The following is a 54,887-nucleotide window of genomic DNA, read 5'->3' as shown; positions in this document are numbered from 1 at the left end:
CCACCTCGCCCGAACGGGTCCGCGACCTCGCCCGGCTCATCAAGGAGGGCACCGCGGACGTCCACGCCATCGCGGACGAACTGCGCACCTGGATCCTGTGACCCGCCGGCCGGTCCCGCGGGGAACCGGTGAGCGTCGGCGCCAAGGGGGCCTTGGGACCCGTAGGGGACGGTCGAACAGAACCCGTAAGGGTCGCGAGCGCCCCCTGCGGGGCCACAACCCAACAGGCGGGGGAGGTATTCCCGCTGACCGACGACGTCCGCCCCGCCCCGGCCCGCCCCGGCCCGACGCGCCCGCGCCGGCGCGCCCGGCCCGGTGCGGTCAGTCGGCCGGCCGCCGGGCCAGTCCCAGCACCGCCGGAGAGGTCGGCAGCGTCGGGCCGCGCTCCGGGACCTTCAGCCGGCGCACCCGCACCACCTCGAAACCGGCTGCCCGGATCTCACCCAGCGGGTCCCGGCCGGTGTGGCAGCCGCCCATCAGCAGTGGCCACACCGTGTGGTCCAGCGACCACTGCACCGCCGCCAGACCGCGTCCCGGGGCCCGCCCGTGCTCGAAGAACCGCAGTTCCCCGCCGGGCCGCAGCACCCGCCGCAGTTCCGCCAGCGCCCGCCGGGTCTCCCGTACGGAGCACAGCACCAGCGACGCCACAGCCGTGTCGAACGCCTCGCTCTTCACCGGCAGCGCCTCCGCCACCCCCGGCACCAGGTCCACCGGCACCTCCGCCCGGGCCGCCGCCGCCCGCGCCACCTGGCGCAGCGTCGGCTCCGGCTCGATGGCCACCACCTCCGAGACCGTGCCCGGGTAGTGGGCGAAGTTCAGCCCGGTGCCCGCGCCGACCTCGATGACCCGGCCGGTCGCCCCGGTCAGCAGCTCCCTGCGGAGCCGTGCCACCCCCGCCCGCGCATCCGCGGCCGGCCCGCAGCAGGTCGCGTAGAAGCGGGCGAAGACCGGGTGGTGGACGGTGCCGAGCGGAACTCCCCTGCGCTGCCTCATGACGACCCCTTTTCTTGCCGTTCCCGCTGTTCCCGCGCCGGCCGATGCCCGCTGCTGCTGTCAGTCTCCCCAGCGGAAGGCGCGGCGAGTCCGGCCGGCGCGGCCCGGCAGAGCGTGATGATCTCCGGGGCGTCCGCGGTGAGCGGGCGGCGGTCCCAGTCGCCGTACTGCTCCTCGACGGTCAGCCCCGCCCCGGCCAGGCGCTCACCCAGCGTCCGGGCGTCGAGGAACCGCAGACTGCTCCGGCTCGTCCGCGGCCGGGTGCCGTCCGGCCCGCTGAAGGTCTCCGTGAAGTGGACGACGTCCCCGCGCACCGGCAGGTCGACCCGGTGGGCGACGCGCACCGTGACCCCGTCCGCGTCCCTCACCTCCACCGCCCGGTCCGGCGTCCACCGCTCCCAGGGTCGCGCCAGCGGATTACGGGTCTCGAAGGCGAACCGGCCGCCCGCCGCCAGCGCGGCGCGGACCGCCGCCAGTGAACCCCGCAACTCCGCTTCCCCGACGAGGACTTGGAAGGCGTGCCCGGTCATCACGACCAGGTCGAAGACCGGGCCGGGGCGATTCCGGCCGGCCAGCGACAGCGCATCGCCCGCCAGCCATTCGATGTCGGTGCGCCGTCGTGCGCGCGCCAGCATCCCGTCCGCCGGATCGAGCCCGCACAGCCGGCCCCGGTGGCCGCGCGCCCGGGCGCGGTGCAACAGGGTGCCCGTACCGCAGCCGACGTCCAGGACGGAGTCCGCGGACATCACCAGCTCCAGGTAGAAGTCGTCGCCCGGCCCCCAGGGGTTGAGGAGGTCGTACCACTGGGCGAGGCTCCGGTCCGCGTACGCGAAATCCACCACCCCCGCAGTGTGCCCGTGAACCGGTGCGACGGCTCGCCGATTTCCGCCGGGAAGATCCCGTATGATCAGCCGTCAAACCGAACAACTGTCGCAGTCACCGCGCATGCGGAAATGCTCCGCCATGCCCGACCAAGGTGACCGCATCAGGGGGAAGGAACACCATGAAGTCGACGACGTCGACCAAGGCCACCCGTTTCGGGCGCCGTCTCGCCGGTACCGCCGCCGCCACGCTCCTGCTGGGCGCCGGCGCACTGGCCGCCGCGCCGTCCGCGGCGGCCAAGGCCAACCTGCTGACCATCAACAAGGTCACGCTCCACCAGCCCGGCCTGCAGGCGAAGGTCACGTACTCCTGTGACGAGGGCATCAACCACCAGCTGGTCGCCAACGCCACCAAGCTCAACACCACCGGCCACGAGGAGTCGATCGCGGCCGGCACCATCAAGAAGGCCCATCTCGTCTGCGACTACGCCGACCACACCGCGCAGATCACCCTGCGCCCGGCCGTCGGCTCGCACTTCGCCAAGGGCGACAAGGTGAAGCTGAGCGTCTTCTACTTCGACGAGGACGGCTTCAGCTACGCCAACACGGAGACCGTCGCGGTCCTCTGAGGCGCCTTGCTGCCGCCGAGCGCCGGGGTCAGCCACGTCGGGGCTGCGGCCCGGAAGGCGCTCGGCGGCAGTGCACCGGAGCCTTCCGGGAGCACGCCCAGCAGCGGGGCCCCGGCGGCCTCCGGAAGGTCCGTCAGATTGCAGCGGGACGCCAGATCGGGGTCGGCCGGCCAGCTGCCGACGACGATGCCGGGGGAGTCGAGACCGTAGTGGCGCAGCGCCAGCGCGGTCAGCGCGGTGGAGTTGAGGGTGCCCAGCCCGGCCTGGACGACCACCAGCACGGGGGCGTCCGCCAGCCGGGCCGCGTCGGCGAGGGTGTGGCCCTCCGCGTCCAGCCGTACGAGCAGCCCGCCCGCGCCCTCGACCAGCACCAGGTCGTGCGAGACGGCCAGCTCGGCGGCGGCCTCGGCGATCTGCTGCGGCCCCACCGGCGGCAGACCGGCCCGCTGGGCGGCCGTCGCGGGCGCCAACGGGTCCGGGTAGCGGGCGAGTTCCACGGTGGTGACCGGGCCGGCCAGCCGTTCGACCTCCGCGGCATCGCCCGTCTCGTCCGCGGTGACCCCGGTCTGGGCCGGCTTGAGCACCGCCACCGAACGGCCCCGGGCGAGCGCGGCCGCCGCGATCGCGGCCGTGGTCACCGTCTTGCCGATCTCCGTGCCCGTGCCCGTCACGAACAGCACCGACATCTCTTCGTCACTCCTCATCGGCCGAAGGCCGTGTCGTCGGGTGGCCCCGGGGCCCGGGGCCCCGGTCCTCAGCCCTCGCGGGCCGCGGCGCACACCGCGGCGCAGATCCGCGCCACCTCGTCGTCACCGGTGATGTACGGCGGCATCGTGTAGATCAGGTCCCGGAACGGCCGCAGCCACACACCGGCACCCACGGCCGCCCGGGTCGCGGCCGCCATGTCCACCGCATGGTCGAGCTGCACCACGCCGATCGCGCCGAGCACCCGGACGTCGCGCACGCCGGGGAGGTCCGCGGCGGGCGCCAGCCCGGCCCGCAGTCCGGCCTCGATGCGCTTGACCTCCTGCGCCCAGTCCTGCGACAGCAGCAGCTCGATCGAGGCGTCGGCGACCGCGGTGGCCAGCGGATTGCCCATGAACGTGGGACCGTGCGCCAGCACCGGCAGTTCGCCGCGGGAGATCCCGTCCGCCACCGCCGTGGTGCACAGCGTCGCGGCCAGCGTCAGATAACCGCCGGTCAGCGCCTTGCCCAGGCACATCACATCGGGCGCCACGCCGGCGTGCCCGGCGGCGAAGAGCGCACCGGTACGGCCGAAGCCGGTGGCGATCTCGTCGAACACCAGCAGCACGTCGTGCGCGTCGCAGGCCTCCCGCAGCACCTTCAGGTACTCGGGGGAGTGGAACGACATCCCGCCCGCGCCCTGCACCACCGGCTCGACGATCACCGCCGCCAGCTCGTCGGCGTGCCGGCCGATCAGCTCGCGCAGCTGGTCCGCGTACGCCGGGTCGGCCGGGGCGTCGAAACCGGGCGGCGGGGTGTCCGCGAAGACCTGCCGCGGCAGCACCCCCTGCCACAGCTCGTGCATCCCGCCGTCCGGATCGCACACCGACATCGGCTGCCAGGTGTCGCCGTGGTAGCCGCCCCGCCAGGTCAGCAGCCGCTGTTTGCGGGGCTTTCCCAGGGAACGCCAGTACTGCAGGCACATCTTCACGGCGACCTCGACCGACACCGAACCGGAGTCGGCGAGGAAGACGTGCTGCAGCGGCTCCGGCGTGATGTCGACCAGCCGCTTGGCCAGCCGCACCGCGGGCTCGTGGGTGAGCCCGCCGAACATCACATGGCTCATCCGCTCCAGCTGGCCGCGGGCGGCGTCGTTCAGCACCGGGTGGTTGTAGCCGTGCACCGCCGACCACCAGGAGGACATCCCGTCCACCAACTCGTCGTGCCCCTCGGCCGGTTCGGCCAGCCGCAGCCGGACACCGGAGGCCGACTCGACCAGCAGCGGCGCGGCGGTGCCGGGCATCGGCCCGTACGGGTGCCAGACGTGCTGCCGGTCCAGGGCGAGCAGTTCGCGGGGCCCGAGCGGCTCAGGCATTGGGCGGGAGGTCGGTACCGGCGCCGCGGCGGCGCACCGACACCAGATCGCGGCGGGCCTCGTCGGACGGGGCGGGGACGGTGGCGGCGGGTGCCTCGGCGTCCGTCTCCGGGGCCGCGGCCGCGTGCTCGCCGCACGGCCGGCGGTGCTCGGGCAGCGTCGTGGTGTCCGTGCCCTCCACCTCGAAGCCGGCGTCCTCGATCATCGCCAGGTCGTCCTTGCCGGCCTGGCCCTCGCTGGTCAGGTAGTCGCCCAGGAAGATGGAGTTGACCAGGTGCAGGGCCAGCGGCTGCAGACTGCGCAGATGCACCTCGCGACCGCCGGCCAGCCGCACCTCGATGTCCGGGCAGACGAACCGGACCATCGCCAGGATGCGCAGCGCACGCTGCGGGGTGAGGTTCCACTCCTTGGCGAGCGGGGTGCCCTCGAACGGGATCAGGAAGTTGACCGGCACCGAGTCCGGGTCCAGCTCACGCAGCGCGAACACCACGTCCACGAGGTCGGCGTCGCTCTCGCCCATACCGGCGATCAGTCCGGAGCAGGCGGACATGCCCGCGGCCTGGGCCTGCTGGACGGTGGAGACCCGGTCGGAGAAGTCATGCGTGGTGCAGATGTCGCCGTAGGTGGCTTCCGAGGTGTTGAGGTTGTGGTTGTAGGCATCGGCACCCGCCGCGCGCAGCCGCTCGGCCTGGCCGTCGGAGAGCAGTCCCAGACAAGCGCACACCTCCACGCCCTCGTTCTGCTCCTTGATCGCGGCGATGGTCTCCGAGACCCGGTCCACGTCCTTGTCCGTCGGGCCGCGGCCGCTGGCCACCAGGCACACCCGCTTGGCGCCGCCGGCCAACCCGGCGGCGGCCGCCTTGGAGGCGTCATCGGGCTTCAGCCAGGTGTACTTGAGGATCTCGGCCTTCGACCCCAGCCGCTGCGAGCAGTACGAGCAGTCCTCCGGGCACAGGCCCGACTTGAGGTTGACGAGGTAGTTGAGCTTGACCCGCCGCCCGAACCACTGGCGGCGCACCTTTCCGGCCGCGGCCACGACGTCGAGCAGTTCGTCATCGGAAGTCGCCAGCACGGCCAGCGCCTCTTCACGGGTCGGCAACTCGCGCCGCAGTCCCTTGTCCACCAGTGTGTTCAGCAGGTCCATGGCGATGATCCTGTCCTACGCCCCCGCCCCCGGCCAAGGAGGATTCCCACAACGCGCGTCGATCGGGGTGTGTGTATCGCCACACCGTGACCGGGCGGAACGACCGCTAACGTCTATCGACAGCCCACAATCGAGCCCCCGACGAAGGACGCCGATGCCGCAGGACTCCGCCGCGCTGCCGCTGCGCGACACCGCGCCCCCGCCCGCCGCCGGCCCGGCGCCCGGCTCGGCCTTCGACTGGCTCGACACCGCCCGCGCCGAACGCCAACGCGCCGGCCTGGTCCGCGCGCTGCGCCCCCGCCCGGCCGACTGCCCGCTGCTCGACCTGTCCGGAAACGACTATCTCGGACTCTCCCGGCATCCCGAGGTCACCCACGCCGCGGCCGAGGCCGCGCAGCTCTGGGGCGCCGGCGCCACCGGCTCGCGGCTGGTCTCCGGCAGCACCGAACTCCACGCCCGGCTGGAGGCGGAACTCGCCGCGTTCTGCGGCTTCGAGGCGGCTCTGGTGCTCTCGTCCGGATATGCCGCGAATCTCGCCGCGGTCACCGCGCTGACCGCACCCGGCACCCTGGTCGTCTCCGACGCCGGCAACCATGCCTCCCTCATCGACGGCTGCCGGCTCTCCCGGGCCCGCACCGAGGTCGCCCCGCACGCCGACCCCGAGGCCGTACGCCGCACCCTGGCCGGCCACAGCGGGCGGGCGCTGGTGGTCACCGACTCGGTGTTCTCGGTCGACGGCGACGCCGCACCGCTGCCCGCTCTGGCCGCCGCCTGCCGGTCGCACGGCGCCGCGCTGCTCGTCGACGACGCCCATGGGCTGGGTGTCCTCGGTGACGGCGGCCGGGGGGCGCTCGCGGCGGCCGGACTGGCCGGGGACCCCGACGTGGTCGCCACCGTGACGCTCTCCAAGTCGCTCGGCTCCCAGGGCGGCGCGGTGCTCGGCCCGGCCCGGGTCATCGAGCACCTGGTCAACACCGCCCGGACGTTCATCTTCGACACCGGCCTGGCCCCCGCCGCGGCCGGCGGCGCGCTGGCCGCGCTGCGGCTGATCGGCCGCGAACCCGAGCGCGCCGCCCGGGCCGGGGAGGTCGCCCGCGCACTGCACCGCCGGCTCACCGCGGCCGGTCTGACGGCGGTACGGCCGGACGCCGCGGTGGTGTCCGTCCGCGCCCCCTCGCCGGAGGCCGCGGTCCGCTGGGCCGCCGACTGCCGCACGGCCGGTCTCGCGGTCGGCTGCTTCCGCCCGCCGTCCGTGCCGGACGGGATCTCCCGGCTGCGGCTCACCGCCCGCGCGGACCTGACGGAGGGGCAGCTCGACCAAGCGGTGGAGACGATCGTCGCCACCGCGCCGTCGATGATCTGATCCTCGGTGACGCTGGGTGACCGGCACGGCGTCCCCTATCCGGTCTCCCGTCGCAGAGTTCACCGCATCGAGCGATAGATATCTGTAGATGTTGCTGGATCGAGCACCACACCGGGGGCACGGGTGGCAGTCTGGCGCTCCAGCAGAAGCCCGAGGCCGCATCGTTGACCCGAGCGGCACGCCGGCTCACCGGTCAGCGGACCGGAGCCGGCCTCGGTGGGAAAGGGACGGCGTCGCGATGGCAGACCACCAGGAATCCGCACTCACCCTGCCGAGCGCCCCGGAATCGGTCCGCCTCGCCCGCGGACACGCCCTCGCGGTGCTCACCGAATGGGGTCTGCCCGCCGCTTCCGCCACCGCCGACGCGGTCCGCCTGATCGTCTCCGAACTCGCCACCAACGCCGTCCAGCACACCTTCGGACGGTCCCCGACCTTCACCCTCGAACTCCGCCTGGACCGCGACGAGGAACTGCGCGTCGGGGTCACCGACAGTCACCCGCGCCGCCCGCGCCGGCTGCCCGCCGCGGTCCAGCAGGACAACGGCCGGGGGCTGGTCATCATCCGCTTCCTCGCCGCGGAGGCCGGCGGCCGGCTCTCCGTCGTCCCGACCGACACCGGCGGCAAGACCGTCTGGATCAGCCTGCCCTGGCGGATCGCGGTCGGCTGACGGCGCGGCCGTCACGGAGGGCCGCCGTAACGGAAGGCCGCCGTGATGGGAAGCCCGCTGTGAGGGGAAGCCCGACGTCACGGCACGGCGGGGCGGCCGAACGCGCCGCGCGGCGGCGCGCACCGGGCGCCCCGCGCGCCGGGAGCTTCACGCGCTGGAAGCCCCGCGAGCCGGAGGCCACCACCGGCGCCCTGCCCACGCAGCGGCTACGGCTCAGCCGCGTCCGCCGACCGGCACCATCAGCACCTCCGCGCCCACCGGTACGAACCCCGCGGCCAGCAGGGCACGGACGCTGCGGGCGTTGCCGGGGGCGGCCTGGGCCCAGAGCCGTTCGCCCGCCGGTATGAGATGGCGGGCGGCGTGCGCCAGCCGGCGGCCGAGACCGCGGCCCTGGCCGGCGGCCTCGACCTCCACCGCCAGCTCAAGGCGGCCGGCCACGCCCCGGCCGATGACCAGCGTCCCGCCGTCCCCGGTCGTCCAGACCCGCACCTCGTCGCGGTGGCGCAGGGCCCGCACGATCCGCGGATGGCTGCGGTCCGTGGTCTCCACCAGCTCCAGCGGCGGCGGGCCGGGCAGTGCCTCGGCGACCGTGGCCAGGTCGATGTTGTTGGCCTCGCGGCCGGTCCGCTCACCCAGCGCGGTGAGGAACGGCGGGCTGAGCGGTCCGGCGAGGTCGCCGGGGGCTGTCCGGTCGTGCACCCAGGACGGCTCCACGTCCGCGAACACCACGGCATGGCAGGTGAACGACACCACGCCCACGTCCCGCGGGGACGGCGGGGGCAGCACCGTCACCGAACCGTCCGCGGGCGGGAAGCAGCCCCGCGCCGCGGCCGTAAGCACCTTGCTCAGTTCCGAGGTCACCCCGTCAAGTTACCGGGGCCCACTGACACTTCACCGAGCGTCCGGCGTCGCCGCAGCTCAGCGCACTCTTCCGTACGAGACCGCGCGGCTCCAGATCCTCTCCAGCCGCACCACGCTGCCGGCCTTGGGCGCATGCCACATCCGGCCGTGCCCGGCGTAGATGCCGACGTGGTAGATGCCGGTGCCCGAGTGGAAGAAGACCAGGTCCCCGCGTTTCCGGGCGGCGGCCGGGATGTGCCGGGTCTGGCCGTACTGCTGCGCGGCGGTGCGTGGCAGCTCCCGGCCGGCGCGCTTGAACGAGTACACCGTCAGGCCCGAACAGTCGAAGCGGTACGGCCCCATGGCCCCGTACTGGTAGGGCGAGCCCCGCTTGGAGGCCGCGATCCGCAGCGCATGTGCGGAGACGGTCGCGGCCTCGGCGTCGGCGGTGGTTCCCGGGGCGAGCGTGGTCCCGCCGAGCGTGGCCAGTGCCAGTGCGGACACGGCGCCGGCGCGGGCCAGCAGATGTGGCGTATGCGTGCGCACGGTCATGCGCAAACCCTTCGTCAGCCGCCTGCGAAGGAAGACCTGTCGGGTTCGGGCAGGCGAAGATGCCCGGCCGCTTCCACGGCTTCACCCCAAGGAGTCCGTCGGGCCGTGCGGGCCCCGGACCCCGTACTGCTCGGGTCCTCCGCTCCCGCCGATCCACACGCATCGACCGGACATCCGGCACGGCGGCGGGATTAGGCGCCCGGCCGGACCGCCCCGTCGCTGTGGCGGGGTCTTGTCGTCGAAGGGATCCTCACGCACCCGCCACCCGAATTCCGAGTTGAAAATGCCGAATGTGACATGCGCCACAGTTGCGCCGAATGGTGGGATTTGCCCCGTTACGCGCTTGAGAGGCGCCTGCGGCACCCCCCGGACCTGGGGCGAAACATCGGTAACCGCAGTAATTCCGGTGCCCCGCGCAATTCGTCGCCCCCTTACCGCACGCGCGGACGCTACGCCGTCCGGGCAGCGCGGGCGCGCGTGTCGGCTCAGGGTTCCCGGGCCGGCGGCACCGTCACGTATCCGGCCCGGCGTTCCCCGTCCAGCACCCGCAGGGCCCGGGCCAGCGTCTCGCCGTGCCGCTCGTGCTCGCCCCGGTTGTGCATCAGCGTCAGCGCGTCCCGTAGTTCGGCGGCCTTGCTCACCAGTGCCTGAGCGGCGCGCAGGGCTTGGTAGGTGCCGCCGCCGCGGGCCGGGTTGATCCGGCCCAGCAGGTCGAGCGCCTCCAGGTAGCAGTCGATCAGCTGCCCCTCGGCGCGGGTCAGCGCGGGCAGCGGCGGGGTCTCCGGCGGCCACATCCGGCTCACCGCCCCGCGTGCTGGTCGGCCGACTGCTTGCGGTTACGGGTGAGCCCGTCGATCAGGCCGTACGCCTGCGCGGCCGGGGCGTCGAAGATCTTGTCGCGCTCGATGTCCGCGGCGATCCGCTCGCGGGGCTGACCGGTGTGCAGCGCCAGCATCTCCTCCAGCATGGCGCGGCTGCGCAGCAGTTCCTGCGCCTGGATGTAGAGGTCGCTGGCCTGGCCCTCGAACGGTTCGCTCACCGACGGCTGGTGGATCAGCACCCGGGCGCCCGGGAGCGCCAGCCGCTTGCCGGGGGCGCCGGCGGCCAGCAGCACCGCGGCGGAGGACGCGGCCTGCCCCAGGCAGACGGTCTCCACGTCGCACGACACGAAGCGCATCGTGTCGTAGATCGCGGTCATCGCGGTGACCGAGCCGCCGGGGGAGTTGATGTAGAGCGAGATGTCCCGCTCGGGCGCGGCGTGTTCGAGGTGGATCAGCTGCGCCATGACGTCGTTGGCGGCGGTGTCGTCGATCGGGGTCCCCAGGAAGATGATCCGCTCGCTCAGCAGCTTGGAGTACGGGTCCATCGTCACCGTCCCCTGCGTGGTGCGCTCGGTGAACTCCGGAAGGACGTAGCGGGCGGTCGGTCGCAGCATGGCCGGCCCCTTTCCTCTGTAGAAAATGTACAGGACGTACATCCCGTTAGAATGGGACCCGATTTTAGTGATCAAGTCAAATGCCCAGGTCAGATGGGGCTTTTTGCTCCTTGGTGAGGGCTCATGTCTCACATCACTTGTCACCGTTTGGGGGGCGTCCATGGTCAGCCTGGTCCGCGAGCTTGTCGTGATTCGCCGCGGTAGGGCCGAGGTCGGCACGCCGGACGACGTTCCTTGCCTGTTCCCGGGCGGTCGTCCAGGGTGCCCTGTCACCGACAGCCAGATCGGCAAGCGCCTCCCCGACATCGGGATCCGAACCAAACAGGATCGGTCCGCTTGCCCGCGCTCATGCCCAGCGCACCGTGAACGAGCCGTGGCTTGCGGCCGCTTCGGTCGATGAGAATCAGCGCGAATCATCGTCAGCATGAACAGGGCTCCCATACCGATAGTGGCGAGCAGGGCGCCTCGGTCGTTGAAGCCGATGTCGGTGCAGAGCGTCGGCGCGTAGCAGAAGGATCGTGTTGATACCGCCGAGGTTCTGGAAGAACACCGGCAACATGCCGATGGTGAAGGCCGGTCTGAGCCGCTGCGACAGCAGTTGTCCGAGAGCCAGCGGAGCACTCGCCCATGTCGCACGGTGGGTCCGCTCGACCTCCGCCAGCTCGTCTTCGGCAGCCCCGTCACCACCACGAAGCCGGGTCAGCACCTGCTGAGCCTGATCACTGCGGCCATGCGCGACCAGCCAGCGGGGACTTTCCGGCTGGCTGACGATGCCGGAGGCGAGGAGCACACCGGGAGCCAGGCCCAGCCCGAGTGTCCCTGGCTCCGCATCTGCCGTCAGCCGCGGAGCCCGTCGGTGGCGGGCAACGAGCTCACTGTGCAGCAGGGCCGAGCGGAGGGGACGGCTTCCGGCGGGGCTCGTGCAGGGGCCGGGATGGAAGGACGAGCCGAGGCAAGCGGGAGCGGAGTCGGGAGAAGGCCGGTCAGGGAGGGGTGGCCACAGCGCTGAGATAGTCGGCCACGTCGGCCACGTCCCGGATCCGGTTCGCGTCGGCTTCAGACACGGCGCCGAGGATTTCCGGTGCAAGGGCGACCGGGACTCCCAGCCGCTCCATGCACTTGAGCGCCGTGCTTCGGCACGCCGCGGCGATCGTTTGCCTGTCGAAGATGGACGGCAGCCTCATGCCGCGTTCGACGGCGACGAGGAGTGCCATCTGCGCGAAGCGCTCCGCACCTGATGCCCGGGAGCATCACGAAGGCAGCTCGCCTTCTGGACGCAGGCCTGTGGGAAGCGGCTTGATCGACGCTGAGGTCTGCAGTTGTTCGACTCCATGGGGCACGATCTGGTCTCCGGCCTGACCACGTCGGTCGCCATGGCGGCGGCACGGAACGCCCGGCGCGGCGGTGGCGACCTGGCCGACGTCGTCGGCTCCGTCGACCAGGCGCTCGCCCAGTGGCTGCCCGACCACTTCTGCACCGGCGTGCTGTGCCGGCTCGACGCGGTCGCCGGGGTACTGCAATGGGTCAACTGCGGCCACCCGCACCGCTGTTGATCCGTGCCCAGCGGGTGCTCGACGGCATGCTGGACAGCCCTCCGCAGCCTCCGATCGGCCTGGCCGGCCCCCTCGCCCCGGCGGTCCGGGAGGTCCACGAGACAACCCTGCAACCGGACGACTGCGTCCTGCTCTCCACCGACGGCCTCCTAGGGGCTCGCGACGCGGACGGTGCGGAGTTCGGCCTCGACCGGTTCACCGACTTCATCATCCACTCCTCCGCCGCCGGTCAGCGCCCGGCCGAGGTGCTGCGGCTGCTCACCCACGCCATCCTCGACCACCAGCGAAAAACCAACTGCGGGACGACGTAACCATCCTGCTCTTCGAATGGCGCCCGCAGCACCGGTGACGCGTTATCGCACCGAGCCTCGCCAGGCTCCTGGGCGGCCTTCGGGAAGGCGGTCAACAGGTGGTTGGGGCGAGTCAGTGGCTGTTTGCGAGTTCACCGCTGAGTTTGCGGTGAAGGTGGGCGCTGGGGTCGTTCAGCCCGGTGATTTCGACGGTCTTGCCGCGCTGGGCGTACTTGGTCTCGATGGCGTCGAGGGCGGCGACGGAGGAGGCGTCCCAGACGTGGGTGGCGGACAGGTCGATGACGACCTTGTCGGGGTCGGTGGCGTAGTTGAACCGGGTGACCAGGTCGTTGGAGGAGGCGAAGAACAGTTCACCGGTGACCCGGTAGACGACCTGGGTGCCGTCCGGATCGACGACCGCGGTGACGTCGGCGAGGTGGGCGACGCGCTTGGCGAAGACGACCATGGCGGTGAGGGTGCCGACGACGACGCCGATGGCCAGGTTGTGGGTGGCGACCACGACGGCGACGGTGAGCACCATGACGGTGATCTCGCCCGCGGGCATCCGCTTGAGGGTCTGGGGCGCGATCGAGTGCCGGTCGAACGTCGCGAACGACACCATCACCATCACGGCGACCAGGGCAGCCATGGGGATGTCGGAGACGACCGGGCCGAACACGATGCACAGCACCATCAGGAACGCGCCCGCGAGGAAGGTGGACAGGCGGGTGCGGGCGCCGGAAACCCGTACGTTGATCATGGTCTGGCCGATCATGGCGCAGCCGCCCATGCCGCCGAAGAAGCCGGTGACGATGTTGGCGATGCCCTGGCCGATGGACTCGCGGGTCTTGTTGGAGCGGGTGTCGGTGATGTCATCGACGAGTTTGGCCGTCATCAGCGACTCCATCAGGCCCACCAACGCCATGGCGAGCGCGTACGGCGCGATCGTGGTGAGGGTGGCGAGCGTGAACGGTACATCGGGCAGGCCCGGGACGGGCAGCGAGGACGGCAGGGCGCCCTTGTTGCCGACGGTGGGCACCGCGATCCCGGCGGCGACGGTCATGACCGTGAGGACGATGATGGAGACCAGCGGCGCCGGGATCACCCTGGTGACCTTCGGGAAGAACACCATCAGCGCCAGCCCGCCCACGATCAGCGGATAGACCGGCCAGGGCACATCGGTCATCTCCGGGACCTGCGCCATGAAGATCAGGATCGCGAGGGCGTTGACGAAGCCGACCATCACCGAGCGCGGCACGAACCGCATCAACTTCGCGACCCCGAGGGCGCCCAGCAGGATCTGGAAGACACCGCCCAGGATGACGGCGGCGACCAGGTAGCCGAAGCCGTGCTCGCGGTTGAGCGGGCCGATGACCAGGGCGACGGCGCCGGTCGCCGCGGAGATCATCGCGCGCCGGCCGCCGACGATCGAGAGGGTGACGGCCATCGTGAAGGAGGCGAACAGGCCGATCGCCGGGTCGACCCCGGCGATGACCGAGAAGCTGATCGCCTCGGGGATCAGGGCGAGCGCGACGACGAGCCCGGCGAGGATCTCGGTGCGCCAGACCTTCGGATCGGACAGCCAGTCGGGCTTCAGGCCGCGTAGCCGCGCGGCGGGAGACAGTGCGGGAGAAGGCAAGGAAGGCAGTCCCTGTCGTGGTCGGGCACGCCGTCGTCGTAGCGGCGTGCGGGAGGCGAGAAGGCCGGGGCGGCTCTTCGCGAAGCCCACGTTCAGCGGGCCGAGGTCTCAAGGCGGCAGCGGGCGCGAAAGGGTGCGGGCGCTGCTTCAGGGGCGAAGGATCAAGGCGGGCAGGCGGCGGCGCCGGGCATCATGCGCACGCTCTCCTGCAGGCATCGGTCTTCGCCGGGGGCGTCGTCGGCCCCGACACGGCAGAGGTGGCGGGTGGCGTCCCGCACGAGGGCAGGAACGGCACGGCCGACCCGCCTCGACATCGGCCGACTCTACCCTAACGTTAGGGTAGAGATCCAAGGTGGTTGCGGGCGATCACCATGTGGACCGAGGAAGGCAGGCACGTGGGCATCCAGCGCATGCAGATCGGTGAGGTCGCGGAACGGACCGAGCTGTCGTTGCGCACCATCCGGCACTACGAAGAGACCGGCCTGGTCATCCCCTCCGCCCGCTCCCAGGGCGGGTTCCGCCTCTACACCGAGTCCGACGTCGCCCGCCTGATGGTGATCCGCCGGATGAAGCCACTCGGCTTCACACTGGACGAGATGCGCGAGTTGCTCGCGGCCACCGACCGCCTGGATTCGGGGGAGGCGTTGTCCGCCCCGGAGCGGGAGGAGCTGCTGGGCCGGGTGCGCGCCTTCCAAGAGGCCGCGCAGCAACGGGTGGAAGACTTGCGCACCCAGCTGGCACGGGCCGAAGAGTTCGCCGCCACGCTGCGCGCACGCCTCGCGCACCTTCCCGCCGGCTGACCACCTCGTCACGGCGTACGCCCGCGTCGGGGACGACGGGGCTCCGCCGGTTCATCCAGCTGACCGGCCACAGCCTTCAAGCCCGGCACAGGGAAGGCGAAAAGCCGGTCGAGGTTGCCGCGCACGGCGGGATGCTCACCCAGTCACTGTCCGGGCGGTGGATCCGGCTGATCAACGTGCCCATCGGTGCCCACAGCCCTGCGGCTCATGCCCGCCGACCGTTCCCGTGCGCGGGACGGCACCGTTGACCTGCCGGGTGCGGTGCGGGGGACGCTCGGGGTGACCCCGCTCGGTGAGTGCGCCGCCCGTTCGGTGGTCACGACCTCCACCACGAGCCGCTGCCACGGCACCGCCGCCGCCCGGGCTGGTTCAGGCGTCGTCTCCAAGAGCCCGAATCGCTGCCGTCCCGGCAATGTTCGGCGCCGGTGCAGCGAAGCCGGAAGCAGCCGTCACGCCGAAGGCCGGCCCGAGGACATCGCGCTGTAGGCCGATCGCGGTTGGCACCGCCGTCCCGGCCCATACCCACGCCGTGCTTACCGAGCCTTCGAAGGTGGCCCAGTCGCCCGGCTGCCTGGGAACTGCACGAGATGACCGGGGCTTCGACAGCGCCCCCTGCTCTTCACCGCGGAGACGGTCCGCATCCGGCTGTGATCAGCCCCTTCCGGCAGCGCGGCGCATTCCGTACTCTCGTGGTTCCCCGGTGGAGCCGTCTCGATGGAGCGGCCGGACAGCGGGGTGAGGTGCTGGTGCTCGTGAAGGGGTGTCGGCTGATGGTGGAGAGGTTCGGACACCTGGGAAGCGCCCGTGTGTGGTGGTGGCGCTTCAGGCGCAGTCCGCTGCGGCGGACGAGCGATCTCGTCGAAGCGTGGTTGCTGCTCATCGCGTGGGCCCTGGGCGTGGTGGGCGGCGCGGCTGTGGGTCTGGTGACCGCGGTCATGGCGGAGCGGGGCTTCGAGGAGGAGCGGTCCGGGCGCCGTGCGGTGGTGGCGGTGCTCGTGGGGAACGCCATGGAGACGGTGACCACTCGGACCGGGGACGGCAACCGGGCCAAGGCCGAGGTCCGCTGGACGACGCCCGACGGCCGGACGCGCACCGGTTGGGTCAGCGTGATCCCCCATGCTTCCGCTGGTATGCGGGTGCCGCTCTGGACGAATGCCCGGGGTGACCTCGTCCCCCAGCCGCCGGCCCCGTCGAGCGCGATGCTGCAGGCCGGCGTGGCGGGCGTCGGGGCGGCGGTGGCAGTAGGCGGTGTGGTGTGGGCGGGTACCCGGCTGATGCGGGCCCTGCTGGAGCGACGTCGTCTGAAGCAGTGGGCCCTGGAGTGGGGGCGTGCCGATGCGCGGCGGGGCCGGCGGACCGGCTGACTCCGGTCTCGTAACGCCCCTGGGGGCCGGAGGAGCCCACGGGCAGGAGATCGTTCTTTGCCGGCGGTCAGGTCGCCTCCGCCGCTACCTCGACGTCCTCGATGCCGGGAGGCCGACCGGCGCGGCTCCTGGTGCTCAACACCCTCGGCCCGCTCCAGCAGGCTCGGAGCGGTGCGCAGGCGCTGATCGACACCCTCGGCACCTGTTGCGACATGGGGTGCGGGGCGGCCGAGGCCGCGCGGCGGCTGTCGCTGAGCGGACGCGCCTTCACCTACGGACCGGAGCGCACCCACAACTTGACCGCGCGGAATCGGCACACCCGACGCGTCGCTACACGTTGCAGACCGCGGTGACCGGCGCCCGGCTTCTGGACCGGCGGGCCAGCGGTGGCGGGTGAGGTGGCCGGCCAGGAGACGGTCGCGGCGAAGGTCGGGCCGGAGCGGCGGTGAGGCGGGCCGGGTCGGTGAACGGTTCGGGTGGCCATGGCTCCGGTGGGCGGCTCGGGTTCATTGCGCCGGGTCGTTGGCCCAGCCCAGCGGGTAGGCGTCGTGGCCGGCCGGTGGAACGGCGGGCTCGCCGGCGGCCTCGGTGAAGGCGGTGAGCGCCTCGACCAGGGCCGTGCCCTGCGCGGGGTCCATGCGGCCGACGATCGCCGCGATCTCCTCCCTGCGGCGGGTGGTGACCTCGTCGACGATGCGGTGTCCGTCCGCGGTGAGCTGGATCAGGGTTTCGCGCCGGTTGTCGGGGTTGGCTCGGCGATCGACGAAGCCGACGGCGTTCAGCCGGTCGATCATTCGCATGGCCGTGGAGGGGTTGACCCCGAGGAGTTCGGCGACCGTGGACAGGTTGGTCGCGCCGTGCACGGAGAGGACCACCAGGAGGCGGAACTGGGGGAGGGTGACCTTGCCTTCGACCGCGGAAAGTGAGCGTGCGGACACGCCGACGAGGACGCGGGAGGCGGTCAGCACTGCGCGGGTCACCGCATCGACGTCACCCATGTCCTGAGCTCTCCCCTTGCGCCTGATCATGCTCATTTCTACCTCGCTCAGGGGCGCACTTGACAACATTTGCATAATGCAAAAAGAGCGTGAGAGGAAAATATGACTGGAAGAGCCGCGATGGAGCCCGCTCCGACCTCCGCCGAGCCTGTGAGCCTCACCACCCGATCCGCGTCGCCGGTGGCCCGTCTGCGGAATGCTCCGTGGGGCCTGCTTGCCCTTGCCGTGACGGTGGGCGCGGGTGCCGGGCTCGGTTCGATCGCCTTCCGCTGGCTGATCGTGACCTTCACCCGCCTCTTCTCCGGCCACCAGGACTACGCGGGCGCGGGCGGCAGCGCGAATCCGCAGGTGCCGTGGCTGGGGCCGTTCTTCGTGCTGCTGGCACCCGTCGTCGGTGGCCTGCTCTACGGCCCCCTGGTCGACCGGTTCGCCAAGGAGGCCCGCGGCCACGGCGTGCCGGAGGTGATGCTGGCGGTCGCCCAGCGCGGCGGCCGGATCAACCCGCAGGTCTCCGTCGTCAAGGCACTCGCCTCGGCCCTGTGCATCGGCTCGGGGGGCTCGGTCGGCCGCGAGGGGCCCATCGTGCAGATCGGCTCCGCTCTCGGCTCCACCTTGGGCCGTGTGGTCAGGGTGTCCGAGGACCGGATGCGGTTGCTGGTGGCCTGCGGCGCCGCCGGAGGCATCGCGGCCACCTTCAACGCACCACTGGCCGGCGTGTTCTTCGCCATGGAGCTGATCCTGGCGACCTTCAGCGTCGAGGCGTTCGGCGCCACTGTGCTCTCCAGCGTCACCGCGAGCGTCATCGGCCGAGCCGCCTTCGGCGACAACGCCTTCCTCGTCCTGCCGCCCTTCCACGTCGAACACCTCGGCCAGTACGGGCTGTTCGCGGTGCTCGGCGTGCTCGCGGGCGCGATCGGCGTCGGGTTCACCCGCATCCTGTACTGGATCGAGGACGCCTGCGACTGGGCCTGGCGCGGGCCCGAGTGGCTCCGACCTGCCGTCGGCGGCCTCCTGCTGGGCGTCGTCCTGCTGGTGCTGCCGGAGATGTACGGCGTCGGCTATCCCGTACTGGAGAAGGCCGCGCACGGCGGATACGTCGCCGGCTTCCTGCTGCTCCTGCTCGTCGGCAAGATCCTCGCCACCAGCCTGACCATCGGCATCGGCGGCTCCGGCGGCGTCTTCGCCCCCAGCCTCTTCATCGGTGCCATGCTCGGTGCCGCCTACGGGGCCACCACCCACCAGCTGATGCCCACCACCGCGGGGGCGGTGGGCGCCTATGCCCTGGTCGGGATGGGTGCCGTCTTTGCGGGAGCCTCCCGCGCGCCCATCACCGCCGTCGTCATCCTCTTCGAGCTCACCGGTCAGTACTCGATCATCCTGCCGCTGATGCTCGCCATCGTCCTGGCAACCCTCACCAGCCGCCTGCTCTCCCGCGACACCGTCTACACCCTCAAGCTCCGCCGCCGTGGCATCGACCTCAACGCCCCGGCCCCCGGAGCCCGACTCGGCGCACAGAGCGTGGAGTCGGTGATGGAGGGCTTCCCCGTGCCCCTGCCCGCCACCACCGAACTCCCGGAGGCCGCGGACCGGTTGCGCCTGTCCGATCACGGCGCGCTGCCCGTCGTGGATGCCGAGGGGCGTTACCGCGGCACGCTCACCGCCCGGGCGACGGCCGAGGCGCTCGCCGAACGTACCGACGGTGACGTCGACCCACCGGCCACCGCAGGTGACCTCGCCGAACCGACGCCGCCCGTGACCGCCGACATGCCCCTGTCCACGGCCCTGCACGCCCTGGTCACGGCACCCGGAACCGGCCTTCCCGTCCTCGACCCCGACCACGGACAGGTGCTCGGCTGGCTGACCCACCAAAGTGCACTGCGCGCGCTTCACGCACCCGCCACCACCTGAAGCGGCGACGTCCACCAACCGTTCGCAGAGGAGATCGCACCAGCTCTCGCAGCACACCGGCGTTCGTCACCGGGCAGCCGGCCCCGGGGGGAGTGAAGTTCTTCCGCGTGAAGGCGGTGAGCTGCGGCGCCGGAGTCGCCGGCCTCGCCCTCGCGCAGCGTCTGGACACCCTCGGCTGCGATGTCGCGGTGGTGGAAAGGCATTCGCCCCCGCACCCAGGGTTGCGTGAGCGACTTCTTCGGCCCCCGCTACGACGCCGCCGAGGCCATGGGCGTCCTGCCCCGCCTGCAAGATCGCCTATTCGGCCGAGGAAGCCGCCTCCGTCGACCACAACGAGCGCACCGGTCCCAGCCGGTCCTGCCGACGGTGCCCGGCGTCCCCGAACGCCGCAGTCACGACTATGTCCGGGCAGGCACCACCACCTTGTTTTTCTGGCGCAATGGAGCGGACCTACAGGTTGGTATCGCAAAACTCTATGTTGATGTTCAGGCGCGACCTGAGCCGGTGCTCGTGAGGTCAGAGCTGGTGCGTTGCTGACCTTTGCGGCGTGATGTCGTGGGGCTGACGAGGTGTGATCGTCGGGGTATGCCGGTTGTGTGAGAAATTCGCAGGGTGGCGGGCTGACGCCTGAACGGCAGGCGTTTCGCGAGCGGATCCGGCTGGAGGCCGCGGAGCGATTCGCTGCCGGTTCGTGCAACGCCGAGGTGGACGGCGACGCGGGCAGACCACCGGACTCCACGAGTTCAGCATGAGTACCAACATGCGGCTGCGATCGGCCGATCGCCACGGCGCAGCTGCGGTCAGGACGCAGCGATCCGCATGAGCTGCGCGGTGCGCTCGGCCACCATGACGGTCGGCGCGTGGGTGCTGGCCCGCGGGGTGGTCGGCACCACCGAGGCACCGAGTGGCCGTCGGTGCACCACCCCAGTGGGCGTGACCCGGGTTTCAGCAAGGACGGCGGAAGGTGGCCCGGTAGGTCTGCGGTGTCGTGCCGGTGACGCGCTTGAACCGTTCGCGGAAGGCGGTCGCGGATCCAAAGCCGGCCTGCACGGCGATACGTTCGACGGGATGGTCGCTGTGCTCAAGTAGGTACTGGGCGTGTCGGACGCGTGCGCGGAGCAGCCACTGCAGGGGGGTCGTGCCGGTCTGTTCGCGGAAGCGGCGGCTGAAGGTGCGGGTGCTCATGGCGCAGCGGGCAGCCATGGCCTCCAGAGTGAGATCCTCGCCGAGGTGGTCCTGGATCCAGGCCAGTGTCGGTTCCAGAAGTGAGCCGCGAGGCAGCGGCGGGGGTTCGTGGACGATGTACTGGGCCTGGCCGCCCTCTCGTTCCAGGGGGGTGACGGCCAGTCGGGCCGCGTCCGCCGCGACGGCCGAGCCCAGGTCGCGGCGGACCAGGTGCAAGCACAGGTCCATGCCGGCGGAGGCCCCGGCGGAGGTGAGCAGTTGGCCGTTGTCCACGTAGAGCACGTCCGGGCGCACTTCGATTTTCGGGTACTGCCGGGTGAGTTGGTCGGCGGCGATCCAGTGGGTGGTCGCGGCCAGGCCGTCCAGCAGGCCGGTGGCGGCCAGGGTGAAGGCGCCGCCGCAGATCGAGGCGATGCGCGCGCCGTCGGCGGCGGCGTCACGCAGTGCCTGGAGAGCCTCGCCCGGGGGCGGCCCCGCGTGCTCCTCCCGGCCGGGCACGATGATCGTGTCGGCACCGGCGAGGCCGTCCAGCCCCCAGGGCACACGGATGGTGAACGTCTCGGTCGGCACCTCCGGTCGGGTTCCACAGACGCGCACCCGGTAGGGGCGACGCCCGTCCGGCAGGCGCACGCGTCCGAACACCTCGACCGGGATGGCCATGTCGAAGGCCACCGTCTGGTCCAGCGCAAGAATCGCCACGGTGTGCATCCACGCAGGCTACGCCCACTTCCCGCCGTAACTCACGATGCAGGTCCGGAAGTTCAGGGTTACGAAAGCAATGGTCAGCGAAGTGGCGAGAACTCGTTGAGTTGTGTCATTCAAGCCCATGGTCGGGGTCTGTCGTGCCGCCTAGCGTGAGCGCGGCAGTCAGGAACCGAGGGAAATGAGAGTCGCCGATGCTGGCACAGTTCGTCCTCTTCGATGGGTTCGACCCGTTGGATGTCATCGCTCCGTTCGAGGTCTTCAGCGCCGCCCGGGCCTTCACCGATCGGGTGACCGTCGAACTGGCCTGTGCGGAAGGAGCCAGGCAGGTGCCGAGCGGAATACCCGGCGTCGCGCTGACGGCCGCCGCTCTTCTGGCCCCGGATCGCGCGGACCTGGTCGTTGTGCCGGGCGCGGCCGGCAGGCTCCCCGGGCAGGGCGCGGACGACTCTGCTGAGGAACGGATTCCCGTGATCCTCGGCCGCGCACTGACCACGGAGCTCCCGAAATTGCTGGCCGACGCGCTGGCCGCAGAGGGCACCACGGTGGCCACGGTCTGCGGCGGGTCGCTGGTGCTGTCGATGGCCGGGCTTGTGCACGGCCGCCACGCCACCACCCATCACCAGGCTCTGGACCTCCTGGGCGCGGGCGGTGTGCACGTCGCCCCGGGCCGGGTCGTCGACGACGGCGACCTGGTCACCGCCGGCGGCGTCACCTCTGGCCTCGATCTGGGCCTGTATCTGCTGGAACGGGAGGTCGGGCCGAAAGTCGCGCTCGCGGTGGAGCAGCTGTTCGCCCACGAGCGCCGCGGCGTCGTCTGGCGCGACCAGGGGTTTGTGCCGATGTCCCCCGCCGGCGCGGAGCAGCCGCGGTGACCAAGCTCCTGCTCATCCTGCACGTGCTCGCGGCGATCGTCGCCGTCGGCCCGGTGACCGTGGCGGGCAGCATGTTTCCCGCCGCGGCCCGCCGTGCCGCCGGCACGCCCGGCCAGCACGAGACACTCGCCACGGTACGGGTGTTGCACCGCGTCTGCCGGGTCTACGCCGCCCTCGGCCTGACCGTTCCCGTCCTCGGCTTCGCCACCGCGAGCGAGCTGCACGTCCTGGGCAGCCCCTGGCTGATCATGTCGATCGCGCTGACGGGTGCAGCTGCATCGGTGCTGGCGCTGCAGGTTCTGCCGGCCCAGGAACGCCTCCTCGCCCAGCTGGCCGAGTCCGCGGCCGGGACGGCGGTCGTCGAGCGCGCGCAGACCGCGCGCCTGGCCATGCTGACCGGCGCCTTCAACCTGCTCTGGGCGACGGTCACCGTCCTGATGATTCTCCGCCCCGGCTCCACCACGGGAGTGTGACCCATGACCGCCAGCTCCGTACCCGCGCCACGGCTCGCACGCAGGCCGCTGCGCGCCTCGGCAACCATCGAACTGGTCAGCCTCGCCGTGTTGTTGGTCAACATCGCGACCGGGAACGCCCGCGAGATCGCCGCGCTGTTCGGGCCCGTGCACGGGGTCGCCTGGCTTTTCGGCGTCCTGGCCACCCGGCGCGATCCGCGGCGCAGCACCGGCGCCACGCTGCGCGCCGTCATCCCTGGCATCGGGGGACTGCTCGCGCTCCGTGCCCTGGAGCGTGCCGACGCGCAGGGCGCTTTGGACACCGGATCGGGGGCACGATGAGAGCCCGCCTTCCCGGGCTCGCGGCCACGGCGGCGCCGACCCTGGCGTTCGTGGCCGCCTACGGTGCCGACGGGCTGCGGACCGCCCTCGTGGCGGCCACAGTGGCCGGTGTACTGGTCCTCGCCTGTGGTCTGTGGACCCGCCGGTACCTCCGGTATGCGGCGGTGGGCGCGCTGCTGGCGGTGACCTGCGCGGCCGTGGCGCTCGGTACCGGGCAGGCACGGGGCTTCTTCCTGCTGCCCATGCTGCTGCCCGCGGCATCCTCGGCGGCCTGCCTGCTGTCGGTGCTGGCAGGCCGTCCCCTGGCCGGCCTGGTGGCGAACCGGGTCGTGGGCGGCCCACCGTGCTGGCGGTCGCACCGGCCCCTGCACCGTTTCTATCGTTGGATGACGGTGTGCATCGGCCTGGTGTGCCTGGCGAGTCTGGCTGCGCAGACCGCCCTCTACAGCCGTGCGGAGATCGCCTCCCTCGGTGTCCTCCACGTCGTCATGGGAGCGCTGTGGCCCGGGATCACCGCCGCCACGCTGGCTCTGTCGCGCATGGCCGTGGCCCGCCACCGCGACTCGGCCGCCGCATGGTCGCGGGTGCGGGGAGGTTGACGTGTGGCCACGCCGTAGAGACGTCCGGGTACGTCGCGCATGTGGCGGGACATCACACTTCACGGCCGGAGGGTACGTGCGCCCCTCATGAGGGGTCGGTTTGCCTCCGTGAAGGCGTTGCGGAATTCGCCGAACGATTCCCCCTCGTGACCATGCGTAGTCAGGTGGAACGCATAACGGTAGGGGGATGGCTTGGGCAACTGGACAAACGCAGGTAAATAGGCCCTGCTGTGAAGGGTTGTGAAAGTCTGCTCGCCAATTTCTGTTACGCACCGCCAGTCACCCGCGTCTCCTTACATGTACGGCGGAACACAGTCGCGCGCACCGGCGCCGAGAGAGCAAACGCAGAGAGTGGGGGGCGTGGACGCGGAAAACGGGGTGGCGGTGGTCACGGCCGCACAGAACGGCGACCACCGGGCTCAGGACGAACTCGTCGGCGAGTGCCTGCCGTTGGTGTACAACATCGTCGGCCGGGCCCTGAACGGTCACGCCGACGTCGACGACGTGGTGCAGGAGACCATGCTCCGCGTCATCAACGGCCTGGACAGCCTGCGCGACCCGGCGGACTTCCGGTCGTGGCTGGTGGCCATCGCCATGAACCAGATACGCCAGTACTGGCGCGAGAACCAGTCGCGGACCGCGCCCCTCCCCGGGTACGACGGGCTGGACGACTCCCTCGACATCGCCGACCCCGGCGCCGACTTCGTCGATGCCACCATCACGCGCCTGGGCCTGGAGGGCCAGCGCCGCGAACTCGCCCAGGCCTCCCGCTGGTTGGACAGCGATGACACGGCCCTGATGTCGCTGTGGTGGCTGGAGGCGGCGGGTGAACTGACCCGCGCCGAGGTCGCGGCCGCCCTGGAGCTCTCGCCCCAGCACGTCGGCGTCCGGGTGCAGCGGATGAAGGGCCAGCTGGAGACGGCCCGGGTGGTGGTGCGGGCACTGGAATCGACCCGCAAGGCGGGCCCCCGGGCCTGTGCGGAACTGGAGTCGATGGCGGAACGGTGGGACGGGGCGCCCTCCCCGCTGTGGCGGAAACGGTTCTCCCGGCACGTTCGCGCGTGCGCGAGCTGTCCGGGCCACCGGGAGGAGTTGGCACCCGCCGAGAAACTCCTCGTCAACCTCACGCTGGCGCCCATGACAGGGACGGCCGCGGCCGCGCTGCTGGAGGCGGTGTGCGCGAAGGCGGACGCCGGGGAGGCGGCGGCGCGGCCGGCCGGAGGGATGACCCCGCTGCCCGCAGCCGAGGCGGGCTCGTTCGCGGGCGCCGCCGGGCCCCGTACCGCCCATGCTCCCGTGCGTGCCGGGCACCGCGGTGGCACCGGCTCCCGCCACCGCCACGGTCGTCACCGGATACCCCACGGCCGCCGGGCCGGACGGACTATGAGCACCACGGCGCTGCCTGTCTCCCTCGCGGGCGCCGCCCACCCGGCCGACCGGGGCCGACGGCGAAGACCCTTCGCCCCGCGGCCGGCCGTGGCCCTCCCGTCCGGTCACGCCGCGTCCCCTGCCGGTCAACTCGTCCGCACGCCCGGCCAATCCAGAGAAGAAACGTTTCGTCCGACAGGCCGCCGGCCGGCTCGCCCCCGAGCGAACCAAGACCGGCCGGCCACCGTCGCGCACCGCCCCGACGCGCCGGCCGGCGGTACAGCGTCGCCCGGAGGACCTGCGCACCCCCCGCTTCCACGACCCCACCGACCCGGACGGCACCGGCCCCGCCGAGCGGATCACCGCGACGGTCTCTTCCCGGAGCGCCCCGGCCGACAACACCGCCCTCCGCCGGCCGGGCCCGGTGAGAGCGACGAGCGCCCGGAAGAACGGCACGGTGCACCGCCCCCACGCGCCCACCCCCACCTGTACGCACGGCCGGAGCCGGCGTCGCCTGCGGGCCGGCGCGGCCCGTGCCGGACACAGCACGTCACGACGCAGCTGACGCGTTTCCGCTGACGTGACTCCGCCGGCGCGGCACCGCGGAAGCGAACCACCGCGAACCCCCCCCGGCCCCCTGAACCCCCACCGCACCCCCCACAACACGGGCGTTCCACGGCACCACCCTGCGCACCGCTCACGCGCCGCAACGTGCCCCACGCCCGTTCCACCACCACACACCACACGGCAGGAGAGAGAGTTGGGGAAGAGAAGCAGACGCCGTCACGCCGCGCGCAGCGCCGGTGGCGGTCGTCGGACCGGCATAGTCGCCGCCGCGGTCCTCGCGGCGACCGGCATCGTCGCCACGGGCGTCGTCTACGGCGTGACGGCTGGCGGCTCCGGCGACCGTGAGACCGCGGCCGCGCCCGGCTCGGCGTTGCAGACGGCGACGAAGCCGGCCGCCAGCCCCGAGCACAAGAAGCCGCTCGCGCCGCTGGGGAAGCTGCCCAAGAACGACCCGAAGCACGGCATGGTCTACAAGGGCCTCAAGCCGGCCCCGAAGAGCGACTCCTGCGTGGGCGTCTACAAGGTGGAGCGCTCCGGACTGTGCACCCACGGACCGGACGAGCCGCCCAAGGGCGTGGACATCCACCGCATCACCCCGCCGGCTGTCAAGGCCAGCGCACCCAAGCCGGACCTGAACAGCGGTGACGCCCACGCGCCGTCGTCGAAGGACCTGCTGAAGGACGCCCCGCCGGTGCTCGACGCCCAAAAGGACGCCGACCAGCAGACCGCCGCGGCAGCGGCGCCCGGCGCGGGCGGCGGAAACCGCACGGCTGCGGCGGGCGGCCAGCAGGTCGTCTGCGACGGCGACGGCACCACCGGCAACCGCGTACAGGTGCTGTACGTCCACGGGCCCGGCCAGTCCCGGTACGGGCAGTACGTCGCCTCGTTCAAGCAGTGGGCGGCCGGCGCCGACCTCATCTACGCCGAGAGCGCCAAGGAGACGGGCGGCACCCGGCACATCCGGTACGTCACCGGATCCGACTGCACCCCCTCGGTCCTCGACGTCGAACTGCCCGCCTCCTCGCTCGGTGAGTTCAGTGCCACCAACAACGCACTGGCGGAGCGGGGCTACAACCGTCGCGACCGGAAGTACATGATCTTCGCCGACGCGCAGGTGTACTGCGGCATCGGCAGCTTCGCCGGTGACGAACGTCCCGACGCGAGCAACCAGAGCAACTTCGGCCCGTCCTACGGCCGTACCGACTCCGGCTGCTGGAGCGCCTCCACAGCCGCCCACGAACTGGGCCACAACCTGGGCGCCGTCAACAACAGCGCCCCCAACACCAGCCGCGGTGCACACTGCACCGACGAGTGGGACATCATGTGCTACTCGGACACCCCCTACTACCCGCAGATGCGCACCGTCTGCCCCGAGCGCGGCCACGACGAGCGCCTCGACTGCAACCACGACGACTACTTCAACACCGACCCCCGGCCGGGCAGCTACCTCGCCACCCACTGGAACGTGGCGAACAACCAGTTCCTGATCAAGGGCGGCTCCAGCCCCGACCCGGACCCGGGCCCCACCGCCGGCCCGAAGCCGGTCGTCGGCACGATCACCGCCGACACCGCGAGCCTCAGCTGGCAGGCCGTCAACTCCGCGGCGAGCTATGACATCGTCCTGAACGACCAGTCCATCGGCAGCGTCACCACCGCCGCGACCCGGATCGTCAACCTGCGCCCGGACACCGACTACACCGTCGCCATCGCCGTGAAGGACCGCGACGGCCGTACTTCCAAGCCGGGCCCGAAGACGTCGTTCCACACCTCCTCCGCAGGCGACCCGACGAAGACGATCACCTCCGGCAAGCCCTACGCACTGCTGAACCCCCTCACCGGCAAGGCCGCCGACCTCTACGGCGGATCCTCCGCCGACGGCACGGTCCTCATCGGCTGGCAGCGTCACGGCTACGCCAACCAGCAGTGGGTCTTCCGCGACGCGGGCGGCGGCTACCTGCGGATCGAGTCGGTGCTGTCCCACAAGTGCCTCCAGGTCGGCGGCTCGCTCCACGCCGGTGCGTACGTGATGCAGCAGCCGTGCTCGTCCGCCGCGTCGCAGCAGTGGAAGACGACGGCCTCCGGCAGCACGTGGACGCTGGCCCCCAAGGGCACGGACCTGGTGCTCGGTGTCAGCGCCCGCGACTACTACGGCGGCACGCTGCTCGAACTCCAGCGGCCGGACAGCCGGGGCCAGCAGAACTGGACCGCCCAGCCCGTCTCCTGACCGCCTTCCTCCCCTCTCCCCGGCCACGCCGGCCATACCAGTCCCGCGGTCACACCGGCCGCCTCGGCAAGGAGCTCCTGATCCATGCGTCTGCGTCCTCGCGCACTGTGCGTGCCCCTCCTGGCGTTCCTGGCGTCGCCGCTGCTCGTCCTGGTCCAGGCCGGGCAGGCCGACGCGCACGGTGACAGCATCCAGTTCACGGTCACCGGCCAGGACACCGGGCACGTACGGGCCAAGGCGACGTACGAGGACGACCATGACCCGGTCGACGAGCGGATCTCGGGCACGCTGACCGCGGTGTCCGCGGACGGGCGCACGCGTGGCCCGTGGCGGCTGGTCGCCGTCCCGGGCCACGCCGGAACCGTCACGACCCAGGAGGTACTGCCTCCGGGCACCTGGAAGGTGACCGTCGAATCCGGCTTCCCGGAACTCGGCCGGGGAGAGGGGAAGATCGACGTGCCGGTGGTGGACCCCCGGCCCGGGGAGAAGACAACCCCCCGGCCGGCGCGGCCCACGGCGTCCGGGACCGCCTCCGCGGCCCCGTCCGTCGAGCCCGCCACACCGGCCACCGCACATGCGGCGGCCAGGGCGGGAGCGGAGTCCGGGTCCGGGTCCGAAGGGGCGACGGCGTGGCTGCCGTGGACCGCCGCGGCCGCGGCCGTACTCGCGGTCACAGCCACCACGGTCACCGCCGTGCGCCGTAGGCGGCGTTCGCGCACGAACTGACCCACACCGAGGGCGCACCCTCCTCACAGCCCGGGGCGTAGCTCACCGAGCCACCCTCGCCGCTGGGGCGTGTCCGCAGAGTCCTGCCAGGCGTCACAAGCCTGGCAGGACTTTTTTGCGGGCACGTCGAGTTGTGCTTCACCCCGACCTACGCATCCTGGGCGGACCCGATCGAGGCGTACTTCGGGCCGCTGAGGCAGCTCACCAAACTCCAACCACCCCAACCACACCGTGCAGACCCGGGCACTGCATGCCTACCTGCGCTGGCGCAACGCCAACGCCCGCCACCGGACCTCCGGGCCGCCGAGCGCAAAGAACGCGCCCGCATCCGATGCGAGAAAGACGTCCGCTGGGGACGTCACCTCCTGGGACCCCGCCCAGGATCTCGCCGCGAGCTGGAACGTGGCTCCGACCGATGACGTGTGGTCGATCTTGGAGCGCGTCGATCGAGACAGCGGCGAGGTCACTCGGCAGCTGCGGCCACTGCGCTGGGGTCTGGTGCCGTCGTGGGCGAAGAGTCTCAGCGTCGGCTCGAAGATGATCAACGCGCGGGTGGTGACCATCGCGGAGAAGCCGGCCTACCGCCTGGCGTTCGCCAGGCGCCGGTGCCTGCTGCCGGCGGGTGGCTTCTACGAGTGGCAAGCCGTCGCGGCAACCGAGACCGCCAAGGCCCACCAGCAGCCCTACTTCATCAGCCCCGAAGACGGCCAGCTCATGGCGCCCGCCGGGCTGTACGAGTTCTGGCGCGACCCCGCCGTCGCCGACGATGATCCGGCGGCATGGTGGGCGACCTGCACGCTGGGAGCTCCGGCCGCCGGCCACCTGGATGCCCGGACGGTGTCCACCGCGGTCAACAACGGCCCCCACCTCCTGGACGCGATCACCGACGACCCCGGCCGCACCGACACCGGAGCCCAAGCTTGTGTCGGTGGGCTGTCAGGGCAGGTGGTCTGTCAGGGTATGGGTATGGCGACGACGCACGATGAGTGGCTACGGGAGCTGGATACGGAAATGGTGATCAGGTCCTGGCGCTGTCCTTCGGCCAGGACGGTGCGGTACAGGCTCATCCGAGAGCGCGGCTGCTCCAAGCCATAGGAGCGGCGGCCCGACCAGACCGCGTGTAGCGGCAGGTCGGCGGTGCCGTGGGCGGGGCCGGCCAGGTCCTCCAGCTGAGCGGGCAGCCGCTCCACGTACTGTTCGCGCAGCAGCTCGAACGCGTTCGGCACCGGAAACGAGGGGGGCTACAGGGTCATGCCCCCAGTATCGCCCGGCCGGCTGGACGATTGCTACGCAATGTCTGAGCTCCGCTGAGTTACCTGCCGAGACGGGGATGCTTGGATGCTGGACGGCTCCTGTTCCACATCTCACCTCGTCTCACACATTTCTCACAAACGAGAGCGCACGGGAGCGCGCGAGAGCCTCTGACCTGGATATCCGCTGTCGCCACGGACCACGGTGGACCAGGTGGACGGCACATAGGCTAGGAGCATGGCCTACGAAATTCCGGTGACGCAAGCCCGGGCGGAGCTGGCGGATCTGATCAACCGCGTCGTCTACGGCGGCGAGCGGGTGGTCGTCACCCGCCACGGCAAGCCGCTCGTGGCCCTGGTTTCCGCCGATGACCTGCAGCTTCTCGAAGAGCTGGGGCAGTGCGAGCAGGGCACGGAGGACGAGCAGGTGATCAGCACGGTCTCCACCGTCCGGCCCCTGTCGTCCGCTCCGGGCGAACGGCGGCGCTTCGGCATCGCCGCGGAACACCGCGACCCGGCCGCCGGGGACCGGCGACCGGGTCGCGAGAGATGACGGTCAGCGCGGGCTGACCGGGTGAGGAGGCGGAGGGCTCAGGAGCTGAGCTGCCAGATCGCGGCGGCGATGGCGTCCGTGTTGGTGTCCAGCGCCTTCTCGTCGATGTTCTTCGAGGTGTCGCAGGACTGGTGGTAGCAGGCGTCGAACGCCTTGCCCGCCTCGCCGCCCCAGTTCTTCGCCTGCTCCTCGGTCTTCTTGTAGTCCGCGCCCGAGAAGAGCCCGCCGACCGCGACGCCGGCGTCCTTGAAGGAGGCGTGGTCCGAGCGCCCGTCGCCCTCGGTCTCCTTCTCGGTGGCGATGTTCTTCGCGGCGAACCAGTCCTTGAAGACCTTCTCCAGGCGCGCGTCGTCGTCGTAGACGAAGTAGCCCGGGTTCGGCGACCCGATCATGTCGAAGTTCAGGTACGCGTCGATCTTCTTGGTGTCGGCGCCGAGCTTCTGGACGTAGGACTGCGAGCCGACCATGCCGTCCTCCTCGTCGCCGAACCAGGCGAACCGGAGGTGCTTGGCGGGCTTGAGGCCGGACTTGGAGACCGCGAGCGCGACTTCGAGGATGCCGGCCGAGCCGGAACCGTTGTCGTTGATGCCGGGACCGGCGTCGACCGAGTCCACGTGGGCGCCGGCCATGACGGTCTTGCTCTCGTCGCCGCCCGGCCAGTCGGCGACGAGGTTGTAGCCGGTGGCGCCGTTGTTGTCGAACTCCTGGACCTGGGTCTTGAACCCGGCCTGGTCCAGCTTGCCCTTGAGGAAGTCGATGGACGCCTTGTGGCCGGGCTTGCCGTGGGCGCGGTTGCCGCCGTTGGCGTCGGCGATGGACTGCAGCTGGTCCAGGTCGGCCTTGACGGCCTTGACGTCGATGTCCGGGGCGGCGGCCGGTGCGGGGTCGGCGTGGGCGCCGGCCGCGGTGAAGAGGGTGGCGGCCAGGGCGGTGACGCATCCGGTGGCCAGCGCGGCCCGGCGTATTCGTGCAGAACGGGTCACAGTGAAGGCTCCGATACAGGTGTGGGGGGATGGTGCGGAGCGTTTTGACGCGCACATGAGAATTGCGATCACTTGAGAGATCGTCAAGAGCGCATATCGGACAGGGGTGTTCGCAGAGCGGAGCGTGCCCGGTATGCCCTGATTGCGGCGATCGGTGATCCGAAGGCTTCGTCTGTGTCGGTGAGTGGTGGCCCGTCGGCGTAAGGAATGCGCCAGCGATGTGCTGCGATACCTCCGCGTCATTCGTCGTAACGCCGACGAAATCCGGCCGAACTAGCCTGCCCCGATGGGGCTGTGGATGGCCAAGTGCTGGAAGTCGGTTTGCTCCCCCTTTAATGACTGCGTGATACATCTACCGATACAGGTGTGCCCACGCCTGTGACCTGGGCAAATGTGTCCGGGCCGGAAGACAGTGAGGTGGAAGGTATGCAACTGACCCCGCATGAACAAGAACGCTTGATGATTCATGTGGCGGCAGACGTGGCCGAAAAGCGCCGTGCCCGAGGGCTGAGGCTCAACCACCCCGAGTCGATCGCGCTGCTGACCGTGCACATCCTCGAAGGCGCCCGGGACGGCCGTACCGTCGCCGAGCTGATGTCCTCCGGCCGCAAGGTCCTCACCCGCGACGAGGTGATGGAGGGCGTGCCCGAGATGATCCACGACGTTCAGGTCGAGGCCACCTTCCCCGACGGCACCAAGCTCGTCACCGTCCACGAACCCATCAACTGACCGCGGGAGAGCAGACGATGATCCCGGGACAGATCCTCCACGCCGACGAGCCGGTACGCCTCAACGAAGGCCTTCCCCGCACGCGCATGACCGTCCTCAACGCCGCCGACCGCCCCGTCCAGGTCGGCTCCCACTACCACTTCGCCGAGGCCAACCCCGGCCTCGACTTCGACCGCGCGGCCGCGCACGGCAAGCGGCTGAACGTCCCGGCCGGCTCCGCCGTGCGCTTCGAGCCCGGCATCCCCACCGAGGTCGAGCTGGTCCCCCTCGCGGGCAAGCGGATCGTCCCGGGGCTGCGCGGCGAGACCGGAGGCACTCTCGATGTGAGCGACGCACGGGAGGCCGCCGGGCCGCAGGCTTCGAGCGACGTGCACTGTCGCCGAGCGGGCGGAGAAGCGAACGGAGCCAAAGGTGTCTGAGTTGACCCGCCAGGCGTACGCCGATCTCTTCGGCCCCACCACCGGCGACCGGATCCGCCTCGCCGACACCGACCTGGTCATCGAGATCACCGAGGACCGCTCCGGCGGACCCGGCCGGGCCGGCGACGAGGCGGTCTTCGGCGGCGGCAAGGTCATCCGCGAGTCGATGGGCCAGTCCCGCACCACCCGCGCCGAGGGCGCCCCGGACACCGTGATCACCGGCGCCGTGGTCCTCGACCACTGGGGCGTCGTCAAGGCCGACGTCGGCATCCGCGACGGCCGGATCACCGCCCTCGGCAAGGCCGGCAACCCCGACACCATGGACGGCGTCCACCCCGACCTGGTCATCGGCCCCGAGACCGAGATCATCGCCGGCAACGGCAAGATCCTCACCGCCGGCGGCATCGACACCCACGTCCACTTCATCTGCCCCCAGCAGGCGGACGAGGCGCTCGCCTCCGGCGTGACCACGCTCATCGGCGGCGGCACCGGACCGGCCGAGGGCAGCAAGGCCACCACCATCACCCCCGGCGCCTGGCACATCGCCCGGCTGCTGGAGTCGATGGACTCCTTCCCGGTCAACGTCGGACTGCTCGGCAAGGGCAACACCACCTCCCTCGCCTCGATGCGCGACCAACTGCGCGCCGGCATCCTCGGCTTCAAGATCCACGAGGACTGGGGCGCCACCCCCGCCGTCATCGACGCCTGCCTGACCGTCTGCGAGGAGAGCGGCGCCCAGCTCGCGATCCACACCGACACCCTGAACGAGGCCGGCTTCCTCGGCGACACCCTCGCCGCCATCGCCGGCCGCTCCATCCACGCGTTCCACGTCGAGGGCGCCGGCGGCGGCCACGCCCCCGACATGATCGCCATGGTCTCCGAGCCGAACGTGCTGCCCGCGTCCACCAACCCCACGCGGCCGCACACCGTCAACACCGTCGAGGAACACCTCGACATGCTGATGGTCTGCCACCACCTCAACCCGGCGGTCCCCGAGGACCTGGCGTTCGCCGAGTCCCGGATCCGGCCCTCCACCATCGCCGCCGAGGACATCCTGCACGACCTCGGCGCCATCTCGATCATGTCCTCCGACGCCCAGGCCATGGGCCGGATCGGCGAGGTCGTGATGCGCACCTGGCAGACCGCGCACGTGATGAAGCGGCGCCGCGGCGCCCTGGCCGGCGACGGCGGCGCGGACAACCACCGGGCCCGCCGCTACGTCGCGAAGTACACCATCAACGCCGCCCTCGCCCAGGGCATCGACCACCTCGTCGGCTCCGTCGAGGACGGCAAGCTCGCCGACCTCGTCCTGTGGGACCCGGCGTTCTTCGGCGTCAAGCCCCAACTGGTCATCAAGGGCGGACAGATCGCGTACGCGCAGATGGGCGACGCCAACGCCTCCATCCCCACCCCGCAGCCGGTCCTGCCCCGCCCGATGTTCGGCGCCACCGGCAAGGCCCCCGGCAGCAACTCGGTCAACTTCGTCTCCCCGCAGGCCCTGGAGGACGACCTCCCCGGGCGCCTGCCGCTGGCCAAGGCGTACGAGGCGATCCGCTCCACCCGCGGTGTCACCAAGGCGGACATGCGCAACAACGACGCCCTGCCGCGGGTCCACGTCGACCCCGACACCTTCACCGTCACCATCGACGGCGAGGTGGTCGAACCCCACCCGGCCGCCGAACTCCCCATGGCCCAGCGGTACTTCCTCTTCTGACCGGCCATGAGGAAGATCCCGATGAACACCACGGACCACCGATGAGCCGCGCCGCGCTGCTCGTCCTCGCCGACGGCCGGTTCCCCGCCGGAGGGCACGCCCACTCGGGCGGCGCCGAACCGGCCGTCGCCGCGGGGCACATCAAGGACGCCGCCACCCTGGAGGGCTTCTGCCGGGGCCGGCTGCACACCGCGGGCCTGGTCGCCGCCGCGCTCGCCGCGGCGGCCGCGGCCGGCTGCGACCCGCTGCTCCTGGACGACGCCGCCGACGCCCGCACGCCCGTACCGGCGCTCCGGCAGGTCGCCCGGCGGCTCGGCCGGCAGATGATGCGGGCCGCCCGCGCCACCTGGCCGGACCCCGCACTCGACGCGCTCGCCGCGGCCCGGCCGCGCGGCGCCCACCAGCCCGTCGTCCTGGGCCTGGCCGCCCGGTCCGCCGGACTGTCGCCGCAGGACGCCGCGTACGCCGTGGCCTACGAGAGCATCAGCGGCCCGGCCACCGCCGCCGTCCGCCTGCTCAGCCTGGACCCGTTCGACGCCACCGCGGTGCTCGCCCGCCTGGCCGCCGACGTCGACCGGATCGCCGAACAGGGCGCCGCGGCCGGGGAACGGGCCGCCGCCGAAGGAGCCGACGCGCTGCCCGCCGCGTCCGCCCCGCTGCTCGACATCACCGCGGAAGCGCACGCCGCCTGGCCGGTCCGCCTCTTCGCCTCCTGACCCCGTCCGGCCCCGGCCGGCACCCGCGCCGCCCCCGGCGGCCGTACGAACCACCGGAGTGACCATGCACCTCGACCACCACGAGACCTTCCCCGAACGCCACACCTACAGCGCCGCCGCACCCGTACGGGCGGACGGACGCCGCCGGGCGCTGCGCATCGGCCTGGGCGGCCCGGTCGGCACCGGCAAGACCGCCACCGTCGCCGCGCTCTGCCGCGCCCTGCGCGACGAGCTGTCCCTCGCCGTGGTCACCAACGACATCTACACCCGCGAGGACGCCGAGTTCCTGCTCCGCGAGGCCGTGCTGCCCGCCGAGCGGATCTCCGCGGTGGAGACCGGCGCCTGCCCGCACACCGCGATCCGCGACGACATCTCCGCCAACCTGGAGGCCGTCGAGGACCTGGAGGACACGGTCGGCCCGCTCGACCTCATCCTGGTCGAGTCCGGCGGCGACAACCTCACCGCCACCTTCTCCAAGGGCCTGGTCGACTTCCAGATCTTCGTCATCGACGTCGCGGGCGGCGACGACATCCCGCGCAAGGGCGGCCCCGGCGTCACCACCGCCGACCTGCTCGTCATCAACAAGACCGACCTCGCCCCGTACGTCGGCGTCGACCTGGCGGGCATGGCCCGGGACGCCAAGGCCCAGCGCGGCGAACTCCCGGTCGCCTTCACGGCGTTGAAGACGGAGGGCGGCGTGCGGCCGGTGTCGGACTGGGTCCGGGCCCGGCTGGCGGACTGGACCGCGGGCCCGGCATGACGCTCGCCCTTCCGCCGCGGACCGCGCCGGCGACCGCCGCACCGTCCCCGGCCGGCCTGCGCGCCACCGCCCGCATCGTCGCCCGCGCCGACGCCGACGGCACCACCCGGCTGCCCGTCCTGGACGGCGACGGCCCGTTCGCGCTGCGCCGGGTCCGTGCGCACGGCGGCCCGGCCCGGGTGTGCGTCGTCGGCGCCATGAGCGCCCCGCTCGGCGGTGACCGGCTGGCCATCGAGGTCACCGCCGAGGCCGGCAGCGCCCTGCACCTCACGGCCGCCGCGGCCACCGTCGCCCTGCCCGGCCGGACCGGTGAGCCCGCCCACTACGACGTACGCCTCACGGTGGGCGAGGGCGCCCGGCTGGACTGGCTGCCCGAGCCGCTGATCTCGGCCGCCGGCAGCGACCTGCGGATGACCACGACCGTCGAACTGGCCGCCACCGCCCGGCTCGTGCTCCGCGAGGAACAGGTCCTCGGCCGCAGCGGTGAGCCGACCGGCGCCCTGCGCAGCCGGCTCACCGTCCGGCGTGCCGGACGCACCCTGCTCGACCAGGAGACCGCCTACGGCCCCGGCGCCCCCGGCTGGGACACCTCGGCCGTCCTGGGCGGCCACCGGGCCGTCGGTCAACTCCTGGTCCTGAAACCGGAGTTCGAGGACGCACCGGCCGAGGTGCGGCTGCTCGGCGCGACCGGTGACCCGCCGCCCCGGGGCCGGCCGTCCGGTCACCAACGGGCGGATGCCCAGGGCATCCTGGCACCGCTGGCCGGCCCCGGCGCGCTGGCCACGGCCGTCGCCCCGGACGGGCTGCGACTGCGCCGCCTCCTGGACGAGGTCGCGCGCGAGCTGGGCGGCTGAGGGTCACACCTCCAGTTCGGCCTCCAGCCGGGCCAGGCGGTGGCGTGCCAGCGCCAGATTGGCGCGCTTGCGGTCCAGCACCAGATAGAGGAAGAGCCCGCTGCCGCTCTTGCCGGTGACCGGCCGGATGATGTGGTACTGCGCGGTCAGCGTGATGAGCATGTCCTCGATGGTGCCCTGGAGTTCGAGCATCTCCATCGTGCGCATCTTGGCGCGGACGACATCGGTGTTGCCGGCCGCAGCGATGTTGAGGTCCAGGGCCTGGTGGTCGCCGAGCGTGGCCAGCGCCATGCCGCTGGTGTAGTCGACCAGGGCGACGCCTATCGCGCCTTCGATGGTCGACATCGCGTCGGAGAGGGCGGATTCCATCTGAGCCATGAGGGGTGGTGACCTTTCGAATGGGTGGAGATGTTGCGGTGTGCGGGGGATTACGGGGGCGGGCGGCGGGCCTGCCTACCGGCGCGGGGCCGCGTCGACGAGCGCCCCGATGCGCTCGGCCGCCCGCCTGGCCTGCAGGTGCAGCCGGCCCACATTGGTGTCCGGGCCGGTCACGGCGGTGAGCACGGCGCGGCGGCCGGCCGAGTAGGCGGCGATGTAGCCGTCCGTGCCGCGGGTCAGGGACTCCTCGAAAGCGCCCTGCCCGGTCGCCTCGGTGAGCCGCTTGGCGACCCCGATGGCCGCCGCGGTCAGCGCCGCCAGCCCGTCCGGTTCGATGTCCGGCAGATCGTGCGCGATGACCATGCCGTCCGCGCTCGCGACCATGCCGCCCTGGAAATGCCGCACCTGACCGCGCAGCGTCAGCAGTTCGTCCCGTATCCGGGGTTCCATCGTCATCAGTCTCCTTTTCACGGCCCGCCTTCCGAGGGCGCGCCTCATGCCGTGCACGGTCTTCGTGGGCAAGGGATCACAGGTTTTCCTCCAGCGCCGTACGCAGTCGGACAAGGAGGGCAACGTCCGGGTCCCGGGTGTCGAGGAGTTCCGGCACCGGTGGTTGCCAGGTGGGGGCGCGGCATCCGCCGGCGCCGGGTGGCGGATGCCCCGCCGGTGCGGCGCCCGGCCGGCGCCGGGGGAGTCCGCCGGGCGGCATCCGGACCAGCCCGGCCGCGGCCAGCCGGCGGACGTCCAGCAGCGTCAGGAACGCGGACTGGCCCAGCGCGCGGGCGAGTTCGCAGGGGGTGTGCCGGCCGTCGGCATGTGCGAGCAGCCGTCGCTGCCGCGGCGTCGTACCGGCCGGAGCGCCGGGGCCGGCCGGCACCACGGGCCGGGTGTCGACCGCCGCCCAGGGGCGCAGCCGGTCCAGCAGCGCCCGGCGGCGGGCCGTCGCCCGCTGGAGGTCGCCGGCGCTGATCGGGCGTACGACACCCAGCCAGTGCCCGGTCCCGGGGGTGAAGGACGTGGTCTCCGGCGGCAGCGGCAGCGCGAAGAACGCCGCGTCGAGCAGGGCGGCGAGATGGCAGATCTCCAGCTCGCCCTGGGTCAGCCAGCCCTCGCTGACCAGGAACCGGCCGCCCTGCCGTGCCGGCCCCGCGGTCTCGACCGCGTACCGCCAGCCCTGCGGCGGAACCTTCCCCGCCGCGCTGAGCCGCACCTCGATTCCGGGCGCCGCGGCCCCCTCGACCCAGGTGACCGCACCGTCGCGCAGGTAGACGCAGCCGTGCGGGCCCCGCAGCGCGCCGGTGACGCGTTCGGCGGCGCACCGGTCGAGCAGCCCGGCCGGGCCGGGCGGGGGAGACGGGGGCAGGCCCATGGCTGGTTCCCTCACCGTTCGTGCGAACTGGCAGCGCCGGGACGTCAGGACGCGACCAGCCCCGCCGCCAGCTCGCGCAGCCGTATCCGGGCCACGGCGAGATTCGCCTGGCTACGGTCCAGCCAGAGGTACAGATAGGTCTGGCTGTCGAAGGCGGTGTGCACGAAACGGATCAGGTGGTAGCTGCCGGCGGCCGTGATGATCAGGTCCTCCAGGGCGGGGGCGGTGGCGCCGGCGGTGTCGAAGGTGGCGTTGCGCGCCACCGCCTGGACGACCTCGGCGGTGTCCGCGGCGGCCGCGTCGTGGTCCCCGTTCGGCGCCTGGCCGGCCGTCCCGAGCGTCAGCCCGCTGGTCCAGTCGATCAGTCCGGCCCCCAGCACCCCCGGGATCCCCATCGCCTGGGCCAACACCTGATCGATACCCGGCACTTCGGATCTCCTTAGCGAGGCTTGGACGACGGCTCGGACGACGGGACGGCGCTCCGGACGGGGCGGAAACGCCGAAGCCCTCCCGGGTGGCGCTGCGTGGAAGAGCCTTCACGGAAGGTTACTGAAGGTGTGCGCGTGGCACATGCCTCGTGGGCAGGTTCAAGGCAATTGACGCGTTCTCGCCCCTCGATGGTGCCGCGGCGGCCGGCAGGGCGGCCGCCCGGGACCCACTACGGCCCCCTTGGTGCCGGCTCCTGTCGCTCCGTCAAATGACGTCTCATCAGGACGAGTTGCTACTCGCAGGCAGCCCTGCGCGCCGGACGCAACACCGCCCGCCCAGCCCTTCCGCCACTTGGCCGGAAAGACAGGGTTCCGTCGCGACGTCCGGCCGGCGCCACTCCCGCCAACCCCCGGTCCGCTGATGGCCGGAAACCTACAGCTTGGTAAAGAATTGCGGGTCAAACCTGTTCAGGAGGGGCACGCAGACGACAGGATCCCCCCGTAGGCCTGTGATCAACGCCGCCACAAGTGGCGCACCATGCAGGGGGAACACACCACGTGAAGAAATCAGCAGTGCTCGGCGCCGCCGGCACCCTGGTGACCGGGGCTCTCCTCGCCACCGCGATAGCCACGCCCGCCAGCGCGGGAGAACACCACAAGAAGGGCTCGGCCGAGGCCCGCGGAGTCCAGATCGCCGCCGCGCGTGCGGCCAAGAAGGGCATCGACTGGCAGGACTGCCCGGCCGACTGGGGCCTGAAGTCGCCCGTCCAGTGCGGTTTCGTCACCGTCCCGGTCGACTACGCCCGGCCCGACGGCCGCACCATCAAGATCGCCGTCGACCGTGCGGTCAGCACCGGCGGCAAGGAGGAGCGCCAGGGCTCCCTCCTCTACAACCCCGGTGGACCGGGCGGTTCGGGCATGCGCTTCCCGACCCGCATCACCACCAAGAACCCGCTGTGGGCCAAGACCGCCAAGGCGTACGACTTCGTCGGCTTCGACCCGCGCGGTGTCGGCCACTCCGCCCCGATCTCCTGCATCGACCCGCAGGAGTTCGTCAAGGCCCCGAAGGCCGACCCGGTGCCGGACAGCGAGGCGGACAAGCGCGCCCAGCGCAAGCTCGCCAAGGAGTACGCGGACGGCTGCAAGGAGCGCAGCGGCGCCCTGCTGCCGTACATGACCACCGCGAACACCGCCCGCGACATCGACGTGATCCGCGCCGCGCTGCACGAGAAGAAGCTCAACTACCTGGGCGTCTCGTACGGCACGTACCTCGGCGCCGTCTACGCGACGCTCTTCCCGGGCCATGTGCGCCGGATGCTCGTCGACAGCGTCGTCAACCCGTCCCGCGAGAGCGTCTGGTATCAGGCCAACCTCGACCAGGACATCGCCTTCGAGACCCGCTGGGGCGACTGGAAGAAGTGGGTCGCCAAGAACGACGCCGCCTACCACATCGGCGACACCCCCGAGAAGGTCCAGGCGGCGTGGGAGCAGCTGCGCGCCACCGCCAAGAAGGACGCCATCGGCGGCGTGGTCGGCCCGGCCGAGCTCACCGGCTTCTTCCAGAACGCGCCCTACTACGACTCGATGTGGGCCACCGTCGCGCAGGTCTGGAGCGCCTACCGCGCCGGCGACCCGAAGCCCCTGATCGAGAACGCCGGTCCCGACCTCAAGGACACCGCGGGCAACATCGCCGCGGAGAACGGCAACGCCGTCTACACGGCCGTCGAGTGCACCGACACCAAGTGGCCCACCAGCTGGCGCAAGTGGGACCGCGACAACACCCGCATCCACCAGCAGGCCCCGTTCATGACCTGGGCCAACGCCTGGATGAACCTGCCCTGCGCCACCTGGCCGGTCAAGCAGCAGCGTCCGGTCGAGGTCCGCACCGGCAAGGGCCTGCCGAGCGTGCTCATCGTGCAGAGCACCCGTGACGCGGCGACGCCCTACGACGGCGCCGTCGAGCTGCACAAGCGGTTCGCGGGCTCCCGCCTGATCACCGAGCGGGACGCCGGTTCGCACGGCGTCACCGGCCAGGTCAACCCCTGCATCAACGACCGGGTCGACGCGTACTTCCTGGAGGGGAAGACCGACGCCCAGGACGTGACCTGCGCCCCGCACGCCACGCCGAAGCCGGCCGCCTCGCCGGCCAAGGCCACTGCGGCGGCCGCGGGCAAGGCCGACCTCCCGGCAGTCCGATAGCCCGGTAGCCCACCGGGACCAGCAGGAGAAGAGGGCGGCCGGGAATCCACCCGGCCGCCCTCGCCCTGTGTCCGGGCCCGGCTCAGCCCGCGATCGGCTCCACCCGCGGCTCCGCGATCGCCACGCGGTCCTCGGTCACCAGCGCCGGCGAGCGGTCCAGCCGCGCCGCGTTGAAGCAGATCTCCGGCTGCTCCAGCAACGCCGGATCGACCGGAAGCGTGCCACGATCCTCCAGCAGCCCGGTCAGCTTGCTGTACGTCTCGTGCTCCCTCACGCCGTCCTCGTTTCCCTTCCTCGTGCTCACGCTGCGAACGCCTCGGCGAAGGCGGCCCTGGTGGGGGAGTCCGTACGGCGGTCCAGTACCGCGAACACCACCCGGCCGAACCGGTCGGCGAACCGGCCGGCACCCAGCAGCTGGGCGGCGAACGCCCGCGCCACATCGGCGGGTTCGTTGCGGAACACCCCGCACCCCCAGGCGCCGAGGACCAGCTGACGGTACCCGCCGGCCGCCGCGACCTCCAGCACCCGCTCCGCCCGCACGGCCAGCGCCGCCGGCACCCGCCCCGCCTCGGCCGGCCGCTGTCGCGCGATCACCCCCGCGTTCGGCGCCGCCGCCGTCAAGAACCCCGCCTCGTACGGCACTTCCAGCAGCGATCCGCGATCGTCCCGGAACACCGGCACGCCCGGCGAGAGGATCACCCGGTCGCTGTAGAACGGCGTCGGCTCGCGCCGGTGCGCCGCGTAGAACTCCGGTGCCTCGCGCACGCACGCGTACAGCGCTGACCCCCGGCACAGCGCCTCCTCCTGCGCCTGCGCACCGTTGAGATAGCCACCACCGGGATTCCGCGCCGAGGCGAAGTTCAGCACCGCGACCGGCCCGCCGCCACTGCCGGCCAGCCGCCGCCCCGCCGTCAGGCTCCCTTCCCCCGTCACCTCGAACACGGTCTCCCGGCCGCCGTCCGCGGGCTCCGGCACCGCGACCGGCTCCGGCCCGTACAACCGGGTCGCGGCCCGGGCCCGCGCCACCTGCTCCGCGATCTCCACCGGCCGCCCGCTCGGCGCCCGGTACCTCCCCTGCGCAACGATCCGCTCGGTCTCCTGCGCCATCCCCCGCAAACGGGCGCTCATCGACGGCACCCTTCTCTCCACGTCACCATGATGATCACGGTAGGGGCCCGGGGTGGGGTGCGCGATCGAATAACGGGCGGCCGGCCGCGACGCTAGGAGGCTTCGGGCGGGGTGCGCGGCGTCGTGCGCCGGCGGCGCAGCTGCGGGTGCGGCCGGCCCTGGGCCTTGGCCTCGGTGGCGTACACGTCGACGTACTCCTGCCCGGAGAGGGCGAGGATCGCGTACATGATCCGGTCGGTGACGGCACGCAGCGCGGTGCGCTCGTCGGCCAGGCCGGCGTACCGGGAGAAGTCCAGCGGTGCGCCGAAGCGGATGGTGATCCGCACGGCCCGCGGCAGCCGCCGGCCGGTCGGCTGCGCCTCGAACGTGCCGATCACGGCACAGGGGATCACCGGCACCCCGGCCTGCAGGGCCATCGCGGCGACCCCGGTGCGCCCCTTGTAGAGCCGGCCGTCGTGCGAACGGGTGCCCTCCGGATAGATCCCCAGCAGCCGGCCCTTGCGCAGCACGGCCAGGCCCGACGCGATCGCCGCCCGGGAGGCGCGGCCGCCGGACCGGTCCACCGGGATCTGCCCGACCCCGCGGAAGAACGCCGCGGTCAGCCGCCCCTTCAGCCCCGGTCCGGTGAAGTACTCGGACTTGGCCAGGAACGTCACCCGGCGCGGCACGATCGCCGGCATCACGAAGTGGTCGGCGAACGAGAGGTGGTTGCCGGCGATGATCGCGGCGCCCTCCTCGGGGACGTGTTCGAGGCCCTCCACCCGCGGCCGGAACACCAGTCGCAACAGCGGTCCCAGCAGGACGTACTTGAGCACCTGGTAGAACACGGGCGGCTCCCTCCGCGGCCGAGGCGGCAGTGAGTGTATGAGCAACCGCCGCCGGGAGTAACCACCTTGACGCGAATCGATGCTGACGCCCGGCAGCGGATTTGGCATCCCCGGACAACTTTCAACTCGCCCTGAGCACCCCGTAGTTGGGTTCCCGTACTGACCGGCGAGCGAGCCCGGGACCAGTTTCCGGGCCGAGGACAGGAGCCCTGCATGTCCCGCAAGAGAAGAGTCACCCGGCGACAGAAGATCGTGGTCGCGGTGAGCGCCGCGGCGCTGGTGGGTGGTATCGCCATCGTCACGACCGGCACCAGCCAGGCGTCGGTGGCCTGCGACGGACTGGCCACCGCCCTGAGCAACAACCAGAAGTTCATCGCCGACCAACAGGCCCACCCCGACGCCCAGTCGGCGGCACGGATCGCCAACAGACAGGCGGTGATCAAGGAGATCCAGGTCAAGCAGCAGGCCGCCGGCTGCAGTGGGGGAGGCGGCGGCGCCGAGGCGGGTGCGCCACCCCAGGGCGGTGCGCCGCCCCAGAGCAGCGCACCGCCCGCCTCCGAGGCGCCACCGGGTTCCTCGGCCGACCCGACCTCCTCGGCCGACCCGTCCGCGTCCGGTGCTCCGCCCGCGGCCGGCGGCGACGTGGTCTGCCCCGGCTCGACGGTCACCCTCTCCGGCGAGGGCGGCGCACCGGCCGCGTCCAGCGACCAGTTCCCCGCCGGCACGAAACTGAAGGTGACCAACCTGGACAACAACAAGTCGACGACGGTGTCCGTCACCTCGACGTCGGGCAGCTGTGTGCTGCTCAACAACGCCGCGTTCGAGCAGGTACGGGAGGAGGGCAAGTTCCTGATCCGGCACGCCCGCATCGAGCGCGTGGGCTAGCGCGGGCGGGCCGCCCCCGGGGCGAGAGCCCGGGGTGAGAGCCCGTTCGTGAAAACCCCTCCGGTCCGGTGGCCGGTGACGGAAGCCGCCTCCTCCGTCACCGGCCACCTTGTGCCGGACGGGCCCGGCGCGGACCGATGGGCCCGGACCGAGGGGCCCGGAACGGCTCAGGAACGGGCCCCTGTACGGGCGACCTCGCGGCGTGGCCGCTTGCGTGTCGGGGCCCGGCGGGGTGGCCTGAAGCCCCCAGCGTTCCCCAGGAGGCACCGATGCCCGTGCACCACCGACGCCGCACCGCGCGTGCCGCCGTGCCCGCCGCCGTGGTCGCGACCGTGTCCGCCGTGCTGGCCGGTGCGTTCTGCGCCGCCCCGGCCGGCGCCACCGAACCACCACCGCCGCCCGCCGGCCAGGGACTGCTGCTGACCATCTCCGGGGACCACGACACCTGGATCCGCGGGGTGCGGCTCTCCTGCCCGGACGTCTACGGCCGGCACCCCCACGCGGCCGCCGCCTGCGACGCGCTGACCTGGGCACGCGGCGACTTCGACGCACTGCCCGGCGAGCCGCACGCCTGCACCCGGCAGTACGACCCGGTCACCGTCAGCGCGACCGGCAACTGGCGCGGCGGTCCGGTGAACTGGCGCAAGGAATTCCCCAACGCGTGCACGCTGGACTCCGCCACCGGGCCGGTCTTCCGCTTCTGAGCGCCCTCAGTTCGGCCGGGCCGCCACCACCCCGACCGTCACCACGGCCAGGATCACCCAGCAGAACCAGAGCCAGCCATTGGCGCCCAGCGCCACGGTGTAGGCGGTGGCGGCCACCAGGCCGGTCACCGTGCACACGGCCATCGTCCTCACAGATCCGGGCATCCCGCATCCTCCTCACGGCAGCCCGGAGCCGGCAACGCAGCGGGCCGCGGCCATGGGACCATCGTCCCCGGCCGCGGCCCGTACCGCCAGACGGTCGACCCACCCGCTTGCCGCCCTACCGCCCCCGCGCGTTGAGCGAGGCGAGGTACGCGTTGTAGTCGGCGAGGTCCTGGTCGCCGTTGCGGTCCGCGGCCCGGTCGGCGCGTTGCGACTGTCGCTCCTCGGACTTGTACCACTGGAAGACCAGCGCGATCAGCACCACGACGGACGGGATCTCGCTGAACGCCCAGGCGATGCCGCCGGCGGCCTGCTGGTCGGCCAGCGCCTCGATGCCGAGCGAGGCCGGCGGGTGCAGGAAGGTGTCGACCATCGGCTCGGAGGCCATCATCAGCGCGATGCCGAAGAAGGCGTGGAACGGCATGCCCGCGAAGAGCTCCAGCATCCGCATCACGTAACCGGGCCGGTGCGGCCCCGGGTCGACGCCCATGATCGGCCAGAAGAAGACCAGGCCGACCGCGAGGAAGTGCACCATCATCGCGATGTGCCCGGCCCGGGACTCCATCAGGAAGTCGAACAGCGGCGAGAAGTAGAGCGCGTAGAGGCTCGCGATGAACAGCGGGATGGTGAAGGCGGGGTGCGTGATGACCCGCATGTAGCGGCTGTGCAGCAGCGCCACCAGCAACTCCCGCGGCCCCTTGCGGCCGCGCCCGGCGGTGGGCAGCGCCCGCAGCGCCAGCGTCACCGGCGCACCGAGCAGCAGCAGGATCGGCGACAGCATGCTCACGATCATGTGCTGGACCATGTGCACGCTGAACATCACCATGCCGTAGTCGTTCAGCCGGGTGCACATCGACAGCGCCACGGTGAGCACGCCCAGGGCCCAGGCGACGATCCGGCCGAGCGGCCAGGCATCGCCCCGGCGCCGCAGCCGGACGACCGCCCAGCCGTACAGCCCGAGGGCCAGCAGGCAGCCGATGAGGAAGACCGGATCACCACCGAACGCGAGGCCCCGCCCCAGCGTGAACGGCGGTAGATCCATCTGCATGCCGTCCATGCCGTGCCCGCTGTGATGCATCCGCTCGCTCCTGATTCGTACCAATGCTCCGGCGACAAGCGTAGAACCGCCCCCGGCCGTGATCGTGGCCGGGGGCGGGTCGTACAGCGGGGAACTACCGTGCGCAGCGGACGGCGGTGCCGTGCGCGGTGGCCGGGGTCACAGGACGCACTCGGCCTCGTCGTAGCGCGCGGCCGGCACCGTCTTCAGCGTCTCCACGGCCTCGGCCAGCGGGACCAGCGTGATGTCCGTGCCGCGCAGCGCGGTCATCATGCCGAACTCCCCGCGGTGCGCGGCCTCGACGGCGTGCCAGCCGAAGCGGGTGGCCAGCACCCGGTCGTACGCGGTCGGGGTGCCGCCGCGCTGGACGTGGCCGAGGATGACCGGCCGGGCCTCCTTGCCGAGGCGGTTCTCCAGCTCGACGGAGAGCTGCCGGGCCACGCCCGCGAACCGCTCGTGCCCGTAGATGTCCTTGCCGCCGATGTCGAACGACATGGTGCCCTCGCGCGGCTTGGCGCCCTCGGCGACCACCACGATGGCGAACTTCTTGCCGGCCTCGAAGCGGGCCGAGACCCGCGCGGTGAGCTCGTCGATGTCGAAGGGACGCTCCGGCACCACGATCGCGTGCGCCCCGGCCGCCATGCCGGAGTGCAGCGCGATCCAGCCGGTGTGCCGCCCCATCACCTCGACGATCATGACCCGCTGGTGGGACTCGGCGGTCGTCTTGAGCCGGTCCAGCGCCTCCGTGGCGACGCCCACCGCGGTGTCGAACCCGAACGTGACGTCGGTGACCGCGATGTCGTTGTCGATGGTCTTCGGTACGCCGACGATCGGCAGCCCGGCGTCCGACAGCAGCCGCGCCGCCTTCAGGGTGCCCTCGCCGCCGATCGGGATGATCGCGTCCAGGCCCAGCTCGGCGACGTGACCGCGGGCCCGCTCCACGCCGTCGCGCAGATGGGCCGGCTGCACCCGGGACGACCCGAGGATGGTGCCGCCGCGGGCCAGGATGCCGCCGACGGCGTCGAGGTCGAGCTTGCGGTAGTCGGCTTCCAGCAGGCCCTTCCAGCCGTCGCGGAAGCCGATCACCTCATCGCCGTGGTCGGCGGTGGCGCGGTGGACGACGGAGCGGATGACGGCGTTCAGACCGGGGCAGTCGCCGCCGGAGGTGAGGACACCAATACGCATTGCTCGAAAACCCTCTGCAACGTAACCGGGGGGCCCGGACCCCGTCGTCCGGTTGTATGCCGCTCACCCTACAAGCGCGGGGCCCCCGGGCACACGTACGCCCGCAGTGCGGACTGCGGGCGTACGAAAAGCCGTGAAAAGCCGTGAAAAGGCAGCTGTTGCTCAGGCGGGCTGGGTCGCGGCGGCGATCCGCTCCTGGCGGAGCGCCTCGTACCAGCGGTCGTCCACCGGGGGCAGTGCGTTGACGTCCAGCGCCAGCTTGATCAGCAGGTCGGCGATGTGCGGGTTGCGGGCCATCACCGGGCCGTGCATGTACGTGCCGAAGACGGTGTCGTTGTACGCGCCCTCGTAGCCGTCGCCGACACCGTTGCCCTTGCCGAACCGGACCTTGGCGAACGGCCGGGCGGTCGCGCCCAGGTGCGTCACGCCCTGGTGGTTCTCGAAGCCGGTCAGCGGCGGCAGCCCCAACTGCGGGTCGATGTCGGCGAGTACGTCACCGACGCAGCGCTCGCCCTCACCGCGGGTGGACACCACGTCCAGCAGCCCCAGGCCCTGCTGCCGCTCACCCAGGTCGTTGATGAACTCGTGGCCCAGGATCTGGTAGCCGGCGCACACCGAGAAGACGATCGCGCCGTTGGAGACCGCGCGGCTCAGACCGCCGTCGCGGATCAGCCGCTCGGAGGCCAGCCGCTGCGGCCGGTCCTCACCGCCGCCGATCAGGTAGATGTCGCCGGAGGTGGGGATCTGCTGGTCGGACCGTACGTCCACGCGCTGGACGTCCAGACCACGCTGGCGCGCCCGCCGCTCCACCACCAGGGCGTTGCCCTGGTCGCCGTAGGTGCTCAGCAGGTCCGGGTAGATCCACACCAGGCGCAGGCTGTTGTCACTCATGCTTGCTCGTCCTTGTCGTGAAGGTGGGTGGATCACGGTCAGTTGCCCACCCGGCGGCGCAGGTCCTGGAAGGCCGTGTAGTTGGCGATGACCTCGATGCGGCCGGGCGGCGCCAGCTGCACCGCCTCGTCCAGGCTCTCGCACACCTGGAAGTCGAGACCCGCGACCTCCAGCCGCACCGCCAGGTCCAGCTTGCGGTCACCGAGCACGAAGATCGGGTGTCCGGCCAGCCGGGTGTAGTCGACGTCCCACAGCCAGGAGGTGTCCGTGCCGTCCGCGCCGCGGGCGTTCACCGACATGATCACCGGGGTCGGCGGCGGGTCGATCAGCGAGAACGTCTCCAGCCAGCCGGCCGGGTTCTTCGCCAGCAGCAGCCGCAGCTCGCGCTGCTGGAACGTGACCACGTCGTAGCGGCCGGCGACCGCCTGCACCGAGAACATCCGCTCCAGGGCCACCTGCGGCGGCACCCCGAAGGCGGCGGCGACCGCCGCGGAGGTGGTCGCGTTGGCCTTGTTGGCCCGCCCCGGAAGCTGGAGCTTGATCGGCCAGGCGCTGCCGTGCGGGTCGAGGACGTGATCGCCGGAGAGCGCCCAGCTGGGCGTGGGGCGGCGGAAACCGCACTCGGCGCAGAACCAGTCGTCGCCCGGCCGCTGCATCACACCACCACAGGAGGGGCAGGACCAGGCGTCGTCCTTCCACTCCTGGCCGGCCGCGACCCACACCACGTTCGCGGACGACGAGGCCGCCCACACGATCAGCGGGTCGTCGGCGTTGGCGACGATCAGGGCCTTGGAGCCGGCCAGGCCCTCGCGCCACTTCTCCGCCAGCATCCGGGTCTCGGCGGCCCGGTCGAGCTGGTCGCGCGAGAGGTTCAACAGCGCTATGGCCTTCGGCGTGACGTCCCGCGCCACCCCGGCGAGGTACTTCTCGTCGACCTCGATGACGCCGTACTTGGCGTCCGAGCCGCCGGCCAGGGCGGAGGTGATGCCGGCCGGCATGTTGGCGCCGAGCGCGTTGGAGACCACCGGGCCGCTGGCCCGCAGCGCCTCGGCGATCAGCCGCGTCGTCGTGGTCTTGCCGTTGGTCGCCGACACCAGGACGACGTCCAGATGCCCGGCGAGCCGTGCCAGCAGGTCGGGGTCGAGCTTCAGCGCCACCCGGCCACCGATCACCGATCCGCTGCCGCGGCCCGCCGCGCGCGACACCGCCGCCGCGGCCTTGCCCGCCGTCACGGCCAGCTTGGCCCGCGGCGACAGCGGCTCCGTGTTGCCTGCCATCGTCCTAGATCCTCCTTGCATCCGGCGCCCGGCGTGCGGCTGCCGGTGGAACGCCTCCTCCGCTGCCGACGACCGGCCGGAGGCTTCGGTCGGGGATCAGCCTATCGAGATCCGGCGGCGGCCCCGAACCCCGCCACCCGTCCGGCGACATCCGGCGGTGCCCAGGACCGTACGCTTGTCCCATGCGCCTCCGCACCATCCCCGGCAGTTCCGGCCGGCCCCGCCCGCTGCGTCTGCTCGGCGATCCGGCCCTGACCGGGCCCTGTCAGGAGGTCACCGCGTTCGACGATGAGCTGGCCGCGCTCATCGAGGACATGTTCGCGACGATGTACGCCGCGCACGGCGTCGGGCTCGCCGCCAACCAGATCGGCGTTCCGCTGCGGGTCTTCGTCTACGACTGCCCCGACGACGAGGACCGCCGCCACCTGGGGCACCTGGTCAACCCCCGGCTCGTCGAGACCGACGGACCGGTGATCCGCGGGCCCGAGGGGTGCCTCTCGCTCCCCGGCATCGAGGCCGGCACCCCGCGCCACGACCGCACCGTGGTGACCGGTTTCAGCGCGTCCGGCGAGCCGCGCACGGTGACCGGCACCGGCTTCTTCGCCCGCTGTCTGCAGCACGAGTGCGACCATCTCGACGGCGGTCTGTACGTCGACCACCTCACCGGGCTGCGCCGCCGCCGGGTGCTGCGCGCCGCGGCCCGGTCGCCGTGGGCCGCGGACCCGGAGCCGTCCGGCCGCTGATCGGCCGGCTCCCCCTCCGGCCCCTGGCCCTCTGTCCTCTCTGTCCCCTCTGCTGTCGTACGTCCTCAGAACCCGGGGCTGTCCTCGCGGTCCTTGAGGGCGGCCAGCTGGCCCCACAGCAGATCGGTCAGGTGCTGGACCAACTGCTCGCGGGAGCAGGGGCGTTCGCGCAGCCACCAGTCGCCGGCGCCGTGCATCATGCCGACGATGCCGTGGCCCCAGACCCGGGCCCGCTCCTCGCCGCCGGGGCCGAGGTCGAGGCGTTCGATGATCACGGTGGCCAGCTCCTCACCGAGCCGGCGCAGCAGCGGAGCGGCGTGCCGCCCCACGTCGAAACCGGACTCCGACGGGGTGTTCTCCTCCGCCGGGTGCATCAGGAAGCGGTAGACCTGCGGACGGGCCTCGATCGCGAGCAGATAGGCGTCGAGAGTGGCCTCGACCCGGTCGCGGCGCAGGACCGACGCGTCCAGCGCGGTGCGCAGGTTGAGCAGCAGGGCGTCGGTGTGCCGGACGGCCAGCGCGCGGTACAGGCCGCCCTTGTCGCCGAAGTGCCGGTAGAGGATCGGCTTGGTGATGCCCGCCTCCGCGGCGATGGCGTTCATCGAGGCGTCCGGGCCGTCGCGCAGCACGATGCGCTCGGCGGCCTCCAGCAGCTCCCGCCGTCTGCGCTCGGTCGCCGAGTGCCGGCGGCCGCTGTTGTCTGTGCTCTCCATGGTCGTGCTCCCCACCCTCGTGACTCCGTGGCGCTCGCGCAACGTAACACCCGATCTTCGCCGGTAATCCGGCACAGGGGGAGTTGACATCGCTTACTGACGAGTAACACACTTCGCGTTACCGCTAGTAACACGAGAAATGCCTGCACTGGAGGGGACATGGCCGAGTTCACCATGGAGCTCAACGACGAGCAGAAGGAAGTCCGTGACTGGATTCACGGCTTCGCCGCGGACGTCGTGCGCCCCGCCGCCGCCGAATGGGACGAGCGCGAGGAGACCCCCTGGCCCGTCATCCAGGAGGCAGCGAAGATCGGCCTGTACTCGCTGGACTTCTACGCCCAGCAGTTCTTCGACCCCACCGGCCTCGGCATCCCGATGACCATGGAGGAGCTCTTCTGGGGCGATGCGGGCATCGCGCTGTCCATCGTCGGCACCGGTCTGGCCGCCGTCGGTGTCCTCGCCAACGGCACCGAGGAGCAGATCGGCACCTGGGTCCCGCAGATGTACGGCGACGCCAACGACGTCAAGGTGGCCGCCTTCTGCTCCTCCGAGCCCGACGCCGGCTCGGACGTCGCCTCGATGCGCACCCGCGCCGTCTACGACGAGGCCAAGGACGAGTGGGTCCTCAACGGCACCAAGACCTGGGCGACCAACGGCGGGATCGCCAACGTGCATGTCGTCGTCGCGGTCGTCGACCCCGAGCTGGGTTCCAAGGGCCACGCCTCCTTCATCGTCCCGCCGAACACCCCCGGCCTTTCCCAGGGCCAGAAGTTCAAGAAGCACGGCATCCGCGCCTCGCACACCGCCGAGGTCGTCCTGGAGGACGTCCGCGTGCCCGGCCACTGCCTGCTCGGCGGCAAGGACAAGCTCGACGAGCGCCTCGCCCGGGCCCGCGAGAAGGCCAAGGCGGGTGGAGAGAGGGTGAAGAACGCCGCGATGGCGACGTTCGAGGCGTCCCGCCCGGCCGTCGGCGCCATGGCCGTCGGCACCGCCCGCGCCGCCTACGAGGAGGCGCTGGAGTACGCCACCACCCGCGAGCAGTTCGGCCGCCCGATCATCGACAACCAGGGCGTCGCCTTCCAACTCGCCGACATGCGCACCCAGATCGACGCGGCCCGCCTCCTCGTCTGGCGCGCCTCCTGGATGGCCACCACGGGCAAGCCCTTCACCTCCGCGGAGGGCTCGATGTCCAAGCTGTTCGCGAGTGAGACCGCCAAGAAGGTCACGGCCCAGGCCATCCAGATCCTCGGTGGCAACGGCTTCACCCGCGAGTACCCGGTGGAGCGCATGCACCGCGACGCCGCGATCTACACCATCTTCGAGGGCACCAGCGAGATCCAGCGCCTGGTCATCGCCCGGACGCTGTCGGGGATGCCGATCCGGTAACGGCGGACTTCCGTAGGCGTGGCGCGGCCCATCCGGTGACGGGTGGGCCGCGCCGTCTTCACGGGAAAGTCACAAGTTCTTCACTTCATCTATTTCTGGATTCAACAAGCCGCTACTCTCGCCCTCCCGGAACAACCTTGGGGGGATCGTGACGTATCAGCAGCATCCGGCCCAGCCCGGACACCAGCCGCCACCGCCGCCCGGCATGTACGCCCCGCCGCCGAAGAAGATGAGCACCGGAGCGAAGATCGGTCTCGGGTGCGGCGGTGCGGTGGGCGTGTTCGTCGTCCTCGGTGTCATCGGCGCAGCCCTCAGCGGGGGTGGCGCCTCATCCGGGGCCGACAAGCCGGACAAGGTCGCCGCGGCCCCGAAGCGGGAGCAGCAGGCGAAGGATGACGCCAAGTCCGCTGCGGCGAAGGGGAGTTCGGACCCGGAGAAGCGCAGCGCGGCTCCGGAGGCGAAGCCCAAGGCGCCTGCGTCGCAGGCCGACCGGTTCAAGGCGTTCGTGAACAAGAACGGGACCGCCAACGAAAAGGCGGCCATCGCGCACGTCACCAAGGTCCAGGGCGCCGACGAGCAGAACGACATCCTCGACTCGGTCGACGTCTACACGGACTTCACCGGCGGGATCATGGGGCCGCACCAGAGCGAGGGGAAGCTCATCGCGAGCGCCTTCGCCGACTGGAAGGACTCCAAGAACGGTCTGGTCACCATCTATGACGCCAAGGGGGAGCTCCTCTCCAACGGCAACTTCTAGTCCGGTCTGATCCGGACACCCCGACGCCCCGCCGCGAGCAATCGCGGCGGGGCGTCGTCGTTTCGGTGGCCGCCCCGCTGTGCGGTGCGAAAGACGCCCCTTGCTGCAGGTCTTCCGGTCGGGCCGGCGGGGCTGCCCCTTGACGGCCGGTGCGTCGCGCTTTAACTTCCTTCCATAAAGCAAAACATTGATTCCACGATACGGAATCAGGTGTCCCGGCTCTCGCCGGGGTCCGCTCGTGACAGGTCGACGCAGGAGTACGCGATGCCTCGAATGACAGCCGCCCGCGCCGCGGTGGAGATCCTCAAGCGTGAGGGCGTGACCAACGCCTTCGGAGTGCCGGGCGCCGCGATCAACCCCTTCTACGCCGCGCTCAAGGGCGCCGGCGGGATCGACCACACGCTGGCCCGTCACGTCGAGGGCGCCTCGCACATGGCCGAGGGCTACACCCGGACCCACCCGGGCAACATCGGCGTCTGCATCGGCACCTCCGGCCCGGCCGGCACGGACATGATCACCGGCCTCTACTCCGCGATCGGTGACTCCATCCCGATCCTCTGCATCACCGGCCAGGCGCCGACCGCGGTGATCCAGAAGGAGGACTTCCAGGCCGTCGACATCGCCTCGATCGCCAAGCCCGTCACCAAGGCCGCGACCACCGTCATGGAGGCCGCCCAGGTCCCCGGCGTCTTCCAGCAGGCCTTCCACCTGATGCGTTCCGGCCGTCCCGGCCCGGTCCTGATCGACCTGCCGATCGACGTCCAGCTCACCGAGATCGACTTCGATCCGGAGACCTACGAGCCGCTGCCGGCCTTCAAGCCGACCGCGACCCGCGCGCAGATCGAGAAGGCCCTCGCGCTGCTCAACGAGTCGGAGCGCCCGCTGATCGTCGCCGGTGGCGGCATCATCAACGCCGACGCCGCCGACCTGCTGGTCGAGTTCGCCGAGCTGACCGGCATCCCGGTCATCCCGACCCTGATGGGCTGGGGCATCCTCGCCGACGACCACGAGTTGAACGCCGGCATGGTCGGTCTGCAGACCTCGCACCGCTACGGCAACGCCAACTTCCTGGAGTCGGACTTCGTCCTGGGCATCGGCAACCGCTGGGCCAACCGCCACACCGGCAAGCTGGACGTCTACACCCAGGGCCGCAAGTTCGTCCACGTCGACATCGAGCCCACCCAGATCGGCAAGATCTTCGCCCCGGACTACGGCATCGCCTCGGACGCCAAGGCCGCGCTGGAGCTGTTCGTCGAGGTGGCCAAGGAGCTCAAGGCCGCGGGCAAGCTGCCCGACCGCGGCGAGTGGGCCGCCTCCACCCAGGAACGCAAGGCCCAGCTGCAGCGCCGTACGCACTTCGACAACATCCCGATGAAGCCGCAGCGCGTCTACGAGGAGATGAACAAGGCCTTCGGCCCGGAGACCCGCTACGTCACCACCATCGGCCTGTCCCAGATCGCCGGCGCGCAGATGCTGCACGTCTACAAGCCGCGCCACTGGATCAACTGCGGCCAGGCCGGCCCGCTCGGCTGGACCATCCCGGCCGCGCTGGGCGTCGCCACCGCCGACCCCGAGTCTCCGGTGGTCGCCCTCTCCGGTGACTACGACTTCCAGTTCATGATCGAGGAGCTGGCGGTCGGCGCCCAGCACAAGATCCCCTACGTCCACGTCCTGGTGAACAACGCGTACCTGGGCCTGATCCGGCAGGCGCAGCGCAACCTGGACATCAACTTCCAGGTCAACCTGGAGTTCGAGAACATCAACTCGCCGGAGATCGGTGTCTACGGCGTGGACCACGTCAAGGTCGCCGAGGGGCTGGGCTGCAAGGCCATCCGGGTCACCGACCCGAACGAGCTGGGCGCCGCCTTCGAGGAGGCCAAGAAGCTGGCCGCCGAGTACCGCGTCCCGGTCGTCGTCGAGGCCGTCCTGGAGCGGATCACCAACATCTCGATGAGCGGCAGCGACATCGCCAGCGTCAACGAGTGGGAAGAGATCGCGACCGAGCCGGGGCACGCCCCCACCGCGATCAAGCCGCTCAAGTCCTGACGCCGGACCGGCCCGGCGTTCCGCCGCCGGGCCGGATCCGGAGGCGAACCGGGCGCGCTCTTGACCGGCGCGCCCGGCCTCGTCACCATCCCGTAGCACGGGCATACCGTAATGCAGAAACAAAAATCCGCTATCCGGAAGGAGCGCCGGCCCTCATGGGTTTCACGGACACGCGCTTCAACGTCAATCTGTCGATCCTGTTCACCGAGCTTCCGTTGCTGGAGCGGCCGGCGGCCGCGCGGGCGGCGGGTTTCACGGCGGTGGAGCTGTGGTGGCCGTGGGTGGACGCCCCGGTTCCGGACGAGGCGGAGCTGGCCGCGCTGCGGACGGCGCTGACCGAGGCCGGTACGCAGCTGGTGGGGCTGAACTTCTACGCCGGTCAGCTGCCGGGGCCGGATCGTGGTGCGCTGTCGATTCCGGGGGAGGAGTCGGAGAAGTTCCGGGCGAATGTGCCGGTGGCCATCGAGTTCGCCCGCTCGCTGGGCTGCACGACCTTCAACGCCCTGTACGGCAACCGCGTCGAGGGCGTGGATGCGGCCGAGCAGGATGCGCTGGCATTGGAGAACCTGGTGTACGCCGCGCGAGCGGTCGGTGAGGTCGGTGGGACGCTGCTGATCGAGGCGCTCAATGCACCCGAGTCGCCGAAGTGCCCGATCGTCTCGGCGCCCAAGGCCATCGA

The 54,887-nt window shown here is 71.6% G+C and carries 58 protein-coding genes, 5 pseudogenes and 1 riboswitch (1 of these 64 running past the window's edge); of the genes and pseudogenes, 34 read left to right on the top strand and 29 right to left on the bottom strand.

Translation table 11 applies throughout. The features are described 5' to 3' along the window. On the top strand, positions 1–101 hold the 3' portion of the coding sequence (locus AB0E02_RS31140; protein WP_030414602.1) for a hypothetical protein. 271 nt of this gene lie to the left of the window's left edge; 101 of the gene's 372 nt are visible here — the last part of the coding sequence; its start codon lies off the left edge, out of view; it ends in the stop codon at positions 99–101. A gap of 220 nt (positions 102–321) precedes the next feature. Here AB0E02_RS31140 and AB0E02_RS31135 read toward each other — a convergent pair whose 3' ends face one another. Then, positions 322–993, bottom strand: coding sequence for a class I SAM-dependent methyltransferase (locus AB0E02_RS31135; RefSeq protein WP_362145419.1), 672 nt, complete (start codon positions 991–993; stop codon positions 322–324). Beyond that, on the bottom strand, positions 990–1,835 hold the full coding sequence (locus tag AB0E02_RS31130) for a class I SAM-dependent methyltransferase (protein WP_362145416.1): 846 nt from the start codon (positions 1,833–1,835) through the stop codon (positions 990–992). Before AB0E02_RS31130 ends, AB0E02_RS31135 begins: the two co-directional genes overlap by 4 nt. Positions 1,836–1,996: 161 nt before the next feature. On the opposite strand from AB0E02_RS31130, the gene AB0E02_RS31125 reads away from it, so the two are divergent. Continuing rightward, positions 1,997–2,443 (top strand): hypothetical protein, encoded by a 447-nt coding sequence (locus AB0E02_RS31125; RefSeq protein ID WP_362145413.1) that lies wholly within the window; start codon positions 1,997–1,999, stop codon positions 2,441–2,443. Here the strand turns inward: AB0E02_RS31125 and bioD are convergent. The 3 genes from bioD to bioB form a co-directional block, all read right to left on the bottom strand. Continuing rightward, positions 2,410–3,129: a dethiobiotin synthase gene (bioD, locus tag AB0E02_RS31120; RefSeq protein WP_362145410.1), complete on the bottom strand. Its 720-nt coding sequence runs from the start codon at positions 3,127–3,129 to the stop codon at positions 2,410–2,412. The genes AB0E02_RS31125 and bioD overlap by 34 nt on opposite strands. Before the next feature lie 68 nt (positions 3,130–3,197). Beyond that, on the bottom strand, positions 3,198–4,502 hold the full coding sequence (locus AB0E02_RS31115; protein WP_362145407.1) for an adenosylmethionine--8-amino-7-oxononanoate transaminase: 1,305 nt from the start codon (positions 4,500–4,502) through the stop codon (positions 3,198–3,200). After that, the gene (gene bioB, locus AB0E02_RS31110; RefSeq protein WP_362145404.1) at positions 4,495–5,646 is read right to left on the bottom strand and encodes a biotin synthase BioB; all 1,152 of its coding nucleotides are present in this window, start codon (positions 5,644–5,646) and stop codon (positions 4,495–4,497) included. The genes AB0E02_RS31115 and bioB overlap by 8 nt, the downstream gene beginning before the upstream one ends. 154 nt (positions 5,647–5,800) lie before the next feature. Between bioB and AB0E02_RS31105 the strand changes: the two genes are divergently transcribed. After that, entirely contained in the window at positions 5,801–7,009 is a 1,209-nt protein-coding gene (locus AB0E02_RS31105; protein WP_362145401.1) for an 8-amino-7-oxononanoate synthase, read from the top strand. Between the two features lie 238 nt (positions 7,010–7,247). Beyond that, positions 7,248–7,676 carry an ATP-binding protein gene (locus AB0E02_RS31100; protein WP_362145398.1) on the top strand — a complete coding sequence of 143 codons (429 nt, stop codon included), beginning with the start codon at positions 7,248–7,250 and terminating at the stop codon, positions 7,674–7,676. A gap of 213 nt (positions 7,677–7,889) precedes the next feature. Here AB0E02_RS31100 and AB0E02_RS31095 read toward each other — a convergent pair whose 3' ends face one another. The 6 genes from AB0E02_RS31095 to AB0E02_RS31070 all read right to left on the bottom strand — a co-directional run bounded on the left by AB0E02_RS31095 (position 7,890) and on the right by AB0E02_RS31070 (position 11,717). After that, a complete protein-coding gene (locus tag AB0E02_RS31095) occupies positions 7,890–8,537 on the bottom strand; it encodes a GNAT family protein (RefSeq protein ID WP_362145396.1) in 648 nt (215 codons plus the stop codon). A 57-nt stretch (positions 8,538–8,594) separates the two neighbouring features. Continuing rightward, on the bottom strand, positions 8,595–9,068 hold the full coding sequence (locus AB0E02_RS31090; RefSeq protein ID WP_362145393.1) for an NlpC/P60 family protein: 474 nt from the start codon (positions 9,066–9,068) through the stop codon (positions 8,595–8,597). 4 nt (positions 9,069–9,072) lie between these two features. Beyond that, a riboswitch (cyclic di-AMP (ydaO/yuaA leader) is annotated at positions 9,073–9,246 on the bottom strand. A 307-nt stretch (positions 9,247–9,553) separates the two neighbouring features. Continuing rightward, on the bottom strand, positions 9,554–9,862 hold the full coding sequence (locus AB0E02_RS31085) for a hypothetical protein (RefSeq protein ID WP_362145390.1): 309 nt from the start codon (positions 9,860–9,862) through the stop codon (positions 9,554–9,556). A gap of 5 nt (positions 9,863–9,867) precedes the next feature. Continuing rightward, positions 9,868–10,503, bottom strand: a complete 636-nt coding sequence (locus AB0E02_RS31080; protein ID WP_362145387.1) for an ATP-dependent Clp protease proteolytic subunit — start codon at positions 10,501–10,503, stop codon at positions 9,868–9,870. Positions 10,504–10,906: 403 nt separating this feature from the next. Further along, positions 10,907–11,293, bottom strand: coding sequence for an MFS transporter (locus tag AB0E02_RS31075; RefSeq protein ID WP_362145384.1), 387 nt, complete (start codon positions 11,291–11,293; stop codon positions 10,907–10,909). A gap of 193 nt (positions 11,294–11,486) precedes the next feature. Next, on the bottom strand, positions 11,487–11,717 hold the full coding sequence (locus AB0E02_RS31070) for a hypothetical protein (RefSeq protein ID WP_362145380.1): 231 nt from the start codon (positions 11,715–11,717) through the stop codon (positions 11,487–11,489). Positions 11,718–11,834: 117 nt separating this feature from the next. Between AB0E02_RS31070 and AB0E02_RS31065 the strand changes: the two are divergent. Continuing rightward, positions 11,835–12,367: pseudogene (locus AB0E02_RS31065) on the top strand (PP2C family protein-serine/threonine phosphatase). Between the two features lie 112 nt (positions 12,368–12,479). Here AB0E02_RS31065 and AB0E02_RS31060 read toward each other — a convergent pair. Then, positions 12,480–13,985 (bottom strand): SulP family inorganic anion transporter, encoded by a 1,506-nt coding sequence (locus AB0E02_RS31060; protein WP_362145378.1) that lies wholly within the window; start codon positions 13,983–13,985, stop codon positions 12,480–12,482. Positions 13,986–14,395: 410 nt separating this feature from the next. On the opposite strand from AB0E02_RS31060, the gene AB0E02_RS31055 reads away from it, so the two are divergent. The 3 genes and pseudogenes from AB0E02_RS31055 to AB0E02_RS31045 all read left to right on the top strand — a co-directional run. After that, positions 14,396–14,785, top strand: coding sequence for a MerR family transcriptional regulator (locus tag AB0E02_RS31055; RefSeq protein ID WP_362145442.1), 390 nt, complete (start codon positions 14,396–14,398; stop codon positions 14,783–14,785). 770 nt (positions 14,786–15,555) lie between these two features. After that, complete coding sequence (locus tag AB0E02_RS31050) at positions 15,556–16,149, top strand: hypothetical protein (RefSeq protein WP_362145375.1); 594 nt, start codon at positions 15,556–15,558, stop codon at positions 16,147–16,149. A gap of 128 nt (positions 16,150–16,277) precedes the next feature. Next, positions 16,278–16,546 (top strand): annotated as a pseudogene (locus AB0E02_RS31045) (PucR family transcriptional regulator); the annotation flags it as partial. A gap of 109 nt (positions 16,547–16,655) precedes the next feature. Here the strand turns inward: AB0E02_RS31045 and AB0E02_RS31040 are convergent. Next, positions 16,656–17,147 (bottom strand): MarR family transcriptional regulator, encoded by a 492-nt coding sequence (locus AB0E02_RS31040; protein ID WP_362145372.1) that lies wholly within the window; start codon positions 17,145–17,147, stop codon positions 16,656–16,658. Positions 17,148–17,267: 120 nt separating this feature from the next. Between AB0E02_RS31040 and AB0E02_RS31035 the strand changes: the two genes are divergently transcribed. Beyond that, positions 17,268–19,055: a chloride channel protein gene (locus tag AB0E02_RS31035; RefSeq protein WP_362145369.1), complete on the top strand. Its 1,788-nt coding sequence runs from the start codon at positions 17,268–17,270 to the stop codon at positions 19,053–19,055. Between the two features lie 225 nt (positions 19,056–19,280). Then, the gene (locus AB0E02_RS31030; RefSeq protein ID WP_362145445.1) at positions 19,281–19,592 is read left to right on the top strand and encodes a hypothetical protein; all 312 of its coding nucleotides are present in this window, start codon (positions 19,281–19,283) and stop codon (positions 19,590–19,592) included. A gap of 408 nt (positions 19,593–20,000) precedes the next feature. On the opposite strand, the gene AB0E02_RS31025 is transcribed toward AB0E02_RS31030, so the two are convergent. Further along, positions 20,001–20,948, bottom strand: coding sequence for a helix-turn-helix domain-containing protein (locus AB0E02_RS31025; RefSeq protein ID WP_362145365.1), 948 nt, complete (start codon positions 20,946–20,948; stop codon positions 20,001–20,003). A gap of 188 nt (positions 20,949–21,136) precedes the next feature. On the opposite strand from AB0E02_RS31025, the gene AB0E02_RS31020 reads away from it, so the two are divergent. The 9 genes and pseudogenes from AB0E02_RS31020 to AB0E02_RS30980 all read left to right on the top strand — a co-directional run. Next, positions 21,137–21,817 carry a DJ-1/PfpI family protein gene (locus AB0E02_RS31020; RefSeq protein ID WP_362145362.1) on the top strand — a complete coding sequence of 227 codons (681 nt, stop codon included), beginning with the start codon at positions 21,137–21,139 and terminating at the stop codon, positions 21,815–21,817. Continuing rightward, a complete protein-coding gene (locus AB0E02_RS31015; RefSeq protein WP_362145359.1) occupies positions 21,814–22,290 on the top strand; it encodes a hypothetical protein in 477 nt (158 codons plus the stop codon). The genes AB0E02_RS31020 and AB0E02_RS31015 overlap by 4 nt, the downstream gene beginning before the upstream one ends. Before the next feature lie 3 nt (positions 22,291–22,293). Beyond that, on the top strand, positions 22,294–22,611 hold the full coding sequence (locus tag AB0E02_RS31010) for a hypothetical protein (protein WP_362145356.1): 318 nt from the start codon (positions 22,294–22,296) through the stop codon (positions 22,609–22,611). After that, positions 22,608–23,210: a DUF3159 domain-containing protein gene (locus AB0E02_RS31005; RefSeq protein ID WP_362145353.1), complete on the top strand. Its 603-nt coding sequence runs from the start codon at positions 22,608–22,610 to the stop codon at positions 23,208–23,210. The genes AB0E02_RS31010 and AB0E02_RS31005 overlap by 4 nt, the downstream gene beginning before the upstream one ends. Before the next feature lie 360 nt (positions 23,211–23,570). After that, complete coding sequence (locus tag AB0E02_RS31000; protein WP_362145350.1) at positions 23,571–25,157, top strand: sigma-70 family RNA polymerase sigma factor; 1,587 nt, start codon at positions 23,571–23,573, stop codon at positions 25,155–25,157. A 181-nt stretch (positions 25,158–25,338) separates the two neighbouring features. Beyond that, positions 25,339–27,369, top strand: a complete 2,031-nt coding sequence (locus tag AB0E02_RS30995) for an RICIN domain-containing protein (protein WP_362145347.1) — start codon at positions 25,339–25,341, stop codon at positions 27,367–27,369. A gap of 84 nt (positions 27,370–27,453) precedes the next feature. Continuing rightward, on the top strand, positions 27,454–28,095 hold the full coding sequence (locus AB0E02_RS30990) for a hypothetical protein (RefSeq protein WP_362145344.1): 642 nt from the start codon (positions 27,454–27,456) through the stop codon (positions 28,093–28,095). A 125-nt stretch (positions 28,096–28,220) separates the two neighbouring features. Then, positions 28,221–28,514, top strand: a pseudogene (locus AB0E02_RS30985) (hypothetical protein); the annotation flags it as partial. Continuing rightward, a pseudogene (locus AB0E02_RS30980) lies at positions 28,453–28,977 on the top strand (SOS response-associated peptidase); the annotation flags it as partial. The pseudogenes AB0E02_RS30985 and AB0E02_RS30980, both read left to right, overlap by 62 nt. A 134-nt stretch (positions 28,978–29,111) precedes the next feature. On the opposite strand, the pseudogene AB0E02_RS30975 reads toward AB0E02_RS30980, so the two are convergent. Beyond that, positions 29,112–29,321, bottom strand: a pseudogene (locus AB0E02_RS30975) (transcriptional regulator); the annotation flags it as partial. Positions 29,322–29,583: 262 nt separating this feature from the next. Between AB0E02_RS30975 and AB0E02_RS30970 the strand changes: the two are divergent. Then, positions 29,584–29,898 (top strand): type II toxin-antitoxin system Phd/YefM family antitoxin, encoded by a 315-nt coding sequence (locus AB0E02_RS30970; protein ID WP_362145341.1) that lies wholly within the window; start codon positions 29,584–29,586, stop codon positions 29,896–29,898. Positions 29,899–29,936: 38 nt separating this feature from the next. On the opposite strand, the gene AB0E02_RS30965 is transcribed toward AB0E02_RS30970, so the two are convergent. Further along, positions 29,937–30,881: a M28 family metallopeptidase gene (locus AB0E02_RS30965; RefSeq protein WP_351539791.1), complete on the bottom strand. Its 945-nt coding sequence runs from the start codon at positions 30,879–30,881 to the stop codon at positions 29,937–29,939. A gap of 426 nt (positions 30,882–31,307) precedes the next feature. Here AB0E02_RS30965 and AB0E02_RS30960 point away from each other — a divergent pair, with 426 nt between their 5' ends. The 6 genes from AB0E02_RS30960 to AB0E02_RS30935 all read left to right on the top strand — a co-directional run bounded on the left by AB0E02_RS30960 (position 31,308) and on the right by AB0E02_RS30935 (position 36,073). Next, positions 31,308–31,610, top strand: a complete 303-nt coding sequence (locus AB0E02_RS30960) for an urease subunit gamma (protein ID WP_362145338.1) — start codon at positions 31,308–31,310, stop codon at positions 31,608–31,610. Positions 31,611–31,627: 17 nt separating this feature from the next. Further along, the gene (locus AB0E02_RS30955) at positions 31,628–32,029 is read left to right on the top strand and encodes an urease subunit beta (protein WP_362145334.1); all 402 of its coding nucleotides are present in this window, start codon (positions 31,628–31,630) and stop codon (positions 32,027–32,029) included. Then, positions 32,022–33,743, top strand: a complete 1,722-nt coding sequence (locus AB0E02_RS30950) for an urease subunit alpha (protein WP_362145331.1) — start codon at positions 32,022–32,024, stop codon at positions 33,741–33,743. Before AB0E02_RS30955 ends, AB0E02_RS30950 begins: the two co-directional genes overlap by 8 nt. Positions 33,744–33,784: 41 nt before the next feature. Then, the gene (locus AB0E02_RS30945) at positions 33,785–34,459 is read left to right on the top strand and encodes an urease accessory UreF family protein (RefSeq protein ID WP_362145328.1); all 675 of its coding nucleotides are present in this window, start codon (positions 33,785–33,787) and stop codon (positions 34,457–34,459) included. A 64-nt stretch (positions 34,460–34,523) separates the two neighbouring features. Next, the gene (gene ureG, locus AB0E02_RS30940) at positions 34,524–35,219 is read left to right on the top strand and encodes an urease accessory protein UreG (protein WP_362145439.1); all 696 of its coding nucleotides are present in this window, start codon (positions 34,524–34,526) and stop codon (positions 35,217–35,219) included. Continuing rightward, complete coding sequence (locus AB0E02_RS30935) at positions 35,216–36,073, top strand: urease accessory protein UreD (RefSeq protein WP_362145325.1); 858 nt, start codon at positions 35,216–35,218, stop codon at positions 36,071–36,073. The genes ureG and AB0E02_RS30935 overlap by 4 nt, the downstream gene beginning before the upstream one ends. 3 nt (positions 36,074–36,076) lie before the next feature. Here AB0E02_RS30935 and AB0E02_RS30930 read toward each other — a convergent pair whose 3' ends face one another. From AB0E02_RS30930 to AB0E02_RS30915, 4 genes are all read right to left on the bottom strand, one after another. Then, the gene (locus AB0E02_RS30930; RefSeq protein ID WP_362145322.1) at positions 36,077–36,451 is read right to left on the bottom strand and encodes a hypothetical protein; all 375 of its coding nucleotides are present in this window, start codon (positions 36,449–36,451) and stop codon (positions 36,077–36,079) included. Positions 36,452–36,526: 75 nt separating this feature from the next. Next, positions 36,527–36,907, bottom strand: a complete 381-nt coding sequence (locus AB0E02_RS30925; protein WP_362145319.1) for a roadblock/LC7 domain-containing protein — start codon at positions 36,905–36,907, stop codon at positions 36,527–36,529. A 70-nt stretch (positions 36,908–36,977) separates the two neighbouring features. Next, positions 36,978–37,820, bottom strand: coding sequence for a hypothetical protein (locus AB0E02_RS30920; RefSeq protein WP_362145316.1), 843 nt, complete (start codon positions 37,818–37,820; stop codon positions 36,978–36,980). Between the two features lie 44 nt (positions 37,821–37,864). Further along, the gene (locus AB0E02_RS30915) at positions 37,865–38,248 is read right to left on the bottom strand and encodes a hypothetical protein (protein WP_362145314.1); all 384 of its coding nucleotides are present in this window, start codon (positions 38,246–38,248) and stop codon (positions 37,865–37,867) included. Positions 38,249–38,806: 558 nt separating this feature from the next. On the opposite strand from AB0E02_RS30915, the gene AB0E02_RS30910 reads away from it, so the two are divergent. Continuing rightward, on the top strand, positions 38,807–40,447 hold the full coding sequence (locus AB0E02_RS30910) for an alpha/beta hydrolase (RefSeq protein ID WP_362145311.1): 1,641 nt from the start codon (positions 38,807–38,809) through the stop codon (positions 40,445–40,447). 82 nt (positions 40,448–40,529) lie between these two features. Here AB0E02_RS30910 and AB0E02_RS30905 read toward each other — a convergent pair whose 3' ends face one another. The 3 genes from AB0E02_RS30905 to AB0E02_RS30895 all read right to left on the bottom strand — a co-directional run bounded on the left by AB0E02_RS30905 (position 40,530) and on the right by AB0E02_RS30895 (position 42,402). After that, positions 40,530–40,721 (bottom strand): hypothetical protein, encoded by a 192-nt coding sequence (locus AB0E02_RS30905; RefSeq protein ID WP_362145308.1) that lies wholly within the window; start codon positions 40,719–40,721, stop codon positions 40,530–40,532. 26 nt (positions 40,722–40,747) lie between these two features. Further along, positions 40,748–41,575, bottom strand: coding sequence for a TIGR02452 family protein (locus AB0E02_RS30900; protein WP_362145305.1), 828 nt, complete (start codon positions 41,573–41,575; stop codon positions 40,748–40,750). Positions 41,576–41,667: 92 nt separating this feature from the next. Further along, positions 41,668–42,402 carry a lysophospholipid acyltransferase family protein gene (locus tag AB0E02_RS30895; protein ID WP_362145302.1) on the bottom strand — a complete coding sequence of 245 codons (735 nt, stop codon included), beginning with the start codon at positions 42,400–42,402 and terminating at the stop codon, positions 41,668–41,670. Positions 42,403–42,615: 213 nt separating this feature from the next. Here AB0E02_RS30895 and AB0E02_RS30890 point away from each other — a divergent pair, with 213 nt between their 5' ends. Both AB0E02_RS30890 and AB0E02_RS30885 read left to right on the top strand, forming a co-directional pair. Then, positions 42,616–43,287: a hypothetical protein gene (locus AB0E02_RS30890; protein WP_362145299.1), complete on the top strand. Its 672-nt coding sequence runs from the start codon at positions 42,616–42,618 to the stop codon at positions 43,285–43,287. A gap of 269 nt (positions 43,288–43,556) precedes the next feature. Continuing rightward, on the top strand, positions 43,557–43,991 hold the full coding sequence (locus AB0E02_RS30885) for an SSI family serine proteinase inhibitor (protein WP_362145296.1): 435 nt from the start codon (positions 43,557–43,559) through the stop codon (positions 43,989–43,991). Between the two features lie 6 nt (positions 43,992–43,997). Here AB0E02_RS30885 and AB0E02_RS30880 read toward each other — a convergent pair whose 3' ends face one another. From AB0E02_RS30880 to AB0E02_RS30860, 5 genes are all read right to left on the bottom strand, one after another. Further along, on the bottom strand, positions 43,998–44,156 hold the full coding sequence (locus AB0E02_RS30880; RefSeq protein WP_030414632.1) for a hypothetical protein: 159 nt from the start codon (positions 44,154–44,156) through the stop codon (positions 43,998–44,000). Between the two features lie 115 nt (positions 44,157–44,271). Further along, positions 44,272–45,231 (bottom strand): cytochrome c oxidase assembly protein, encoded by a 960-nt coding sequence (locus tag AB0E02_RS30875; RefSeq protein ID WP_362145292.1) that lies wholly within the window; start codon positions 45,229–45,231, stop codon positions 44,272–44,274. 138 nt (positions 45,232–45,369) lie between these two features. Continuing rightward, positions 45,370–46,395 (bottom strand): 6-phosphofructokinase, encoded by a 1,026-nt coding sequence (locus tag AB0E02_RS30870; protein WP_030414634.1) that lies wholly within the window; start codon positions 46,393–46,395, stop codon positions 45,370–45,372. A gap of 162 nt (positions 46,396–46,557) precedes the next feature. Next, complete coding sequence (locus AB0E02_RS30865; protein ID WP_030414635.1) at positions 46,558–47,286, bottom strand: glutamine amidotransferase; 729 nt, start codon at positions 47,284–47,286, stop codon at positions 46,558–46,560. Between the two features lie 38 nt (positions 47,287–47,324). After that, entirely contained in the window at positions 47,325–48,563 is a 1,239-nt protein-coding gene (locus tag AB0E02_RS30860) for a MurT ligase domain-containing protein (protein WP_030414636.1), read from the bottom strand. A 182-nt stretch (positions 48,564–48,745) separates the two neighbouring features. On the opposite strand from AB0E02_RS30860, the gene def reads away from it, so the two are divergent. Next, positions 48,746–49,306 (top strand): peptide deformylase, encoded by a 561-nt coding sequence (gene def, locus AB0E02_RS30855; protein ID WP_362145287.1) that lies wholly within the window; start codon positions 48,746–48,748, stop codon positions 49,304–49,306. Between the two features lie 65 nt (positions 49,307–49,371). Here the strand turns inward: def and AB0E02_RS30850 are convergent, their stop codons facing one another. After that, a complete protein-coding gene (locus AB0E02_RS30850; RefSeq protein WP_261954205.1) occupies positions 49,372–50,019 on the bottom strand; it encodes a TetR/AcrR family transcriptional regulator in 648 nt (215 codons plus the stop codon). 159 nt (positions 50,020–50,178) lie between these two features. Between AB0E02_RS30850 and AB0E02_RS30845 the strand changes: the two genes are divergently transcribed. The 4 genes from AB0E02_RS30845 to AB0E02_RS30830 all read left to right on the top strand — a co-directional run. Further along, positions 50,179–51,405: an acyl-CoA dehydrogenase family protein gene (locus tag AB0E02_RS30845; protein WP_362145282.1), complete on the top strand. Its 1,227-nt coding sequence runs from the start codon at positions 50,179–50,181 to the stop codon at positions 51,403–51,405. Between the two features lie 148 nt (positions 51,406–51,553). Next, entirely contained in the window at positions 51,554–52,162 is a 609-nt protein-coding gene (locus AB0E02_RS30840) for a hypothetical protein (protein WP_362145278.1), read from the top strand. Positions 52,163–52,426: 264 nt separating this feature from the next. Then, positions 52,427–54,208 (top strand): glyoxylate carboligase, encoded by a 1,782-nt coding sequence (gcl, locus tag AB0E02_RS30835; protein ID WP_362145276.1) that lies wholly within the window; start codon positions 52,427–52,429, stop codon positions 54,206–54,208. Between the two features lie 155 nt (positions 54,209–54,363). After that, a partial coding sequence (locus AB0E02_RS30830) for a TIM barrel protein (protein ID WP_362145273.1) occupies positions 54,364–54,887 on the top strand: 524 nt, incomplete at its 3' end.

It is taken from the genome of Streptomyces sp. NPDC048196, from assembly GCF_040652715.1.
Lineage (GTDB): Bacteria > Actinomycetota > Actinomycetes > Streptomycetales > Streptomycetaceae > Streptomyces > Streptomyces siderophoricus.
Note: the sequence above shows the minus strand (reverse complement) of the source record. Positions and strands in the feature narration are given on the sequence as shown.

Coding starts and splice junctions, on each gene's coding strand:
- AB0E02_RS30920 (WP_362145316.1), bottom strand. CDS start 37,820: ATGGGCCTGCCCCCGTCTCCCCCGCCCGGCCCGGCCGGGCTGCTCGAC.
- bioB (WP_362145404.1), bottom strand. CDS start 5,646: ATGGACCTGCTGAACACACTGGTGGACAAGGGACTGCGGCGCGAGTTG.
- AB0E02_RS31055 (WP_362145442.1), top strand. CDS start 14,396: ATGCAGATCGGTGAGGTCGCGGAACGGACCGAGCTGTCGTTGCGCACC.
- AB0E02_RS30845 (WP_362145282.1), top strand. CDS start 50,179: ATGGCCGAGTTCACCATGGAGCTCAACGACGAGCAGAAGGAAGTCCGT.
- AB0E02_RS31005 (WP_362145353.1), top strand. CDS start 22,608: ATGAGAGCCCGCCTTCCCGGGCTCGCGGCCACGGCGGCGCCGACCCTG.
- AB0E02_RS30930 (WP_362145322.1), bottom strand. CDS start 36,451: ATGGCTCAGATGGAATCCGCCCTCTCCGACGCGATGTCGACCATCGAA.
- bioD (WP_362145410.1), bottom strand. CDS start 3,129: ATGTCGGTGCTGTTCGTGACGGGCACGGGCACGGAGATCGGCAAGACG.
- AB0E02_RS30900 (WP_362145305.1), bottom strand. CDS start 41,575: ATGAGCGCCCGTTTGCGGGGGATGGCGCAGGAGACCGAGCGGATCGTT.
- AB0E02_RS30850 (WP_261954205.1), bottom strand. CDS start 50,019: ATGGAGAGCACAGACAACAGCGGCCGCCGGCACTCGGCGACCGAGCGC.
- AB0E02_RS30960 (WP_362145338.1), top strand. CDS start 31,308: ATGCAACTGACCCCGCATGAACAAGAACGCTTGATGATTCATGTGGCG.
- AB0E02_RS30865 (WP_030414635.1), bottom strand. CDS start 47,286: ATGAGTGACAACAGCCTGCGCCTGGTGTGGATCTACCCGGACCTGCTG.
- AB0E02_RS31020 (WP_362145362.1), top strand. CDS start 21,137: ATGCTGGCACAGTTCGTCCTCTTCGATGGGTTCGACCCGTTGGATGTC.
- AB0E02_RS30885 (WP_362145296.1), top strand. CDS start 43,557: ATGCCCGTGCACCACCGACGCCGCACCGCGCGTGCCGCCGTGCCCGCC.
- AB0E02_RS31035 (WP_362145369.1), top strand. CDS start 17,268: ATGGAGCCCGCTCCGACCTCCGCCGAGCCTGTGAGCCTCACCACCCGA.
- gcl (WP_362145276.1), top strand. CDS start 52,427: ATGCCTCGAATGACAGCCGCCCGCGCCGCGGTGGAGATCCTCAAGCGT.
- AB0E02_RS30925 (WP_362145319.1), bottom strand. CDS start 36,907: ATGACGATGGAACCCCGGATACGGGACGAACTGCTGACGCTGCGCGGT.
- AB0E02_RS31080 (WP_362145387.1), bottom strand. CDS start 10,503: ATGCTGCGACCGACCGCCCGCTACGTCCTTCCGGAGTTCACCGAGCGC.
- AB0E02_RS30990 (WP_362145344.1), top strand. CDS start 27,454: ATGCGTCTGCGTCCTCGCGCACTGTGCGTGCCCCTCCTGGCGTTCCTG.
- AB0E02_RS31050 (WP_362145375.1), top strand. CDS start 15,556: ATGGTGGAGAGGTTCGGACACCTGGGAAGCGCCCGTGTGTGGTGGTGG.
- AB0E02_RS30935 (WP_362145325.1), top strand. CDS start 35,216: ATGACGCTCGCCCTTCCGCCGCGGACCGCGCCGGCGACCGCCGCACCG.
- AB0E02_RS30945 (WP_362145328.1), top strand. CDS start 33,785: ATGAGCCGCGCCGCGCTGCTCGTCCTCGCCGACGGCCGGTTCCCCGCC.
- AB0E02_RS31135 (WP_362145419.1), bottom strand. CDS start 993: ATGAGGCAGCGCAGGGGAGTTCCGCTCGGCACCGTCCACCACCCGGTC.
- AB0E02_RS31040 (WP_362145372.1), bottom strand. CDS start 17,147: ATGGGTGACGTCGATGCGGTGACCCGCGCAGTGCTGACCGCCTCCCGC.
- AB0E02_RS31125 (WP_362145413.1), top strand. CDS start 1,997: ATGAAGTCGACGACGTCGACCAAGGCCACCCGTTTCGGGCGCCGTCTC.
- AB0E02_RS31100 (WP_362145398.1), top strand. CDS start 7,248: ATGGCAGACCACCAGGAATCCGCACTCACCCTGCCGAGCGCCCCGGAA.
- AB0E02_RS30860 (WP_030414636.1), bottom strand. CDS start 48,563: ATGGCAGGCAACACGGAGCCGCTGTCGCCGCGGGCCAAGCTGGCCGTG.
- AB0E02_RS30880 (WP_030414632.1), bottom strand. CDS start 44,156: ATGCCCGGATCTGTGAGGACGATGGCCGTGTGCACGGTGACCGGCCTG.
- AB0E02_RS31025 (WP_362145365.1), bottom strand. CDS start 20,948: ATGCACACCGTGGCGATTCTTGCGCTGGACCAGACGGTGGCCTTCGAC.
- def (WP_362145287.1), top strand. CDS start 48,746: ATGCGCCTCCGCACCATCCCCGGCAGTTCCGGCCGGCCCCGCCCGCTG.
- AB0E02_RS31090 (WP_362145393.1), bottom strand. CDS start 9,068: ATGACCGTGCGCACGCATACGCCACATCTGCTGGCCCGCGCCGGCGCC.
- AB0E02_RS30955 (WP_362145334.1), top strand. CDS start 31,628: ATGATCCCGGGACAGATCCTCCACGCCGACGAGCCGGTACGCCTCAAC.
- ureG (WP_362145439.1), top strand. CDS start 34,524: ATGCACCTCGACCACCACGAGACCTTCCCCGAACGCCACACCTACAGC.
- AB0E02_RS31085 (WP_362145390.1), bottom strand. CDS start 9,862: ATGTGGCCGCCGGAGACCCCGCCGCTGCCCGCGCTGACCCGCGCCGAG.
- AB0E02_RS30870 (WP_030414634.1), bottom strand. CDS start 46,395: ATGCGTATTGGTGTCCTCACCTCCGGCGGCGACTGCCCCGGTCTGAAC.
- AB0E02_RS31070 (WP_362145380.1), bottom strand. CDS start 11,717: ATGGCACTCCTCGTCGCCGTCGAACGCGGCATGAGGCTGCCGTCCATC.
- AB0E02_RS31105 (WP_362145401.1), top strand. CDS start 5,801: ATGCCGCAGGACTCCGCCGCGCTGCCGCTGCGCGACACCGCGCCCCCG.
- AB0E02_RS30970 (WP_362145341.1), top strand. CDS start 29,584: ATGGCCTACGAAATTCCGGTGACGCAAGCCCGGGCGGAGCTGGCGGAT.
- AB0E02_RS31115 (WP_362145407.1), bottom strand. CDS start 4,502: ATGCCTGAGCCGCTCGGGCCCCGCGAACTGCTCGCCCTGGACCGGCAG.
- AB0E02_RS30890 (WP_362145299.1), top strand. CDS start 42,616: ATGTCCCGCAAGAGAAGAGTCACCCGGCGACAGAAGATCGTGGTCGCG.
- AB0E02_RS31010 (WP_362145356.1), top strand. CDS start 22,294: ATGACCGCCAGCTCCGTACCCGCGCCACGGCTCGCACGCAGGCCGCTG.
- AB0E02_RS30875 (WP_362145292.1), bottom strand. CDS start 45,231: ATGCATCACAGCGGGCACGGCATGGACGGCATGCAGATGGATCTACCG.